The sequence below is a fragment of the Herpetosiphon giganteus genome, assembly GCF_016907925.1.
GTDB lineage: Bacteria > Chloroflexota > Chloroflexia > Chloroflexales > Herpetosiphonaceae > Herpetosiphon > Herpetosiphon giganteus.
This window is the reverse complement of sequence record NZ_JAFBCZ010000031.1, coordinates 1-57671: the sequence shown is the minus strand read 5'-3', so window position 1 is coordinate 57671 and position 57671 is coordinate 1. Positions and strand designations below refer to the sequence as shown.

Sequence of the window (57671 nt, the reverse complement as noted above, 5' to 3'; positions counted from 1 at the left end):
GGAAAGAGCATAGCGCATAGAACAAAGAACATAGAGTTTGGGGTCGGGGAATAGGGGCTAGGGGGCTATTGGCTATTGGCTATTGGCTTTGGTTCATTAGGTTGGCAACATGTTTCATCCCCTCACCCCCAGCCCCTCTCCCACTGGACGCGGGCGAGGGGAGCACTTGTCTCGTGGTTCCCCCTCTCCTCGCGGGCGGGAGCGGGGGCTAGGGGGTGAGGGGAAATCGGTCGTTAACGTGATGAACCATTACAGTTATTGGCTATTGGCTTTGGTTTTTGGGGAATATTAATCAAATCAATCTGTGGAATCTGTGGCAAAAAATCGTGCTTCGCGCTCTTCGTGATCTTCGCGGTTTCATTCTTCGTGATCTTCGTGCGCTTCGTGGATCAACATGTCCGATCCCCAATCCCCAGCCCCCAGCTAAAACAACAACACGCCATGAAACTTCATAGCGTGTAAGGTGGCGGGTGGAGAGGGATTCGAACCCTCGAGAGCTTTGACACCCTACGGCATTTCCAGTGCCGCGCACTCGACCAACTATGCGACCCACCCGTGCGCCGCGCATTATACCAAAGAATGAGCTAGCAGGCAACGCCGATAATTTGGCGAATCAGCCCTTGAATTTGATTTAAGGTAAAGGGTTTGGCGAGAAAATAGGGTTGTTGATGCACGGGGAATTGCGCACGCACGTCATCTTCGCTATGGCCACTCATCAACACAACTGGCACATTGCTCGAACGCTGCATCTCCTGACACAATGCTACACCTGGCTCATCGGGCAACTCAAAATCAACCACAACTGCATCAAGGGGCAGATTATGACAGATTGCCCGCGCCGCCCTCACACTCTCAGCTTCGCAGGTTGCCACATCGATCCGTGCTAGGGCTGCTGCCACAAACGCACGAATAAACGGCGAATCATCGACAACTAAGACCATACACAGGTTCTCCTACATGGAGTAGTATTCTCTGGCTATAGTATACCGTAGTTTTGCGCGGCCCAAACAGAATCGGGCTTAGGCCACGACAATCGCCTTGAGCAACAATTGTAAGGCGGCGTTTAACTGCTTGGCTAGATGCTGCGGCGTTGGCTCAAGCAACCACAAGATAGTTGAGCCTTCGTAAAGCGCTGCCAAATGCCACGCAACCTGCTCGGGGTCGATTGAACTGAATTCGCCACGCTCCAGCCCTTGCTGGATTAACGTGGCCAAACTGGCCCGATAGCGCTGAAAATAGCCCTTCAAAAAGCTTTGCACACTGCTATTGCGCGCCGATAAGGCATATAATTCTTGGGCCAATGGCACAAGGCTCTGCAAGGCTTCCAAGTTGGCGGCGAGGTTCGTGGTTAATTGGGTTAGGCGCGCAACCGTTGATGCTGGGGCTTGGAGGAGGGCTTGCACATCGAGTAATGGCTGGTTAAACATCTGCTCAAGCAAGGCGAGGATAATTGCTTCCTTGCTTTCGAAATACCAATACAAGACCCCTTTGCTCATGCCAACGGCCTTGGCCAGCATATCCATGCTGGTTTGATCAATGCCATGTTGGGCAAACAAGCTGGTTGCTGCCTCGATAATCTGAGCTGTGCGTTCAACCCGCACATCGCGCCGTGGAGACATGCCAATTCCTCATCAACAAAAAAAGCCAATCGTAGCAGCCTCAGCATACCACGATTGGCCTTGGGTTCATTCAATTAGATTTCGATGCTCAAGCCTTCGTAAGCGGCGGTTGTGTTGGCAAAAATTGCCTGCGCCGCCTGTTCCAGCTCGTGAATCATGGCATCGCTATAACGTGGCTCGTGGTGAAACAGCACTAATTGTTTGGCTTGCGCCGCTTTGGCAACTGCACAAGCCATTTGGGGCGTGGAATGGCCCCAACCTTGGGTAGCGTTATAGCCGCTATGGCCGAGATAATGCGCTTCACTATATTGAGCGTCGTGGATCAACAAATCGGTTTGGTTGGCAAACGCGGCCAAGCGCTGATCGGTATTGACATAGCCTTCGGTGTCGGTGGCATAGACCACACTTTTGCCCTGCCATTGCACCCGATAGATAAAAACACCTTCGGGGTGGGCATACGATCGCATGGCCCGAATTTGCACCACATCAGGGTCATCGTCAATCTGATCGTGGTAAAAATTCTTGACTGTCACCGTATCTTGGTTCGGATCGAAGAGCAAGATATCGGTTTCGGTCATGTTGCGCATAAACTTCAACGAGTTCATTTCGCCCAATGAGATTGGGAAGCTTGGCGGCAACATCGAGTGCGCCAAGGTTTCCTCAAGATCACGCTCGAATACCCGTGGCCCGAAAATATTCAGGATACTGGTGCCAACATAGGCCGGAGTAAAGAATGGAAAGCCTTGGGTATGATCGTGGTGCATATGGCTAAACAGCAAGGTAGCCCGCACAGGGCCGCCGCGCTCTTTGGCTCGCCGCAACAAATCATTGCCTAGGCGCACAATTCCCGTCCCCGCATCGAGAATAATCGTATGCCCATTGACCTCAACTTCGACACACGGTGTATTACCGCCAAACTGCACAGTATCCGGACCGGGAACCGGATAGCTACCGCGCACACCCCAAAATGTGACCCGCATTGTCCCAGCCATAGACCACACTCCCGCTATAACGAAACGCCACTCCACTCACGCAGCAATTCCGTCAAGAGGCGCACCCCATAGCCGGTTGCTCCTTTAGGGTTATATTCCTTTGGTTGATCTTCCGTCCAAGCCACGCCAGCAATATCCAAGTGTACCCATGGATAATCGCCAACGAAGTGGCTCAAGAAGGCTCCTGCCGTAATTGCCCCGCCGTTGCGGCCACCAGTGTTCTTGATGTCGGCAACATCCGAGCGCACTTGGCGACGATATTCATCCCACAATGGCAATTCCCAAACGCGGTCGCCTGAGCCTTCGGCAGCTTGCTGTACCCGTTGCAACAAGGCTTGGTTGTTGGTCATTGCGCCAGCTGCATACGAGCCGAGCGCCACCACACAAGCACCGGTCAAGGTTGCAAGGTCAATAATCGCCGCAGGATTGTATTTTTGGGCATAGGAAAGCGCATCGGCCAACACCAAGCGGCCTTCTGCATCGGTGTTGAGCACTTCGATGGTTACGCCATTCATCGCCTTGAGAATATCGCCTGGTTTATAGGCATTGCTACCTGGCATATTTTCGGTTGCAGCAACCAAGGCCACCACGTGAATTGGCAATTTCAAACGGCCAACCGCTTCCATGGTGCCAATCACTGCGCCAGCGCCTTGCATGTCCATTTTCATTTTGTCCATGTTATCAGCTGGCTTAATTGAAATCCCGCCGGTATCGAAGGTAATGCCTTTGCCAACCAAACAAATGGTTGGTTTGCCTGGCTCGGCTTGGCCGTGTTCCAACACAATAAACTTAGCTGGCTCGGCAGCACCTTTGGCAACGCCAATCAACGCGCCCATGCCCAACTCTTGTTGTTGCTCGTGGTCGAGCACCAAACAGGTCATGCCATAGTCGCGGGCGATCGTTTTCGAGGCTTCGGCCAAGTAGGTTGGGGTGGCAACGATTGGCGGGTTGTTGCCCAAATCGCGAGCAAGGTTGACCCCGTGGGCCAACGCAATGCCCCATTGTGCGCCAAATTCGGCGGCTTCAAGCTCGGCTTCAGCAACCAAGCTTACCTGTTCTAAGGCAACTGAGGGCACGAAATCGTCGGGCAAGGTTTTAAAGCCATCAAAGCGATATGCGCCCAATAAGGCACCTTCGCTCAAGGCCTCAGCCGTGCGGCTTACGCCCAATACTTCACTGCCAAGCAACGGCAGGCTATAGCTTGTCAGGCCCAAATCGCGGATGCGTTGGGCCAGAATTGCCCCAATCACGCGCGCCCGTTCTGCGTTCCACAATTCGCGCTTGCCCAAACCAACCAACAGCACCCGGCGGCTGGCGAAGGTGGGATTGCCTGTCGCTTGTGCGCCAAGGTATAGCACAGTAGTTTTTTTGTACTTTCCTGACCAATCACTCGCTTCAATTAAACCAGCAACGCTGGCAGGCAGTTCCTCATTCGCCCACGTACCAACAACAACAATGGCATCGGCTTGTTGAGCAACAGCGCCTTGTACTACACGAATCTGCATTGGAGTCCTTCCGGTTTCTAGAGGTTGACAAGAGCTTGCACACTTAGTCGTTATTGTAACGGTTTCAATTTACCGCTGTCAATGATTGATATTAATGGGGATCGGGAGTTTTGATCCACGAAGGACACGAAGGGCCACGAAGAATGGCAACCGCGAAGGGCGCGAAGAACGCGAAGGTAAGTTTTAATGTTGATATTGCTCCCCAATAGCCTAACGCCCATAGCCCATAGCCATATTTCCTGTGCGCCGCTGCGTTAAATGTCCCTTCTTCATCCTTCATCTCTCATCCTTCATACTTTCCCTATGTTCTTCTTTTCAACAAAATCAACTATCATAGAGCGCAACTGATCATCCTGTGTACAAGGAGTACCATCTCATGACTTCATCGCGCATTGTGCGTGCACCACGCGGCTCGGAATTATCGTGCAAAGGGTGGGCGCAAGAAGCAGCGTTGCGAATGCTGATGAATAATCTTGATCCTGATGTGGCCGAAGATCCAGCTAATTTAATTGTTTATGGCGGCACTGGCAAGGCGGCCCGCAATTGGCAATGCTATGATGCAATTGTGCGTTCGTTGCAAGAGCTGAATGATGATGAAACCTTGCTGGTGCAATCGGGCAAACCAGTTGCGGTATTTCGCAGCCATCGCGATGCGCCACGGGTGCTGATCGCCAATTCAATGCTCGTGCCACATTGGGCAACATGGGAAAATTTCCGCGAGTTGGAGCAAGCTGGGCTGACGATGTATGGCCAAATGACCGCTGGCTCGTGGATTTACATCGGTACACAAGGAATTTTGCAAGGCACCTACGAAACCTTGGCCGCGATTGCGCGCCAGCATTTTGGCGGCTCGTTGCGCGGGCGCTGGACGCTGACCGCTGGCCTTGGCGGCATGGGCGGCGCACAACCGCTCGCCGTCACCATGAACGATGGCGTGGCCTTGGTCGTCGAAGTCGATCGCCAACGCATGCAACGCCGCTTGGATACGCGCTATCTCGATGTCGCGGTCGATACGCTCGAAGAAGCAATGACCTTGGTCGACGAAGCGGTGCGCGAAGGCAAAGCCCTGTCGGTTGGTTTATTGGGCAATGCAGCCGAAGTCTTTGGCGAATTGTATACTCGTGGAGTGCGCCCCGATATTGTGACCGACCAAACCAGCGCCCACGATCCGCTTGAAGGCTATGTGCCAGCAGGCATGAGCCTTGAACAAGCGCTCGAATTGCGCCAACGCGATCCCCAAGAATATGTCAAGTTATCGACGGCTTCGATGGTTGAGCATGTCAAAGCCATGGTTGCTTTTGCCGATGCTGGCTCGATTGTGTTCGATTATGGCAATAATTTGCGCGGCGTGGCCAAAGCTGCTGGCTACGAACGAGCCTTTGCCTATCCTGGCTTTGTACCAGCCTACATTCGCCCCTTGTTCTGCGAAGGCAAAGGGCCGTTTCGCTGGGCCGCGCTCTCCGGCGATCCCGCCGATATTGCCAAAACCGACGAAGCCTTGCTTGAGCTGTTCCCAGAGGATCAAGCTTTGCACCGCTGGATTCGCGCTGCCCAAGAACGGGTGCAATTCCAAGGCTTGCCAGCTCGGATTTGTTGGTTGGGCTATGGCGAGCGGGCCAAAGCTGGCGCTTTATTCAACAAACTCGTGCGCGATGGGGTAGTTAGTGCGCCGATTGTGATTGGCCGCGATCACCTTGATTGTGGCTCGGTGGCTTCGCCCAACCGCGAAACCGAAGCCATGCGCGATGGCTCCGATGCTATTGGCGATTGGCCAATTCTGAATGCGATGATCAACGCGGTTAATGGCGCAACCTGGGTCAGTGTGCATCATGGCGGCGGCGTTGGGATTGGCTATTCGCTGCACGCAGGCATGGTAATTGTGGCCGATGGCACTGCTGAAGCCGATCAACGCCTCGAACGGGTATTGACCAGCGACCCGGGCATGGGCGTGGTACGCCACGTTGATGCTGGCTATGATGAAGCAATTGCGGTTGCCCAAGAACGCAACGTGCATATTCCCATGCTCAAAGCCTAAATCGGCACGTGGTAGTGTTGACATCAACACTACCACTTAAATCATCATTCCACCAAACAACTACCGCGCTTATATCATTAGCCCTAGCCACAACCGCGCGATCGCTGCAAAAACAGATTCGCGATTATCAATTGAAAGCAAAATACATCGGCTATGGCAGCACGACGCTAATCGCAACTGCTAGATAGCTCTTTTTTGTGCATCACGAAGTCGCTCAATATCGCGGAGTGGCGGTAGCCCAAACATACGGCGGTATTCACGACTGAACTGTGAGGCACTTTCATAGCCCACGCTGAGGCTGACTGTCGCCACATCAGTCGTTTCGGCTAGCAGCATCTGACGAGCTTTCTGGAGGCGTAACTGTTTTTGAAACTGTAATGGACTCATAGCAGTCACTGCCTTGAACCACGCATGCATCGTGGACAATCCCATATTAACCTCACGTGCCAGCTCGTCCATGCGCACAGGGCGGGTCGCATTTTCCTTTAACCACTCGAGGCCAGCAGCAATCCGGCTAACTTGACTATTCTTAGCCACCATCCGTCGCAATAGGCCGCTTTGCTCACTAAGCAGCAATTTGTAAAAAATTTCGCGCCGAATCAATGGCGCGAGAACGCCAATTTGATTGGGTTTCTTGAGCAGGCTCAGCATTCGAATTAAGCCATCAAGCAGATCGTCATCTAACGGGCTAACAAAAAGGCTGCGCTGTTGGCGAGAATCGGCCAATAATGATAGATTGGCTTCCATAATCAGCTGACTAATTTCATTAAAATCCAGTTCAATCGTAACCCCAAGCATTGGTGTTTCAGGAGTCGCTTCGACAATCTGACCAAGCAATGGCAGGTCTAGAGCAATCATCAGATATTTACTGGAATCATAACGATAGCATTCATCGTTGAGCATAATACTTTTGACACCCTGAGCAACAACACAGAAAACAGCCTGATCAACAATGTGTGGTGGCGCATCGGTGGTCGAAATCTTTGACAGATAGAGGCCAGGAATAGCGGTAGCATGCGTGCCCTCGCCCTCGCTCACTTGCCCAATCAGCGTTGCTAACTCGTGAATCCGTTCCATCGATATATTGCTCCTTCTTCAGCAGATGATCGAAGTATAGCACTCTGCCCACTCAAGCAATCTACCAAGCAATCGCATCTAGCAAAATCAGAGGATTAGGCAAGAACTACATAGGATCGCTCAGTGCAATCTGCCAATTAGCGGCCTATACTTTATCTCGATGGCAACATTGCCATGAATCACCTTGGAGGATCAAGCTATGCGCTATAACAAACTTGGCTCAACTGGACTTTTTGTATCTGAACTCTGTTTTGGCACCATGACCTTTGGCGGCAGCGGGGCCTATGGCGCTATCGGTCAGGTTCAACAGGCCGAGGCCGATCGCCTCATGGCCCAGGCCTTCGCTGCTGGAATCAATTTTATTGATACCGCCGACACCTACTCGCAAGGTCAATCCGAGCGCATCACAGGTCAAGCATTAAAGAACTTAGGTATTCGACGCGATGATGTGATCGTGGCCACCAAAGTTTTTGGTGAAACAGGAGCAGGCCCAAATCAACGTGGTTCGTCGCGGCAGCATATTTTAGCCAGTGCAAAAGCCAGTTTGCAACGACTTGAACTCGATTATATCGACCTCTATCAGCTTCATGGCTTCGATCCAGCTACGCCAATTCAGGAAAGCTTGGCGGCCTTGGATGATCTGGTTCGGCAAGGGCTTGTTCGCTATATTGGTGTTTCGAACTGGGCGGCATGGCAAATAAGTAAGGCCTTAGGCATCGCCGAACGCTATGGAATGCATAGCCTAGCAAGCATCCAAGCGTACTATAGTTTGGCAGGTCGCGACATCGAACGCGAAATCGGGCCAATGCTCGCTAGCGAAGGCCTTGGCTTGCTCGTATGGAGCCCGCTCAGTGGAGGGCTACTAAGCGGCAAGTATCGCCGCGATCAGCAGGAGGTTGTCGATAGTCGTCGCACAGCAGTGGCCTTTCCACCAGTCGATCTCGAGCGAGCCTATACGATTATCGATCTGCTTGGTGAACTAGCAGAACGCAAACAGGCGAGCGTTGCCCAATTGGCAATCGCATGGCTGCTGCATCAGCCGCAGGTAACCAGCGTTATTCTAGGCGCAAAGCGGCTTGAGCAACTGAATGACAATCTTGGGGCAACCGAGATTGAGCTTGATTCCGCCGACCTTGATCTGCTTGATCAAGCCAGCCGACTTCCTGCTGAATACCCTGGCTGGATGTTGCAGATGTGGAGCCAAAACCGTGCCGATCAACTCGCAGCCATGCGCAATAGCGCCAAGCAGGGGCTACATCAATGAACCAAACAGCCTTTCGTACATTAGGTCGCTCAGGCTTGGTTGTCAGTCCGTTAGCGCTGGGCACAATGACCTTTGGTAGCCAGCGCTGGGGAGCAAACGCTCAAACATCGGCAGATATTTTCAATACCTACATTGATACTGGCGGCAACGTTATTGATACTGCTGATGTGTATGCAGATGGGCTGAGCGAGCAACTCGTCGGCAAGTTCATCGCCGAGCGAGGTCTACGTGATCAGGTAGTGCTGGCGACGAAATTTGCTTTTTACGGCGGCCAATCCCAGAATGTTAACGCAGGAGGCAACGGACGCAAAAACATTCAGCGCGCGCTTGAGGGATCATTGCGCCGATTAGGCACCGATTATATCGATCTCTATTGGCTCCACATCTGGGATCAGGTTACGCCCGTTGAAGAAGTGCTCCAAACCCTTGGCGATCTCGTTCGCGCTGGCACTATTCGCTATTTTGGCTTCTCAAATCAACCAGCTTGGTATGCTGTTCGCGCAGCGACCTTGGCCGCAGCACACGCCATTCCCGGCCCGATTGCCATGCAACTTGAGTATTCGCTGGTTGAGCGAAATATCGAGCGCGAATACATCCCAGCAGCCCGTGAATGTGGGCTTGGAATCGCTGCTTGGAGTCCACTAGCAGCAGGATTTTTGGCCGGAAAGTATCAGCGCCAAAGCAGCGGAGTTCGTGGTCAGGGTCGGCTCAGCGGCCCCAATCCATTCGGCGACCAGAAATTCACCGAACGCAACTGGAATATCCTCCAAGCATTGCAAAATGTAGCAGCAATGCTGGAGCAACCAGTATCCCAAGTCGCTTTGGCATGGGCAGCAGCACAACCTGGAATTAGTATGCTCATTATAGGTGCACGACAACCTGAGCAGCTGTCTGCCAACCTCGCTGCCCAAGCGATTAAGCTAACTGCCGAACAGTTGCAATTGCTCAATCAAGCGAGTATGCCTGAGCTTTCCTATCCCGATAGCCTGTTTAATACTGAGTTGCGCCGCGCCATCTTCGGCGGCATGAATGTCCAAGGATGGGCTGAATCTCGCTAAACGGTTTCCGGCTAAACCAAGGTGATCGAAACATACACTCAAAATCATTGTCGATTGGCTCCTCAATCCAACCCCAATTGCTGAAATGTGACTTTCGGCCCACAGCATACTCCTTCGCAGTACAATCATTAAAGCTATAAAAGTGGTAGTCCTAGCAACACTACCACTTAAATCCCCCCAAATTTTGGCACAGCCTATGCTAAGATGATCAAACCCTAGATTTGCGGCTGAACCACGCAGTTCACGTCAAAGCTGACGCATCCACATTTAGGCCCACGCTTGGCTGCTAGTAGTCTCTTAATCTCGATCCAAATCGGCGCTAATTTCTCGATGGTTGAGGCTCTATAGCCAAGTAATGCTCATTTCCTCGCCAAATTCCTATGGAATGGTGGCTCAATCCTCTAGAGAATAGGTGTTGATGCGGTGGCATGGTATTGCGACAGATTCGATCCGAACGCTGCTTGGGCTGAGCACCCACATGCGTAGTGATTTCTATTGGAGTGCAGCCCATGAATAATCCACGAATCTTAATGCTCGATCATTCAGCACCAAACACGCACGATCTGAGCGGGCAATTAACCACTGCTGGTTGTAGCGTGGCCCAAGCTGGCTCGTGGGAGGCGGCAAGTCAGATTCTCAGCAACAGCAGCATCGATCTAATCTTAGCCAACCTGGCATTTCTGCCCCACATTAATCAGCAAGAATGCTCGGTTCCGGTGTTGTATTTGAGTCAGGCGAATGAGCAACCCAACTCACACCCATCCAATCAACCAACCTCAATTGATATTTTGACCTTGCCAATTAGCACCGAAAGCCTTGTGCTAACGCTCAAAACCATCATCGAACGCAGCAACTTGAGCCGCCGTCTCAGCCGCGTTGAAGTTTGGATGCAAACTATGTTGGCGAATGTCAGCGATGGAGTTGTGGCGGTTGATCGCGCTGGCACCATTCAGTGGATCAATCCAGTTGCCGAGCGCATGACTGGTTGGGATTATCAGGCAGCAATCAAGCAAGATTTTAATCAGGTGGTCGTGATTCGCAGTAGCCTCAATGATCAACCGATTCAGGTAATTGAAGCAGCTTTGCGCAACGAACCAGTGCTAGCCTTGCCATTCGAGCGCTATTTGCGGGCGCGTGATGGCCATTCAACCTCGATTACCGAGCATGTTACGCCCTTGCTCAACGCGGAAGGCCACAATAACGGCGCAATTGTGATTTTACGCGACCACACCGCCCAATTACAAATGGAAGAAGCACTCTATCATCAATCGCTGCACGATTCGCTGACGGGCTTGCCCAATCGGCGTTCGTTTCAATTGCATTTATCGCGTGCCCTAGAATATCAGCGCCATCACCACGATTATAGTTTTGCAATTATTTTGCTTGATATTGATGAATTTAAAATGGTCAATGATGGCTTAGGCTATCACATTGGCGATACGATGCTGACTGACATCGCCCAGCGTTTACGCCGCGGCTTAGAGTTGCCCAGTGATGTGGTGGCGCGCTTCGATGGCGATGAATTTGCCATCTTTTTTGATCGCCTGCCCGATTTGCCAGCAGCCTTCAATGCAGCTCAACGCATTCGCCAATTGTTCGAAGAGCCATTTGTGGTCGAAAATGGCCAAGAGATTTTCTGCAATGTAAGCATTGGCTTGGAATTAATTACCAGCGAAATGCCAATTGAAACCGTGATGCGCAACGTCGATCTAGCCCTGTATCGCGCCAAACACACTGGGCGCGGCGGCATCGAAATTTTTGATCAAACCTTATACGCTAACTTCAGCACGCGCCTGCACAACGAAAGTGCCTTGCGCCTAGCCTTGCAACGCCAAGAATTTCGGCTTTTTGCTCAGCCAATTATCGATTTTGAGCAACAGCATTGCACCGGCTTTGAGATTCTGATTCGCTGGGCGCATCCCGATGGGCGATTGCGCTCGCCTGGCCAATTTTTGGATATTGCCGAGGAAACTGGCCTGATTATTCCGTTGGGTTGGTGGATGTTGGAAGTTGCCGCCGAACAGCTGGCTCAGTGGCAAACCGACCCATTGATGCAGCACATGACGTTGGCGATCAACCTATCGCCACGCCAATTATTGCACAGCCAATTGTTGCCAACAATTAAAGCGCTGGTTGAACGCTATCAGTTTCCGCGACACTTGCTGCATTTGGAAATTACCGAAGGCGCGTTATTGCATGCCGAGCGGGCTGAGCCAATTTTGAATGCGCTGCGCAATTTGGGCCTGCCGCTGCACATTGACGATTTTGGCACTGGCTATTCGTCGCTGACCTATTTACATCGTTTTCCACTCAATACCATCAAAATCGATCGTTCGTTTATTCAGGCGGCGCTCGAAGATCAACGTAGCTTGGCGATTGTGCGAACAATTATCAATTTGGCCCAAACTATGCATCTCGCGACGATTGCCGAGGGCATCGAAACCGCCGAACATATTCAGGTTTTGCGCGAACTTGGCTGCCAAGCGGGCCAAGGCTACTTTTTCTCGCCGCCCGTTCCGCTTGAACAGGCGGCAGATTTTTCGCTTTCGCTGAATTAGGCTTGGCTGGCTTCAATCATCACAGTGGCGACCAAAGTATAGGCCGCAACCCAAGCATCCTGCACTTCGGCATTCCATTGCGGGCCAAGTTGTTGCGCCAGCGCCCAAACCAAGGCCGCGCCAACCGTATCGTAATGTTCTGGCTTAACTCCATAATCAATATGCCGTCGCCCAAGTTCCTGCACCGCAGGCACAACCGCTTCGGGCTTTTTAAGATTATTGACCACCAAAGTCAACGATTGCAATAATTTCTTTTGTTGCTCGCGCATATCCTCAGGAAACAACGGGCGAAAATCGGGAGCCAAGCTAAACAAGCGCCCGTAGAATGCTTCAACCAATTGTTGGGGATTGCGCCCAACCTCGGCAAAGGTTTGTTGCACAAGCTCAATCGCCGCCGGAGATAATGTGGACATGGCCATCCTTTCAAATTAATAGAGCTACTCCAAGTGACATGGCCTAGCCTACCAATCCCAAGCTATGGCTGGCAATCGGGTCGTGAGTGGAGCCGAAATCAGGCTCGCACCCGATTGGCTTTTGTTACCGAATCCTTATCCACATGGCTTTTCCAGCCAGCCAAAATAGCGCTATAATTGGCCCATTATGAATAACTTTACTTACACCCTTGAACATAACGATGGTGAGGCGCGGGCGGGCCAATTGAGCACACCGCATGGCACCATTCAAACGCCTGTCTTTATGCCGGTTGGCACGCAAGCCACGGTGAAAACGCTCGACCCTATGGAAGTCGAAGCGATTGGCTCGCAAATTATCTTATCGAATACCTATCATCTGTATTTGCGCCCCAGCGCCGATTTGGTGGCTGAAATGGGCGGCTTACACCGTTTTATGCAATGGCCCAAGCCAATTCTGACCGATTCTGGCGGGTTTCAGGTGTTTAGCTTGGGGCCGCACAGCAAAATCGACGAAGATGGCGTAACTTTCAAATCGCATATCGATGGCTCAAAACATCGCTTTACGCCTGAAAGCGCGATTGGTATTCAGGAAAAATTGGGCGCTGATATTATTATGGCCTTCGATGAATGTGCGCCGCAGCCAACCACCCATGCCTATACCAAAGCCGCCATGGAACGCACCCATCGCTGGTTGCTGCGCTGTATCGCCGCCAAAACCCGCGAAGATCAAGCCCTGTTTGGGATTGTGCAAGGTGGCGTTGAGGCCGATTTGCGGCGTGAAAGCGCGCGCTTTATCGCCCAACAAGATATTCCTGGAGTTGGCATTGGCGGCCTAAGCGTTGGCGAACCCAAAGAGCAGATGTATGGCATGCTCGAAGAAACCACGCCATTGCTGCCGCGCAACAAACCACGCTACCTGATGGGCGTTGGCTCGCCAGAAGATTTGCTCGAAGGCGTGGCGCGTGGGGTTGATATGTTTGATTGTGTGTTGCCAACCCGCTTGGGGCGCAACGGAGCTTTATTCATTCCCGAAGGGCGCTTGAATATTGGCAATGCTAAATATGCTCGCGAGGATGCACCAATCGATGCAACCTGCGATTGCTCGACCTGCCAACGGTTTAGCCGTGCCTATCTGCGCCACTTGTTCCGTACCGAGGAAGTGCTGGGGCTGCGTTTGGCCACGCTGCACAATCTGCGCTTCTTAATTCGCTTGATGGAGCAAGCGCGTGAGGCGATTCTGCAAGATCGCTATCAAAGCTTTATGGACGATTGGCTCAGCCGCTTTCAAACGATTCCGCATGCAGTGCGCGAAGCCAGCCGAGCTGCCCGCTTAAACTCATTACGCACCCAAGGGGACAAGGCATGAGCGGAGTGACCGTGCGGTCAACCGAAGAATATACGCGCATCGCTTGGCGTTTGATTATTCTGGGCTTTCTGGCGTTTTGCCTTGTGATTGCTGGCAGTTGCTATTTGGCATGGCGGGTCAAGGCCTTTGCCCGCACCCAGCCAGCAGAGCCAGGCACGCTCGATACCTATATCAGTGGCATCGAAATTATTCGGGCTGGCTTGGTCCAGCCTGAGCTACCCACGCCGCCCAAAACCGTTATTTACGAAGGTGATCGAATTAATGTCAGCAGCACAGCGCCCGCTGGCATCGCCGCCACCGTTACCTTGTTTGATGGCAGCAAGTTAGATATTTGGCCAGGTACAAGCCTGATCTTTGAAAAAGTGCAAACCACCAGATTCAGCTCGCGCAACCAAGAAGTGGCGTTGCGGCTTGAATCGGGCTTGGTGCGCTTGCGTTTAGCGTCCGAAGCCTCGCAGCAATATCAAGATGTGCATTACAGTGTGTTTGTGCAGCAAGCAGGCTATAGTGTGGAGCAAGCATTGCTCAAGCCCGGCGGCAGCTATCGGGTGCGCTTGTTGGATGCCAACGCACCAACGACCAGCGCCAGCGAGCAAGAACGGCTGAAACAAACCACAATCAGCGAATATGTGGTGGAACAAGGCGGCATCACGTTGGCCTATAACAGCCAAAGCCGTAGTATCAGCAACCAGCAGAAGCTCGAAATTGCCCAAGGCAGCTTATCGCAACCAAAACCAGCAGAATGGCAATTGGCCCGCGATAGCAATTTTACCGACTTCACCGCCCAAGAATATAACAATAATGCCACCGTGCCAGTTTCGGTCACCGATATTGTGCGTGCCGATACATGGCGCGTGTTTGGCTCGTTGTATTCGCCAGAAGCCGAGGAAGATGGCTATTTCTATATTGTTGGCGGTTGCGCCCAACGTAGCACCGAGCAACCAAACAACTGCTTGCGCCCGTTGATCAATGTGGCCCAATTCCATCGCGATATTACCGAGGGCATTGATCATACCAAGAGCTTTCGCACTGGCATTACCCAAACGATTGATCTTGATACAACGGCCTACAGCGACCTTGAATTGAGCTTTACTGGGCGAATTTATGAGCAATCGCTCAATCGGGCTGGCGATATTGGCGAAGAATGTGCCTTAGCAATCGCCATCTTCTACTATAATCCCGCTGATCAGCTTGGTTCAACGACCTATTGCTTCTATGCCCGCGACGATCAAGGCCCAGGCAGCATTTCCAACAAAGAATATATTCGCTCGATCAAGCTGCCATTTCGCCAATGGACCGATCAAACTATCGATCTCAAGGGCGATTTGAGCAATATGCGCCGCATCTCGCATTTGGAAATTTATGCCAACGGCCACGATTATATTTCCGAAATTACGAATATTCGGCTGGTAGCAAAATAACTAACCCAGCTTGGTGGAGCGTTCCCTCACCCCTCTCTCACTGGACGCGGGCGAGGGGGAGCACCTGTTTTTACCGACACATTGCGATAGAACCACGGCATGAAAGCCCCTCTCTCACTGGACGCGGGCGAGGGGGAGCAATACGTTTTTACCGACACATTGCGATAGAACCAAATCAAAAGCCCCTCGCCCGTTCGACGGGCGAGGGGTTGGGGTGATGAGGGGCCTAAACTTTACTTAGCAATACCAAACTCTCAACATGGCTCGTTTGGGGAAAGAAATCATAGGGCTGAGCATGTTGAATGCTATAGCCACCAGCCTGCAAAATTTTAATATCCCTCGCTAACGTGCCAGGATGACACGAAACATAGGCGATCATGGTTGGTTCGGCAGCAATTAACGCATTTAACGCCACTGGCTCAACTCCACGGCGCGGCGGATCAACAATCGCCAAATCAAATTGTTGCTTGAGCTGGGGCAAAATTGCCTCGACCTTACCAGTTTTCAGGGTCAAATTGTTAAGTTGATTGGCTTTGGCGCTGGCCTGAGCATCGCGAATTGCCGCCGGATGTTCTTCGATGCCCCAGCCATGGCCAATTTTATGCGCCAAGGGCAACAAAAACGTGCCAACTCCACAAAACCCATCAAGCAGGCGCGTCGTATTATTCAAGGGCAAAAATTGCTCGATCTGCTGCAAAACTGCGCGCGCTCGCTCAACATTGGCTTGAAAAAAGCTGGTCGGCGTAATCCGCAAGCGCACATTGCCTAGTTGTTCATACAAATATTCAGCGCCCGCCAAGGCCATCCAGCCTTCGCGCGTCTCCGCTGAAACGCCAGCAATAGTTTTGTCGGCGGCCAGCCAGCGACGTGCCCAACTGCGCCAGCCACTCTGGCCTTGGCCCAGCAAATGGCCATGAATCGTGCCATCGGTGGTGCTCAAACGCAGGCTAACTTCGCGCAAGCCGACCAAGGGCAACAGCGGTTTCAAGCGCTCAATCGCCGCATTCAAACGCGGATCGATAATCAAGCATTGATCAAATTCAACGATTTGGCGACCACCAGCAGCATAAAAGCCAACCTGGCGGCCATCGATATGCACCCGTGCCACCGAGCGATAGTGCCATGGCTCTGCGGCGGCGGTTGCAGCAACTTCAGCTTGGTCGGTTTGAGCCACAAAGCGCAATTGCTCGGCCAAAATCGTTTGTTTGGCTTGGCGCTGGCTCTCAATCGTTTGGTGCTGCCAATCGCAGCCGCCACAGCGCTGATAAACTGGACATGGCGGAGTAACCCGTTCGGCAGCCGGATTGCTTGGTGCTTCGAGCAACACGCCGCGCGCCCAACCATTGCGCCGTTCGGTCAGCCGCACCCGCACCTGTTCGCCAGGCAAGGCCGCCGCCACAAAGACTGGTCGGCCCGCGTAACGGCCAACCCCATCGCCACCTTGAGCCAAGCCATCAATTGTGGTTTGCAGCTCACGCGGCCATTCAAAATCACTCATTTGATTTCCCATCGCATTAGGTTTTAACTTTGAGCGCACTCTGCACGAAGGCCACAACATCGCGATGGCGCACAATCCCCACCACCGCGTCGCCATCGGTCACAGGCAGGCTATCGTAGCGTTGGCCAAGCATAGTGTAGTAGGCAGTTTGCATACTATCGCCCACGTTGAGCCGCGGCAAATCGGCTTTGGGAGTCATCGCATCGCCGACCGAGACGCTGCGCCACTCGCCCATGGCATAGCGATACAAATGCTGGACACTGATCATGCCAATCAGGCGTTCGGAGTGAACAACCGGAAACGCAGGCTCTGCTTGACCCAGCAAATATTGGCCAGCAAACAAATCGAGGGTCAGATGCGGCGAAACAGTGCGAAAACTACGGGTCATAACCTCGCCAACCAAGGCTCGGCTGAGCGTATAATTCAGCGTCGTTTGCACAAAGTTGCTCACCGCAGCGCGATTGGTCATCCAGCCCATCAGCAAAAGCAGGCTGCCAGTCAGGGCATTGCTCAAGAGCGTTACAACCCCAACAACCATCAAGCCATTACCGAGGTAGCGCCCAATCGTGCTCGCCAGCAGCGTCCCGCGCAGCAAATCGTCGTTCAAAAACCAAAAGATCGAACGCAAGACGCGCCCGCCATCGAGCGGGTGGCAGGGCAGCAAATTAAAGACCGCCAGCAAACCGTTAATAATCGCGATCGTTGCCCAAAAATTGGCCCAAACACCGTGCGAAAACCATGAGCCAAGAAACGTCAGCACGGCCAAGGCCACGTTGACCAACGGACCAATCAAGGCAATCTTAAATTCGCTTTGGGGCAAATCGACATCATCGGCCAGCTCGGTTAGGCCGCCAGTTAAAAACAAGGTAATTGCTGTAACTCGCAAGCCCAACCGGCGCGCCATCAGCGCATGGCCAACTTCGTGCAGCACAATCGAGCACAACAACAGTAATGTGCCAAACAAGGCCAGCGGTAAGCCCGATTGCCCATTAAGCGCAAACATTTGCTGGAAGCTATAGATGCTTAGGCCTGCTAAAACCAGCCAGCTCAGATGCAGTTTAATCGGGATACCGCTTACATTACCGATGCGCATGCTCCACACTAGGCTGCCTCCGTTTCCTCGTTGCCACGCAATTGATCAACCAATTCGTTGATTTCGGCGCTATAATCTTGTTCGCACTCTGGCCGATCACGCTTCCAAATCATGCTATTCGTTGCTTTGAAGCCATAGCGGCCATACAAACGCATTGCGCCTTTATTGGCCTGCCGCACATCAAGCTGGACGTTTTGACAGCCTTTGCCCTCGGCCCGTTGGCACGCATAATCAAGCAATTTGGTGCCAATCCCTTGGGCGCGGGCTTCTGGCACAAGGTAAAAATCTTCTAAATAGGCATACGGGGCAGCAGCCCAAGTCGAAAGCCGATAATTAATCTGAATACAACCCACAACTTCATCCTCGTTGGGGCCACGTTCAGCAATCACAAAATCGCTAAATCCCGTGGTCAGCATCGCCCGAATCACGTCTTCGATCGCTGCCAAATCGGGCGGCGTTGCGCCTTCTTCAGTAGCCAAAGCCGAAACGAGGGGAGCGAGCAAAGCAGCATCTTCAGGGTGACACAAACGCACACTAAAGATCGATTCAAAATGCGCCATAAACGCTGGTCCTTACTTTAAGAATAATTGGTATTATACCGCAGTCGCGTTGGCCGCTTCGAGCGGTTCTGCATTGGTTGCACGCCGAGCTTGCCACCAATCAAAGCTGGCTAAAGCCCAAAAGAGTAGCGATACCACTGCCGAGATAATGCACCATTGACACCATTCGTGCAGCACCCAAGCCTCAATCGCCGTAAAATAGGCCGAAAAAGCTAGCGCCACGCTGGCCAAACCGAGGTTGATCGTTGGCAGGCTAAAGCGCCCAAGTTGGTTGCGTTGCAGGCTCAGCACGCTCAGCACAACCAAAATTAAAAAACCAACCAAGCCAATATAAGCCACTGGAATGCCAGTGCTTGGCGGAAAAACGCTATATTTGCTGGCTTGCACCGCTTCACAATTGCCAACCACGCCACATACCAATGGCCCACTTTGGGTTGGGCGCAAACGGTGAATCGATAAGTAGCTCGCATTAATCAAGCCGCCAAGCGCCAAAAAAGCCATGGCCATGCGCGGCCAATATGGACGCTCGTCCATCTTAAGCCTCCAAGATTTAGGGTGTAACCCCTAATTTCGCATCAATTGCCGTTTTGATGTCGAAGTAATAATTACCGACGAAATTAATCCGATCATCATTGATAAAGACGGTGGGAGTCTGATCAAGGCCGAGGCTTTTGGCTGAATCATACGAGGCATTAATAGCGTCCTTGTGGGTTTCAGCATCCATACAATCTTCCAAGGCATCGAGGTTGGCTCCAGCCTGAACCGCAGCATCAAGAATCAGTGGATTGGGATTATCAAGGTTTGTCCATTGGATTTGGCTATCGTAAAGTGCCATATGCACTGGCCAGTAGACATTTTGGTCTCCAGCACAGCGGCTTAGTTCAGCAGTATATTGAGCCGATTTATGGATGCTGCGCAATGGCAGCTCGCGATAAATCCATTGGACTTTGCCAGTTTCGATGTATTCTGCATCAAAATTGGCAGTCGCCAAATCAAGTTCAAGCTGACGACAACCTGGGCATTCGAAATCAGCAAATTCAATAATTTTTACTGGCGCATTTGGATCGCCTTTATACCAATAGCCTTCTGAGGTTTGGCCCACCGCAGCATTAATCAAAGGCCGCACTGGAATACTGGCACTTGGCGGCGCAACTGGCGCTCTTAGTGATTGAAACAAGACAAACGTCAAGCCAACAATCCCAGCCAAGCCAAGCAGCAAGTAAAATGGCAACAACGAGCGTTTCTCTTGCACGCGCTGTCGGCCTTGGCGAGATTTGGGTGTATTGCTCATGCAATCGATCCTTTCATTACAAACAGCGAACTTCTGGCAACCAAGCTGCTGCCACTTTGCATCGTAGCGAGCTTTAAGCACGCTGGCTATCAGAAAATAGTCCCATGTTTGGGCTTCTCAGCAAGCCCTAATCTTTGCATTGCCCAACGCGCCCCAGCCTTGCCCGAAAGCAACACCAGCGGAATGCCACCGCCAGGATGGGTCGCACCACCAACCAAGGCCACGTTATCGAAGCCTGCTGGTTGGTTGGCTGGGCGCAAAAAGGCCGCTTGCAAGCCATGCGAAGCCGGCCCATACAACGAGCCACGCCGCGCATTGGTCATGCTCGCCAAATCGGCGGGCGTGAGCATGGTTTCACTGATAATTGCCTCATTCAGCCTAACCAAGCCATGCTGCTCCAAACGGCGCACCACCAAATCGCGATAGGCCGCAGCCTCGCGTTGCCAATTGACGCGTCCGGTAACTGGCGCATTAACCAAGACAAAGAGATTCATCATCCCAGCTGGCGCATGCTCAGGGTTGGCGCGACAGGTGGCGGCAATATAGATGGTGGGATCAACTGCTGGCACGCCATGCTCAAAAATTGCCCGAAATTCGGCAGCGTAATCGCCACTGAAGAAAATATTATGATGCTGCAACAGCGCATAATCGCGATTGACCCCCAACATTAACACAAAGCCCGAACAGGCTAGTTCATGGTTGGGCGCTTTGGTGGTTGGAATCAGCTGATCGAGCGCATACAAGGCATCTGCATTGACAATCACATAATCGGCGTTGATCGTACGGCCATCAGCCAAACGCACGCCAGTCGCAGTTTTGCCCGTCAGCAAGACCTCAGTCACGGTGCTATTCAACTGAATATCAACGCCGATCTCGCCAGCAATTCTGCCAAGCGTGGCCGCTAGTTGATACATGCCACCATCGATATACCAGCCGCCTTGGGCAATTTCAACATAGGGAATAATGCAAAAGGTTGCAGGCGAACGATAGGGCGACGAGCCATTGTAGGTTGCATAACGATTGAACAATTGGCGCAAATAGGGGTGTTTGAAATACTTGCGCACTGCTTGATCAACAGTTTTCAAGGGCGCAATTTTCCACACATCGCGCAGCAAACGCGGCTGCAACATCGTGCGCAAGCCCTTAAATGGCTCAAGCAAAAATGGCTCAGCCGCCGCTTGATAAATTTGGGCGCTAAATGCCATAAAGCCCAAAAATCCCGCCACATCGCTTGGCTCCAAGCGTTCAATCTCGCTCAGCAGTTTGGGCAAATCGCTCCATGCATCGAGGCGCGTGCCATCGGGCCATTGATAACGGCAGGTTGGATCAACAGGCTTGATGGTTAATTCGTTGGCAAGCTCGCGCCCAACGCTGGCGAGCAATTCTTCGACTACCCACGGCATGGTAAACAGCGACGGGCCTGTATCGAAGCGAAAGCCATTGTGTACAACTTGGGCCATTTTGCCACCAAGAGCGTTGTTTTTTTCGCAGAGCGTCACGGCAACACCCGCCGCGCGCAGGCGTAACGCTGCCGCCAAACCACCCAAACCACCGCCAACAATCACCACATGCTGCATGCAATCATCCTTGAATTAACGCCCAATACCTTGCAATCATCTGCTATTGTACCGCGGGTTGCTGCGCGTGTGCGAACAAAACACTTAACCATGGGTGAGGAATTTTCGACCCGTGGCAGCGAAACTCAAAAATCAAAAACCCCTCACCGCATCGGGCAAGGGGTTGCAATCAGGCCATGCACAAACTTATTATTGGTATTGTTGCACCATACGTTGGGCATGCTCGGCAACTTCGGCGCGCAGATCGGCGGGAGCCAGCACTTCAACATCAGCGCCCCAACCAAGCACCCACGAACGCATTTCGCGCGTGCCAGCCAGCTTCATCGAAAGCTCACAACCGCCATCGGGCAAGTCGATAACTTCTTGCGAACGATGCCAGGTGCTTTCTTTGACCCGCCGCGCAACAAGCGTACTGAAGCGTAAGCGCACCGTAACCGTATTGCCCTCGTCCATAATGCCCCAGCTATCAGCGAGCATCGAATAAGGGTCAAAATCGGTTGGAATCACATATTCAGTATCGAGAATTTCGGCGCGTTGCACCCGTTCGAGCTTGAATGTGCGTAAAGCATTACGCAACGGATCATGGCCAATCACATAGGAGGCTGGCTCAAAGCGCGATACTTCGAGCACATATGGCGCAACAGTGCGCTCCTCTGGCTCATCGCGGTTCGAGGCCCAATACGAAAATTTAACCATGCGCCGATCGGCCCAAGCTCTGGTAAAAGTCTCAAGCACCAAAATATATTCGCGCCGCGTTGGCCGCAGCTGAATTTGGGCTGCAACATTACTCAGGTGTTTGGCAATCGTTTCGTCGGGCAGCGAGGCTGCAATTTTCTCAAGCGCTGCCACCACATGCGGATTTTGCTCATCGCTATGGTGGGCCAGCAAACGCGCCGCAAAAAATAACGAAATCGTTTGATTTAAATTCAAGCGCACCGTCGAAAGATAATCTTCGCGATTAATGCCAAACTTGCCCTCAAATTGCCACATGGGCACGCCCATGTCTTCAAGCGCCCCCAAATCGCGGTAGATGGTGCGCCGATCCATGCCGGTAGCCTCGGCCAAATCCATCACCCGCAAGCCTTGGGGATTATTATAGAGTTTGCGTTCGATCCAGCGTAAACGTGCTGCTTTACTGGCTAAACGTTCATCGCTCATAGCACCCTCAAGCATAAGCGCTGCTCAAAAAAGAAGCACGGCAAAGGCCGTGCCAGCAGCAAGCTCCGAATGTGTTGGCTAGAACACATTTAATACAGCTAGCACGACCATAATTGCCAACAACCCACCGCCCATCAAAATGATCCGTACCAGATCATGGCGAATGAAGATGTATTCCAAATCAGGGTTGATGCCAGTTGAGGTTGATTGTTTGATGTTGCGAATTGGTGCTCGGCGGCGCGCCCGCGTCGAACGACGTTGGATTGTCATGACCGTGTATCCTCCTTGTTTGTCCAACTATTATAGCAGATAAGCCGCTACGTTCAGCTGCCCGCAATGCGCTTGCATTGACCAAAATGTATAGGATGCTGTGCACAATCAAGCATCAATAATCCGCATTCACTTAACTCTTGCAAGCGAAAACTCAGCAGAGCAAGCGCTATGGTAGGATACAGCAAGTATCATTGTTAACTCAAGGAGGAGTTATGCCCCACGCTGATCAATTAATTATCAATATAGGTCGCTTGGCGACAGGCCAACAAGCGCCGTTGCGCGGCCCCAACTTAGCCCAATTAACCTGCATCGATCAGGCAGCGATTGCCGTCCAAGCAGGCACAATCGTCGCGCTTGGCAGCCAAACCGAACTCAGCAATTGGACTGCCGATCAGGTGATCGATGCTCAGGGCTATTTGGCAATTCCTGGCTTTGTCGATCCGCACACCCATGCCTGCTATGCTGGCGACCGCGCGCACGAGTTCGAGTTGCGGATCAAAGGTGCAAGCTATAGCGAACTAATGGCAGCTGGCGGCGGCATTATGTCAACGGTTCGCGCAACACGAGCTGCCAGCAAAGCCGAATTAGTTGCCCAAACGCGGCCACGGCTCGATCAATTATTGGCGCATGGCACAACCACAGTCGAAATCAAAACTGGCTATGGGCTGGATACTGCTACTGAATTAACCATGCTCGAAGCCATCGCTGAGCTGGCCCAAACCCATCCAATTGGCATCGTGCCAACCTTTTTGGGTGCACACGCGATTCCCGCCGAGTATCGCGATGATCCTGAAGGCTTTGTCGATTTGGTCGTTGAGGAAATGTTGCCTGCGGTAGCGGCGTGGTGGCAGCAGCAAACGATCTGGCAAGAAGCATTGGCCTGCGATATTTTCTGCGAAAACGGCGCGTTTTCAGTGGCCCAAAGCCAACGAATTTTGCTCAAGGCCAAAGCGCTAGGCTTGCGCTTGAAACTGCACGTCGATGAGTTTGAGCCATTGGGTGGTACGCCGCTAGCCGTCGAACTTGGCGCACTCTCGGTTGATCACTTGGTCGCCACGCCGCCAGAGCATATCGCAATTTTGGCCCAATCGGAGACCGTTGGCGTTTCGTTGCCTGGCACGCCGTTTGGCTTGGGCAAAAGCCAATTCAGCCCAGCCCGCAGCCTCATCGAAGCCAACGGCATTTTGGCCTTGGCCACCGATTGCAATCCAGGCACCAGCCCCTGCGAATCGATGCCGATGGCAATTGCAATTGGCTGCCGCTACTTGCGGCTCACGCCAGCAGAAGCCTTGAACGCGGCAACCGTCAATTCAGCCTTTGCAATTCGCCAACACGAGCGGGTCGGCAGCTTAGCAGTGGGCATGCAGGCCGATATTGCCTTACTCAATTTGCCCGACGAACGCCATATTGGCTATAAATTCGGCACGAATCCAGTTGCGCTGGTGATTAAAGCAGGTACGGTGGTGCATCAAAACCAACTTCGCGCTGATCGCTAAGCGGTTGCTCAATCCAAGGCAGCTTGACGGTAAAGGTCGAGCCATGGCCTAGCTCGCTGCTCACCTCAATATCGCCGCCCATTAATTTGCATAGATTACGACTAATCGCCAAGCCAAGCCCAGTGCCGCCATATTTGCGCGTCGTTGAGGCATCGGCTTGGCTAAAGTTTTGAAAAAGATTGGCCACTTGATCAGCGGTCATTCCAATGCCTGTGTCACAAACCCGAATTTGCAAACAGGCTGGATCATCGGTTTCATCCAAAAAGAGTGAGAGCGAAATTGTGCCATGCTCGGTGAACTTCGCTGCATTGCCCAGCAAATTAATCAATACCCGCCGCAGCTTCGAAAGATCAGTCCAAAACATCAAATTATGGTAGGTTTGGTCGATCAACAGGCTATTTTTATTGCGATCAATCAAGGGGCGGATGGTCGTTACCACATCATTCAACAAAATGCTGACCCGCGTTTGCTCCCAATAAACTGGCATTTTGCCAGCCTCAATTTTCGAGAGATCAAGCACATCGTTGATCAAACCCAACAAATGCGATCCCGCCGAGCGAATCCGATCCAAATCTTCGAGATACACCTGATGGTTGGAATCGATCAAATCTTCGCGCATCACATCGGCATAGCCAATAATCGCGGTCAGCGGCGTGCGCAACTCGTGGCTCATATTGGCCAAAAACTGGCTCTTAGTTTGGCTGGCGGCTTCAGCTGCATCTTTGGCGCGGCTCAATTCGTGGTTCAGCTGTTGTTGGGTTTGGTAGACATGGGCATTGCCAATCGCATACGAAATTTGGGCCGTCGCAGCTTCCATCAATTCGGCGTGCTCTTGGCCAAAATGATCAACCTGCGAGTGTAAGAGCATCAAGATGCCCAAAATTCCGCTGGTGCCAAAAATGGGCAAGGCTAAGACCGAACGGGCATCGTAGGGCGCGTTTGGCAAATGCAGCCAGCGCTCATCAGTGTGGGTATCTTTGATGAGCGCCAGTTGATTGTGGGCCACAATCCAGCCCGCCAACCCTTGGCGCATCACGCGGCCAACCAAATTTTGCTGCTCAATTAAGGTGGCTTTTTCGCGGGCCAAAATGCTATGCGTCACCATTTGATATTGGTCGAGCAAAAAGATGCTGCCTTGCTCCGCCGTGGTTAGGTGCAAGGCCACGTCCAAGGTGCTTTGCAAGGTTTGATCAAGGTCAATTTGGGCGCTGGTGGCCCGTGCAACCTCGACCAAGCCAGCAAACAGATTGCGCTGTGAGCGCAGCAAATCTTCATATTGGTGGCGCTCGGTTATATCGCGCAGCAACAATAAATGACCAAGATAGCGATTACGATCACTCAACGGCGACAGTTGTACATCGAGAATCAGCTTTTTGTCGGCGTGGGTTAACGACTGTTCCCAGCGCAAATGCTGATCAGGATCGGCAGCAGGTGGCGCAGCAAGCAAGCCTAAAATAGCAATTTCCGCCGATTGACCAATCTGATCCTGAGGGCGCAGCTGCAATAAATGACCAGCAGTGGCGTTCATATCCATCACGCGGCGCTTGGCATCAAGAAAAATCACGCCTTCGCTGAGATTTTCCATCAAAATATGGCGTGCAATCGGAATCGTATCGAACAAACGATATCGCAACGCGCCCCATGCCAGAGCAACAGTGCTAATCACAAAGCCAAACGGCGTTAAATCAAGATACGGAAAAGGCCGATAGCCCAAAATATGAAACGCATTAGTAACCCATGGAGCGATTGCACTTAAAATCAAGGCAATAATTTGATTTTGATATAACGATGAAGAAAGCACGAGTGCTTGCAGCAAAATTAATGTTCCTGCTGCCATCAAGACATACGAATAAGCAGTATGCACCCAAAACCATGGCCCATAATAGGTTTGGAGCATCGTATAATTGTGATACATCACAATTTCAGTCTTCGTCCAAATCAAATGATGCCATTCATTCGTCCAAACCAAAATAATCGTAATAAATGGAATAATCAGCGCATATAAAAAACTACGCTTAGTAACAAACCGTTCTTGGCCAGTATAATACAAGGCATACGCAACCCAAGCCACTGGTGGCGTAGCAATACCTAAATATTGAGTTTTCGCAAAAATAACTTTGGTAGCTAAATCAACACTGACTAATTCCCATCCATAACCCAATGTCCAGAAGGCAACAGTAAAAGCTAAAAGAGCAAACGGCCACATTTGGGCAACAAAGCGGCGGCGCGAGACAATAATAGCAATTGCAAACGAAATGCTGCTTGCAATTAATGTGGGAAATGTATACGATGGAATTTGCCAGTGCATAACAATACCTAGCCTAGTGATGACGGTGGCGGTTCAGAATGTAGGTAGTGCGCGTGCCAAGATGCTTCATTTCAACCCCATGGCGCGGCTGCAAGCTGAAGTATTCATGGTCGTGCAACAGCGCATAGGTTTCGGCGCTTACTTGAATGGTATTGGGCTGAGCACTACTTTCCATGCGGCTAGCAATATTAACTGTATCGCCCCACAAATCGTAGCTAAATTTGATTGTACCAATGACCCCAGCGACCACCGGCCCGCTATGAATGCCGATCCGCATTTGCAATGGCTCGCCGTTGGGCATGCGAATTTGCTCAATCGCCGCCAGCATCGCGGTAGCAAACAAGGCCAAGCGTTCGGCATGGTCGGGCTGGGCAATTGGCAAGCCAGCCGCAACCATATAGGCATCGCCAATGGTTTTGATTTTCTCCAAGCCGGCATCAAGCGTCATCTGATCGAACAGTGAGAACAAATGATTGAGCCAAGCAACCAATTCTTTGGCATTAACATGGCCCGATAGCTCGGTAAAGCCTACAATATCAGCAAAAAGTACGCTGACACTGCTAAAATATTCGGCAATATTCGCTTGTTGATCTTTGAGTTGGTCGGCGATGGTTTGCGGCAGAATGTTGCGCAACAAGCGCGTCGATTGGGCTTGTTCTAAAGCAATTGCTTGGAGATACGCTTGCTCTTGGTCGTGGAGACGCTTTTTTTCCAACGAGGCTTCAATACGGGCGCGCAGCAAGGTTGTATTAAATGGCTTGGCCAAATAATCTTCGGCTCCCAGCTGAATGCCTTTGACGACATTTTCCATATCATCGGCGGCGGAAACAATAATGACGGGAATGTGGCGCAGCTGATCATTCTGTTTTAAGGTTTGCAAAACCTCAAAACCATTCATTACCGGCATCATAATATCAAGCAACATCAGATCGATCACATGGCTTTGAACATAATCAAGTGCTTGCTGACCATTCTCAGCAAGCACTACTCCATAATTGCGACGCACTAATTGGCGTTGTAAAAGAAAGCGGTTATCTTCGCTATCATCAACAACCAGAATACGGGGTTGGGTTGCGGTCATAGTGGCGTATCCTTGACTAAGGCTTGAATTTTACTAACAAGGCTAGTAAAGTCAACTGGCTTAATCTCATATTCGTTGCAACCTGCTTCCAAACAACGCTCGCGATCGCCGGCCATGGCATGAGCCGTCAAGCCAATAATTGGAATCTGGCTGACCGCAGAATTGGCCTTAATCGTGCGGGTTGCTGTCCAACCATCAACATTCGGCAAGCTCATGTCCATCAGAATAATATCGGGCATTAAGCTTTCAACCATATCGATCGCCTCTTGACCATCGACGGCGATTGAAACCGTAAAATCGCGGCGTTCAAGCCGGCGCTTCAGCATATCGCGATTCATTTCATGGTCTTCGACAAGTAGAATATGCATACAAACACTCCAAATGCTCGTTGCTCCATGCCGAATCGCGAGGCTTCTCTGCTGTTGCTAGTGTCGCGATTGGGCATTACGAGTCAGTTTACGATCGGCTAATCGGGCTGGGCTAGGCCATAGACTTCGCGGGCTTCGGCAGCCACAAAGAGCGATCCGGTTACACAAATGAGGCCATCGACAGTGGTAAGTTGTTGAGCCAGCGTTAAGGCCTCGGCAACGCTGGTGGTCTGATGGACAGGGCGAGCATCCGTTGACTGAATCATTTCAGCCAAGCGTTCGGGCGCTAAAGCCCGCGGATGGCGTGAACAGGTGGTGATGATCTGGGTTGCGGCGGTGCTGAGTTGCTGAATAATTGCCTGAATATCTTTGTCGCTTGATGTTCCTAAGACTAAGGTGAGTGGGCGTTTTGGGTAATATTGCTTGAGCGCTTGCAACAAGACGCGGGCCGAATCGCCGTTATGTGCGCCATCGACAATCGTCAGCGGATTGTTGGCAATTTGCTCAAAGCGGGCAGGCCATTGGGTTGTAGCCAAGCCCTGGCGAATCGCATCGTCGCTGATGGGGAAACCAAGCTCACGCAAGAGCATTGCGGCGCTAGCAGCAAGTTGGGCATTTTGCATCTGAAAATCACCCTTCAAGCCAAGTTGATCGGGCACGATAACCAAGGGATATTCGGCAATCACGCCTGATGCTTGCTCCTGCAAGCCCGCCATACCAGCGATAAACAAGGGAGCCGCTTGCTCAGTGGCAATTCGGCCAATCACCTCAGCCGCTTCGGCCTGCTGCACGCTGCTAATCACTGGCACATGCTGCTTAATAATACCAGCCTTTTCGTAGGCAATTTTAGCCAGCGTATCGCCGAGAATCGCCGTGTGATCATAACTAATCGAGGCAATCACACTCAACACCGGATCAACGCTATTGATCGCATCATAGCGTCCACCCAAACCAATTTCAAGTACCGCTAATTCAATCGCCTGCGCAGCAAAGTAGTACAAGCCAAGCACCACGCCAATTTCATAGGTGGTAGCTGAGCCAAGCTCAGGGTCAAGCTGCTCCAATAGCGGTTGCACGTGGTTAATCAGCTCGACCAGCTCAGTTTGGCTAATTGGCTCACGATTGATTTGGATGCGTTCGCGATACGAGTGTAAATGCGGCGAGCTAAAAAAGCCAACCTTGAGGCCACTATGGCGCGCAATCGACTCCAAGAACGCGCAGGTCGAGCCTTTGCCCTTGGTGCCAGCCACAATCACAGCGGGATAGCGCAACTGTGGATTATCTAAAAGTGCCAGCATCGCCTTGACTCGCGGCAAATTAAACTCGGTTGGGTTTTTGGGTAATTTCTTCTCGCTATCGAGGAAACTATAAATCCAATCCAAAGCATCTTGATAGGTTTGCAACATTGAGGTGCGCTCCGTCTAAACCAAATGATGCTTAGTGTACAACCAATAGCATAGAACAAGGATGAAAGATGAATAGCGAAAGTCAAAAATCAGAAGGCAACAATCAGAATAAGGATGAAGGATGAATTATGAGGGATGAATAGCGAAAGTCAAAAATCAGAAGTCAAGAGCCAAACGCCAATAGCTGTATTGGTTCATTGGGTTGGAAACCATGGTTCATTCCCTCACCCCCAGCCCCTCTCCCACTGAACGCGGGCGAGGGGAGCACCAGTTTTTACCAACGCATTGCGCAAGAACCACGGCATTAAAGCCCCTCGCCCGCCACGTGGGTGAGGGGCAAACCGTCGTTAATGAAATGAACTAAGAGCCAAACGCCTATAGCCTATAGCCCTTCGTGCTCTTCGTGCTCTTCGCGGTTCCAATCCCCACACTTATTAAAATACAAAACCCCTCGATCATTGATGATCGAGAGGCTAGGATTACAACAATTTAGATACTGCTGGCATCGAGCGGCACGATGACACGGACGGTTGTGCCCGCGCCAACGGCAGAGGTCATTTCGGCGCTGCCGCCAACCATGCGCGCTCGTTCATCGATGTTGAGCAAGCCAAACGAGCCACGTTTGCTATAGTTAGCGCGCACTGCTTGCAAATCGAAGCCTTTGCCATCATCCTGAACCGTCGCCATCAACTCATCGCCTTGGCGAGTCAGGCGAATCCAAATATGCTTGGCTTCGGCATGCTTCATGGCGTTGTTGCTGGCCTCTTGAATGATATTAAACAACGTACCTTCGCGCTTGGCATCAAGCCGCAAATCACCAACAGTTTCTTCGAGCAAAACTTGAGTTGGGCCATCTTTGAAGCGGGTAACATACTCGCGCAAGGTTGCGACAAGCCCTTGGCTATCGAGGGTCAATGGGCGCAACTCAAACAAGAGCGTGCGAATATCGTAGGTGGTACGTCGCGCCAATTCGCCCATTTTGGTCAATTCTTGCATCACGCGGCTTGGTTCGCGCTCCAACAAACGCTTTACAAACTCGATGTTCATGGTGATGGCAGCGACCGATTGGGCGGGGCCGTCGTGCAAATCGCGGGCCAATTGTTGGCGTACTTCTTCTTCTTTGCTAATCAATTTAGTGCGTTCATCGCGCAACTCACCAACCAACTGGGCGTTGAGCATCGCAATAATTGCATAATTAGCCAAGGCCGAAACCATGCCAAGTTCATCTTCGTTGATTTCGGTGCGATCAACCCCAACCACGACAATGCCATAATTGCGGCGGCCAGCGCTCAGCGGTACACAGCACACACAAGCACAATTTTGCATCGAAGGCACGCTGCTAAGTGCATGCGATTGACTCAGATCGGTCAAAATGCGCGGCGTGCCAGAGGCCAAAATCGAAGCCATAATGCCAGTTGGCTCAATCCCAATTCGCAAATTGAGATCGCCAGAACCAACGCCGACCCCAGCCGCTACATACAACTCATCAGGCTCGCCAGTTGGCAAGAGCACGACGCTGCTGCGGCCATTGATCAAGCGAATCGATTCGGTGACAGTTGCATCGAGCACGGTTTGAAAATTCATGGTCGTGCTGAGTTTATAGGCCACTTCGTACAACGAACGCATGCGGTCGCGATACGATTCTGCATCACGTTGGGCAGTATCAACATCGCGGCGAGCAGCAATCACATGTTCGCGATTGATTTCGCTGGATTGGCCCGAAAGCGTGCTGACCAACCACGATACCAAAATCAAGGCTGTGCAATTGACCGCAATGCTCACAAACATCTCTTCGCTGCCAACATTGCTGGTATCGCCAAAGCGCCGCCGCAAGGTGATTGCTGCAAACACAACCGCGGCAATCACGCCTGTGCCAACCGCTTGGGCTGGCGAGCGATTGGTCGAAGCCCAAACCGTGGGCAACATAATTAGTGCCACCATCAAGGTTAATGGCAAGCCACTAAATAAGGCAAAAAGCCCAATAAAGCCAAAATCGATAATGAAAATCCACGAGGGAAGGTTGCGAAAACGTGGCACAAAGGCCAAGCCAGCCATCGCCAAGCCGTAGAGCGCATAGACCCACCAGGTGAGGGCAAAAGTCGTGGTTGGTGGAACCACGGTATGTTGGTCGATGCGAGCGCCAACGACCAAAATCAAGCCAAGGCTAATCAACCGCACCAAGCTAAAAAGTGGATCACCGGACATTAATAGTCGTGGTGTAATGCGTGGGACGGAGATAGACATCGTTGAATCTTCCTCGGCACTAACTACTATCTAGAAGGAAATTCCGTCAATCAGTGGTTCGCCCTCGATTGCAGCTTGATACAGCTGCTCTTTGAGAATTTTACGGGCGTAAAATAGCCGCGATTTAATCGTTCCCTCGGGGCATTCGAGAATTTCGGCAATCTCCGTCAGTGAATAATCATGAAAATAGTGTAAAACTAAAACTGCGCGATGCTGCGGCGAAAGGCGCTCTAAGGTTTGGCGCACAACGTCTTGCATCTCGCGGCGTTCGGCCACCACATCGGGCGCAGAACGCGAACTGGCCTTCAAACGCTCGGCCAATTGGTGAAATGGCTCGTACCATGGGCGTTGGCGCTTAATGCGGCTATAGCATAAATTAACTGTCACCCGATAGAGCCATGGTGCAAGTGGCATGCTGCCATCGAGCTTGGTGGCATGGCGATACAACCGATAGAAACAATCTTGCAAAACTTCTTCGGCGAGTTGCTGATCGCGAGTAATGCCCAACGCTGTCTGGAACAATTGTTGGCGATAGCGATCAAACAATTGTTGCAGCGCAAGCATATCGTTGTTGGCGGTAATTGCCTCCAACAAAACAGCATCACTTCGCTCTGATTGTGGTTGATCGTCAGCGATTGCCATTTGGGTATTCTTTCTAAATGGTTGTGGTTAAATGTGGGCGCTTGTGGCCCATTATACCACAGCCATTTTGGCTTTCTAGCCTTGATTTTGGCCAATTGGGCGCGAATGTTGGGCCAACCAACTACTTGCGGTCTCATAATCTTGACGGTGCATCGCCAAAGCTGTGGTAAATTTGTCGGCTTCGGCGGCATCAACCTGCAATTCATAGCCATTCAAGGCCAAAAATCGCGCGGTTATCGCCAGGGCGATGCGTTTGTTGCCATCCCAAAATGGGTGGTTGCGCACCAAGCCAGCCAGCAACATGCCAGCTTTGGCGCACAAACTTGGAAAAAGCTCCTCGCCAAACATCGATTGAAACGGCGTGGCCAAAGCCGAAAGCAATTGTTGAAAGCGCAAAACGTCGAAGCTCTCGCCGTGTTCTTCAGCAATCGCATCGCGAATGCGCAAGGCCTCTTCTAAAGTAATATATTGAACATTGACTTCTTCGCTCATAACTGCTCACAACGTTGCTCAATCCACTGGGCCTGCTGTTCGCGATCCATGCCGCGTTCAGCAGCTACCAATAAAATCCAATCGTACAGGCTATCGTCGTCGGGCGTGTTGAAGGCATAGCCATTGCGGGCCAAAAATTCAATCATCGCCAGCAAGGCTGTGCGTTTGTTGCCATCGCTAAAACAGTGGCCATGCGCCAGCGCATCGAAAAGCGCAGCAGCTTTGCTAAATGTATCAGGATAGAGATCTTCGCCAAACATGGTTTGTTGCGGCACAGCCAAGGCTGTCGCTAACTTTTCAAAGCCTTGTTCGGTAATGCCATGAATACCGCCGATATGTTGAATAACCATGGCTTGCAGCATAAAAGCATCAGTCAGGCCAAGATACTGGGTCACAGCAGCCTCCGCAAGGTCTCGGCATATTGGGCCATGGCTTTGCGCACCCGAGGCACAAGCTGCGGATCAACTTCTGGCAAGGCTTGCAGCGAAAGGTAGCCCTCTGCATCAAGCTCAACAGCAACTAAGATGGTGGTTTGTTGGCTGGCTTGCAGCCATTCAGCTAAATTGGCGGGCACTTCTTCTGGTTTTAATGTTAATTGTTGCATAGGGCAAAACTCAATTCAATTTATGATTAATGGCTTTTGGCTTTTGGCTTTTGGCTTTTGGTCTTATTCCCAATAGCCCAGAGCCTGAAGCCTATAGCTTGGAACCGCGAAGGACGCGAAGATCGCGAAGCTGTTTTTAGCCACAAATTCACGGAATTTATTCCTGACCTCTGACCCCTGACCCCCAAATGCTATGTTCTATGCTCTATGTTCTATGCTCTTGCTTTCGGCCAATTCTGGCTTGGGAATGCTCAGGAAGTTGGCCAGCAAGGCTTTGCCATGCTCAGTCATAATCGATTCGGGGTGGAATTGCACGCCCTCGATTGGCAAGCTACGGTGGCGCAAGCCCATAATCAAGCCATCATCGCTCCACGCGGTTGCCTCAAGATCGCTGGGTAAGCTGGCTTCTTCGACAATCAACGAGTGATAGCGGGTGGCGGTGAATGGCGATGGCACGCCAGCGAAAATCCCAACATTCAAATGGGTAATTGGTGAAGTTTTGCCGTGGCGTAATTGGGGAGCGCGAATCACTCGCCCGCCAAAGGCTGCGCCAATCGATTGATGGCCCAAGCACACGCCCAAAATTGGATATTCCATGCACAATTCGCGAATCAGCGGCACGCTAATGCCCGCTTCTGCTGGCGTGCACGGCCCAGGCGAGATCACAATCCGATCGATTGTTTCCATCGTGCGAATGTCATCGACCTCGATTTCATCGTTGCGTTTAACCACAACCTCGGCCCCAAGTTCGCAGAAATATTGATACAAATTATAGGTAAAGGAATCGTAGTTATCGAGTAGCAAGACGGCCATGGCACACTCCTTGATCGCGGTTTAGAAATCGCTGGTATTTTGTACAAGTAAAACAGGAATTGGGCTATTAAACAAGATCTCCGCGCTAACATCTTCAAGCAACACCCGATCCAGCGGCGTGCGCGCGCGATGGGCACCAATCACCAAGAGATCGTAGCCGCCAGTTTTAAGCTCTGCTTGAATTTCTTCGAGCACCATGCCTGCGCGAATGCGCACGCTGGTCGCCACCCCACGCTCGGTCAAAATCGTTTTGGCGGCAGCAATGTTGCGTGCAACTTCGCCCTGTTTTTCCATCACCAAATCAGCCAAGCGCTCAGGGTCGCGCTCTTCGGGCTTGTAGGTCAGCGACAATTGCGAAACAATGTGCAAAATCGTGACCTGGCCGCCGAGTGGCCCGATAATTGAGGCCGTCATTTGGGCATCGTGCAAGGTTGCTGGCCCTCCTGCTGCGCAGACCAATGCGCGACGCAATTCGTTAGGTCGACCTTGCATCAACAACATCGAGCAAGTTAAACGGCGTGCCAACGAGCCGATTGCCGATTGGCCAAGCCAACGCCGCCAACCTTCCTTGCGCAATGGACCAAAGGCGACCAAATCGGGCTGACTGGCGCGGGTTTCGAGCACAATCGCCCGTTCTGGGGTTGCGCCGCGCATAGTTCTGGTTGGTGCATGGTCGCTTTGCAACAATTGCTCAGCATTGAAAAAATACATGTCGGCTTCATCTTGATGCGCTTCATCAACCAAAAAGGTGGTGTTGACATGGGCTTGGCGGGCCAGTGGCGCAAGATAGGCCACCATGCGTCGCGCCGCCGAAGAGCCATCAAGGTAAATCATTAAATTAAAAGGCTTCATAGTTGATCCTAGATAAATAACAGCAGAATCGGAGTCACGACCATCACCACCATAAATGTCACCAACATCGGTGTGTCGTTGACCACCCGATCAAGCAAGCGCAGAATTAACCGCTCATACGGGCGATAGAGGAACAGCAAAATAATTAATGAAATCACACTAATGCTGATAATTTCGGCCAGCACCACTGTAAAAGCAAATGGATCTTTGATCAACAATGAGGCCACCAGCGTATCGATAAAGGTGGTGATGTTGGCTCCCATAATGTAGGGCAGGGTATTTTCGCGCCGAATAAAGCCGCGCGCCGAAAGTGGCACCAAAATCGAAAGCGAAACCGAAACCGATAAGGTTAATGAGGTGACGAACGCACCCAGCAAAAACATTGCCCAAGGCCGATAAATCAAGCCGCCGATGCGACCAAAAGCATTATGTTCAGCATCAACTTGCGGTAGTGCTTTATCCAAAAGGCTAAATGCAAAGAGCAGCGTGCCCACTCCAATAATAAACACCAACACGCTGGTTGCTGGCAGCACGCCGCTGGTTGCAGGAGTTGCGCCAAAAATATTCACAATTCCGCCATCAATTGTGCGCAGCAGCCAAGCCACAATTGGGTCAAACACCTGCTCGACAAAATCGAAAATCGCCGATGGCAAGGCAATTCGCACTTGGTCGAGGCCGCTATCGGTCAGCAGCCAATAGCCAATCGCCAAGGCCGGAATGTAGGTAGTGGCCGTTACGCTCAGCGCCAGCACGCCAATCGAGAGCGAGGCGGCTTTTTCTCGGCCCCGCAAAAAGTAGATGAAGCCAATCACCAACACAATAAATGATGCGCCAAGCCGCGAACCAGTAATCATGGTAAAGGCTTGCAGCGGATCGATGACTTTGCTATCGAGAAACGAAAGCGCAATCCCCGCCACTGGCGAGCCACTCAACACGCCATAGGCAAACAGCCAGCCAAAGCCCAGCGTATTGAGCGCATTTTCAATTCCCAACGTTTTGGTAAGAAACGGCCCCAACCCGCCTGCGCCTTTACTTAACAGCCGCAACGCCAAAATAAAGAAGAACAGGCCAACTACCACAAATCCCAATTTCATCAAGCGCCGCAACCAACGATTGCGTTGCAATAATGAGCGCGTGGCCGGACTATCCACGCCAAGCGCTTGCTCCGACTGGTGTTCGCTCATGCAATGCCTCCCAAAGCACCAGAGAATCAGATCAAAGTATACAAGCAAAAATCACATAGAGCATAGCGAAAGGATGAAGGATGAGGGATGAAGGATGAAAGCCAATAGCCGAAGGGTCGGGTATCGGGGGTCAGGTGCTGGGGATCGGGAAGCGGGGTCAAGGGTCAGGCTCTAGGCTGTTGGCTATTGAAAAATAATTATTCGTGCAATTCGTGCAATTCGTGGCTAAAAAACTTAATCTTCGCGATCTTCGCGATCTTCGTGGTTTTCGTTCTTCGTGCTCTTCGTGTCCTTCGTGGATCAAAAAACATCCATCCACCAATCAAGCATTTTATGCTACACTAGAGGCCACCAAAAATACCTACAGATCTGACTCTGCTTCCAGCAATACACGGGGCGTTGGCCTATGACATCACAACCACGAAATGTTCGTTTTGGGGTTCAAGCACGGGTTTTGTTGCTGGCATTAGGAGTTTCGCTGCCAGCGCTGATTATTGTTGGCTGGTTGAGCCTGAATGGCATCTCCCAAGCCCGCTCGGCAGCAGTTAAGCAAAGCGAAAACACCCTCTTACTCCAAGCAGAAAATATGCTCATGAGTCGGGCAATCGATAAAGCCGAGTTGTATGACCAGGCTTTATTGAGTGTGCAGCGCCAAGTCCAAACCATGGTCAACATCACCCAACAGGCCTTTAGCCGCCCACTTGATCGGCTGGCCGATACACGGCCCGACCCGTTTTGGCTGGCTGGCAGCGGCCCGACCCTGATCCCACCCGATCAACTACGGCTGACCGTAGCCCGTGCGCGCCAAATCACTGGCGCACTCCAAAGTAACGTCAACCTGAACCCATTAATTTCCTTTGGCTATTTGGCCACGAAGGAAGGTGTGATGGTGCTCGATGATGTGCGGGTGGTCAGCGTGTTGCCCGATGGCTTCGATGCCCGCAAACGCCCGTGGTATCAGGCCGCCGAAGCTGCCAACGGCCCAACCTGGATCGGCACCTACGTCGATGCAGTGACCAAGCAGCTCAACATTACGGTTTCTGCCCCAGTCAAAGTCAACGATCAATTAATCGGGGTCATTGGCATGGATTTGCTGCTGACCACGATTCAATCTGATGTGCTGCGAATCGATGCTGGCACCTCGGGCTATGCCTTTGTGATGGATCACGATGGCAATATTTTGATTCGGCCTGAGCTTGAGGCTGGCAATACGCGCTGGGATGAAACCTTTCAAAAGCAAAATCTGTTTGAGAGCGACGATCCGAATTTTGCTTCATTGCGCGAAAATATTCGCAATAATCTGCCGGGCGTAACCCGCTTGCAACTCGATGGCGGCGACCGCTATCTGGCCTACTCGCCAATGCGCACGGTTGGCTGGGTGGTGGCCTTGGTGCTGCCGATCGACGACGTGATTAGCCCTGCCCGCGATGCAAGTTTGGCCATCGAACGCGAGCAACAGCAATTACGCCGCAATTTTCTGGCTGTGTTGCTGATCGCCTCAGGGTTGATCATCATTCTGGCAACTGGCTTGGCGCGCACGATCATTCGACCGTTGCGCGAGCTTGAGGTTGGCGCACAACGCATCGCCTCAGGCCAGCTTGATCAACAATTGGTCGTCCATGGCAACGATGAAATTGGCCGCCTCAGCCTTTCGTTTAATCAAATGAGCACCGCCTTGCGCGAAAAAGTCGATGCCTTGGAAGTTAATGCCCAGCAAATGGCGGCGATCAACGAAACCAGCAACGAATTGAAACGCTTGCGCTCGTTGAATACGGTGCTTGATCATATTCCTCAATTATTATGTCAACGCTTGGGTTTTGACCGCGCTGTGCTCTATTTGCTGCGCGACGATTTGATTGAAGTTGTGGCGGCCTCGTTTGGCCCGAATAACTACGAGCTTGAATCCGATTTTATGCGTTCGGCGCTCTCTGACCCAATCACGATTGAAAGCGACACCATCGAAGCTAGCGTGATCAAATCGCGCCAAGCGGTGATTGTCGATAATCCATGGCAACACCCGCAAGTGATTCAGTCCAAGCAATTTATTTCTGGCGGCGATTCGTATGTCCAAGCGCCGATTCTGGGCCGTGAAAAAGTGTTGGGCCTGATTTCCGCCGATTACTACGAGCAAGGCCGCTTGGTAACCGTGCAAGATGCAGCCTTGTTGCTCAACTTTGCCGACATGGTTGGCCTGACGATTGAAAACGCCTTCTCATTCCAAAACTTGGAAGATTTGGTGGCTCAACGCACTGGTGAGTTGCGCGAAGCCCTCGACCGTGCCCAAGCAGCTGATCGCCTGAAATCGCAGTTTTTAGCCAGCATTTCGCACGAATTACGCACGCCATTGAATGCAATTATTGGCTTCTCGACCGTGCTGATCGATGAACTTTCGCCAGTCATCGTCGAAGAACAGCGCGAAGACCTAGAAACAATCAACAAAAATGGGCGCTATTTGCTCGATCTGATCAACGATATTTTGGATATGGCGCGGATCGAAGCTGGCAAATTTGCCTTACACCGCGAAGCAACCGCCGTGCTGCCAGTTGTGCAATCGGCAGTCGATATTATGCACGGGCTGAATTCCAAGCCTGTGACCATGCGCATCGACATTGCGCCCGACTTACCGCCCATGGACGTTGATCCAACGCGGCTGCGCCAGATTGTGATTAACTTGATCTCAAATGCGGTAAAATTTACCGATCGCGGCCAAATTGTGGTGCGCGCAACGCGGCGGATTGTGCACGAAGCCACACCAATTGGCTCGCACTATCTTTTGCCCGGCGATTGGATTGTGATTAGCGTTCAAGATACGGGCATTGGCATGGATGCAGAAGCCTTGGGCAAACTCTTCCAAGAGTTTCAGCAAGTGCATGCAAGCGCCAGAGGTATTTTGGGGTCAGGCTTGGGGCTGTCAATTACACGCCGTCTGGTCGATTTGCACGATGGAGATTTGTGGGTTGATAGCAAAGTTGGGGTTGGCAGCACCTTCTCATTTGCGATTGCCACCGCCAACGCCCAAGCTCCAATTGAGCAGCAATAACCTAGTTAGAAGGAAATAACCGTCATGGCAGGTTCGACGCGGGTTCTCTACATTGAAGATAATCACGATAATCAACGCTTGGTTCGGCGGGTACTTGCAACCCGTGGCTATCAGATTATCATCGCCAATGACGGCAACGAAGGTTGGAAATCGGCCCAAACTGATCGCCCAGATTTGATTCTGATGGATATTAATTTGCCAGGCTTGAATGGCTACGAATTAACCACCAAATTCAAAGCCACGCCGCAACTTGCAGATGTGCCAATCGTGGCCTTGACCGCCAACACCACACCTGGCGATCGCGAACGGGCCTTGGCTGCTGGCTGCGATGGCTACATCTCCAAGCCAATCGACCCGCGCGCCTTGCCCGATTTGGTGGCCAGCTACATTGGCGGCACGCGTGAGCTGTTGGAAACCGCCGAAGCACCGAGCGTCATGCGCGAATATAGCCAACAACTGGTCGGGCGCTTGGAATCGCATGTGCGCGAGTTGGAGCATGCCAATACGCGGCTGACACGGCTTGATCAGGCCAAAAACGATTTCTTGGCGACGATCTCACACGAGCTGCGCACGCCATTAACCGTCATTCACGGCTACCTGGATTTGCTGAACATGCAAGCGCTTGGCCCCGTTAACGATGGCCAACGCGAAGCCTTGGAATTGATGAAACGCAACAGCACGCGGCTGTTACGTCATATCAACGACCTGATTTACCTGCAACAAGTGCGCTCCAACCAAATGGATTTTGCCCAAGCAGATTTGCGCGGCGTGGTGCAATCGATTTGCAACGATATGCAACCAACCTTTGGCGAGAAAAACCAAACCTTGGTGCGCAATATCTATGTTGGCGGCATCCAAACGCCTTTGATGATCAATATGGATGTACATGGCGTTGATAATGCAGTGCGCCACTTACTGGAGAATGCCAGCCAATACACCAATGCTGGCGGCGTGATTCAAGTTTCGGTCTATCAAGATGATCAATTGGTGCGGGTTTCGATTCGCGATAATGGCGTGGGCATTCCCGAAGCCGATTTCGAACGCATTTTCGAGCCATTTGTGCGCTTGGATGATACCTTGGCCAGCGTTGGCGGAGCGGGCTTGGGCCTAGTAATTGCCAAACACGTTGCTGAGGCCCACAACGGCACGGTTGCCCTCGAAAGCACCGTCGGCGTTGGCAGCACATTCACCCTACAACTGCCAGTCAATCATCAATAAATGCTGCAAGCTCTCGGGCCAAATAAGCCTGAGAGCTTGGCTATTTAAGCAGCAATTAACGAGCGCTGCTAGCAGATTATGGGGATTGGGCTAAAATTAAAAAAGCGTGGTTATACCCAAAATAGGGGTAGATTGCTGTTGACAGCAGCTAGGCGCTGGCCTATCATACCCATAGAGAACGGGTGAAATAGCAAACTGAATGAATCAGCAATCAACGTATCGCATCTATCTTTGTCATGGGTTGCACTGTGGAAGCCAACTGGCCGAGGTGCAACGCAGTTTTGAGCACGCACTTGCTGCTGCCGATTTATACGCAACCGTTGAAATACGTCTGAGCAACTGCCTTGGTCGCTGTGAACGTGGCCCAAATGCAATCATTCAGCCCGGACGGGTCGTCTATTGCCAACTCAATGGCACAGCGATTAACCGAATTGTGCATGAACATCTCTTAACCAATACCCCTATCGTAGAATTACGTGACGAGTAAGCATTGCAACATCGAGGGCACTCATGACGCAGGAATTTGTAACCCAATTTTGGGGAGTGCGCGGCAGTCATCCTAGCACTGGCGCTGAGTTTAGCAAAACAGGTGGCAATACTTCGTGTGTTGAAATGCGCGTAGCAGGCCAGCAATTGATTTTTGATGCTGGCACTGGCATTGTGGAGCTTGGGCATCAATTATTAAACCAAGTCAATCCCCGCCCAATTTTGATTTTGCTTTCCCATTATCACCATGATCATATTCAAGGCCTGCCGCATTTCCCCCCGCTCTACCGCGAAGATCAGATGATCTATATCGTGGCTCCGTGGAATCTTTACCAAGATCGGGTTTGGGAATTGTTGGCCAGCGCTTCATCGCACTCAATGCTGGCTGAACGCCCAGGCTTGTTGGCCCGCCGTCGCACCTTGTTAATTGAAGGTGGCGAGCGTTTGTGGTGGAATGCAGACGCGCCTACGCCGCTGCGGATTGCCAACGATGAGCATGAGCAATGTCCTGTTGGCGCGGTGGAAATTCGCGCCTATCATTCGTTAGGCCACCCTCGTGGCGGCTCGATGTGCTATCGGGTTGAGCAAAATGGAGTCAGCGCGGTCTACGCCACCGATATTGAATCGTATATTGGCACCGATCAACGCTTGGCGAATTTTGCCCGTGATAGCGAATTAATTATCCACGATGCCCACTATACGCCAACCGAATATGCCAACCCCAAGGCCAGCCGCCAAGGCTGGGGCCATAGCACATGGGAAATGGCAATCGAATTGGCGCATGTGGCGAATATTAAGCAAATTGCCTTATTTCATCACGAGCCAGCCCACACCGATAGCCAAATCGACCAGATCGAGGCCGATGCCCAAGCGGTCTATCCCTTGGCATTTGTGGCCCGCGAAGGCATGCAGGTCGATTTATTGGCCAAAATCAACGAACGCTCGCAAGGCCAATCGTTCTCACCAGTTGAGCCAGCGATCCAGCCACTCGCCTAGCGCTTGGCTGCTGCTTTGCTCCATGGCAGCTTGGAAATCGCTGCGGCTGATAATCTGATAGCGTTGCTGGGTGTGGAGTTGAGTAAGGCCTTGGAAGAAGGCTTGATCGCCAAGCTTGATGCGCAGTTGATGCAGCATCGCCGCGCCTTTGCCATAGACTGCGCGATAATAGCTGTTGAATGAGGGATATTCGTTAATCGCTAAGCCTGCTGGCCAGTTGCCATTGGCTTGATTCTTGCGCTCTAGGCGCTCGATTTCGCCGCTGTAATAGCTGTTGGCGGCGGCTTGACCAAGCACATCTTGGGTTGCAACGTAGGTCAGATAATTGGCCAAAGCCTCATCGAGCCAAGCCTCGCGATAAATATCATTGCCCAACATGGCATACCACCACTGATGCGCAACCTCGTGGAACACCACATAATCAATCTCGCGATTAACCACCGAATCAACCAGAATAATCGTATAGGCAGGATATTCGATGCCGCCCCGACTATCCCACGGCATCACATGCAAATCGAGTTTGCGATAGGGGTACGCGCCAAATTTGGCTTGATAGCTGCGCAAAGCACCCACCGCCATCTCGCGCACTCGCTCAAGGTCAAGATACTCGGGGCCATAGGCGGTCACTTCAATGTCATCAAGCAGCGTGCTGCTACTTGAAAACTTGCCAATTGCGGCAGCCCATTCGCGAACTGGCCCGCTCACGTAGGTGCGAACGCTGCGATCGGCATTTTGACGCAGTAAACTGCCAGCGCCAATCACCTTAAGCTCGGCGGGCAAGCTCAGTTCGACCCAATACAGCGCCGTTTCCGCCAAGACCCGATCAGGGAAGCGGGTCACATCCATGCGCCAATCGTTGGCCGCAGCATCCCAAACCGCCAGCATTGGGTAGGCCGAAAGCAAGGGATACGAGCCATCGGGCCAAGCCTTGATTGTGCCAGCAAAGCTTGTGTTGATCACAACTTGTTGATTGGGCGCAAGCGTGCTGGCGAGCTTAATTCGAAAGGCCGTATTTTCGGCTTCGCGATTAATCGTGAGTTCGCCAGCGTTACTCCAGGCCTTGGTTACATTCAGGGTTGTGTCGCCGCCATCACCTTGCACATCGGGCGGAAAGTTAGGGTACGAGCGCAAAACCAAACTATCGATGCTCGCGCCAGTTGTATTGGTATAGGTAATAACTTGGCTACCGCTGTAGCTGCCTCCCGCCGGATCGAGCGTGATCTGCATGGCATAACGTGGCATGCTTTGGTTGGTGGCATCGCTGGTAAATGCTGGGCGCAGTGCACTTGCTTGCTCAGCTGGCCACGCATCAGCAATTGGCGTTGGTTGAACTGGAATTGGCAGCGAGGTTGGGGTTGGCACTGGCGGCGTATAGGCTGGCACTGGCTCCCACGTGATTAATGCATTGAGATTAATCAGCGTTGGCTCGGCGGTTGGGTTGGCAAGCGCTGCTTGATTGCTGTTTGTGGCAGGTGCTTGGCCACAGCCAACGACCATCAATACAAACCCCAGATAAAGCCAACGGCGCATGAGCTACTCCTCGGTTGCTGCCAAATGGGTGGCAATTTGTTGAAAGCCAATTTTGGCATAGGTTGCTTGGGCAATTGCATCGGCGGCAAACAAAAATGCCAATTTGCCAGCCTTAGCGTAATGGTCGGCAACCAAAAAACTGGTCAAACTCGCCGCCGCCCCGCGTCGTCGCCAAACAGGCAGCGTCGCAATCGCCACCAATTCGACCACGCCGGAACTGGTGGGTTTATAGCCACCAACCGCTGCTAATTCGCCCTCAATCAGTGCCATAGCATAACACCAACCATCGTCCAAAGCAGTGTGCAAACTATCAACATCAGCTTGGCCAATTGCTGCATAATCGCCAAAACCAAACCTTGTCACTTGGCGATAGAGCGCCAAATCATCGGCGGTTGTCAGCCAACGCAACTCAATATCGGGGTTATGGTAGGGCTTAAACTGCTCAGGCGGGCAAATCATCTGCGGATTGATATAGTCGACCTTGATGCCAGCTGCTTGCAACAGTGGTTCTAATTCTGGCCATAGCTCGCGCGTCCATTCAAAGCGCAATTGGCGTTGATGTTGCTCAAACACTTGGCGCAGGGCGGGCAAATTGGCCGCAGCAGTTGCAAGCGACGCAACTGGCATAGCATAATTAAACCATGGCGCTGGATCATCAGGGTGAATCAAGGCCACAAACGGCGGCATCTGAATTGGGGTACAAACTTCGCTAGCGACCTGCTGCACACTTGCTTCAATTGACTGCAATAGCTCAATCATGCAACGCCTTAAAAAAAAGCGAGCAGGTTAAGCCTGCTCGCTTAGAACTATTAACCAACCACCAGCAGCAAAATAGCTGCAACGATCAAGGTTGCTCCAAAGCCAATCAACAGATAAATTCCATACTTTTGGAAGAAATTCTCGTTGTTGAGCGGCGCTGGGGGTGCTGTAAAGCCGCCTTGGGCTGGCGGATTATAGCTTTGCTGCACGGTTTGATAATTCTGGCCTTGGCCATAGCCTTGTTGGCTTGGTGGCGCATATTGATTTTGGGCTGGTGGCGCGTATTGATTTTGGGCTGGCGCTGCATATTGATTTTGGGCTGGCGGCGCATATTGATTTTGGGCTGGTGGCGCGTATTGGTTTTGCGCTGGTGGTGCGTATTGGTTTTGCGCTTGAGCTGGATACGATTGATCAACTGGCACATTGCCATATTGGGCGCGGGCCTGACCTGGGCTCATAATCACCGTTTGATCAGGGAACGATTGAGGCGTGGTAGGAGCTGCCGGAGTGTTCGCCACCGCGCCACCGCGCATTGAGCTAACATTATCTGGCGCAGCTTGAACCGCTTGGGCTGCCTGAGCTGCTTGGGCTTCGGCTTTAACTCGCAATGCTTCAGCGCGTAAAGCTGCCATCTCCTCAGGATTGAGTTGGACAGTCGCATATGGATTTTCCAACTTCTTGTTGGTTGACGGCGCAGCATCGGCCTCATTCAAACGCGTGGTGGCAAATTGATTAGCTTTATCTTTTTCTTGTTGCAATTCGGCTCGCATGGCGGCCAAATCGTCAGCGGTTAACTGCACTGTTGCTTTTGGATCGTGCAATTTCTTATCTTCATTTGGGCGATCACTCATCGCAAAGCCTCCATAGGGCGAGTGTTTGTTCGTCGCTTGCTACGCTATCATATTCAGGGGCAAAAATCAAAAGAATTTTGGATGAGAAATTGGGCAATTTTCCCAATTGGCCAATTTTGGGCAACAAAAGCCCCTTGGGTTTGCTTAACCGCAAGGGGTATCGTCGTAAAAATAGGCGAATTACACTAGAGAATGAGACCATCGCGACGAACATGGTCGCACTGGTCGGCACAAAAAGAACACTAATCACTCACCATGGTGTTGATTAAGTCGATGAATGTATCGACCTCGAACGGCTTTTGTAAAATAACAGCGCCCTCTTCTTCAAGGTCGCTGAACCATGGCTTACGATTAAGCGCCGTGACGATCACCATAGGAATGCCTTCATCCTGTATCCGCTCGCGAATTTGATTGAATGCCTCAACCCCATCCATCTCTGGCATCATAATGTCTGAAATAATCAGATCAGGTTTTAAGGTTTCAAGTTGGGCAATGCCCTCGACTCCGTTATTCGCCAGCACGACTTCATAGCCGACCTCGCGCAAGGCGATCTCCATCACCATTTGGAGTGCGAGATCATCATCCATGATGAAGATTGTTTTTGCCATATCTTCGATCCTTCTTTCAGCGCCATGGTTTGGCTATTATACCATGGCGCAGGCTGGCTCCCGTCATGCTGCTTCAACGCCACGTTCGAGTTGCTGGCGCGCCCAAATTGGCCAATGCGGGGTGGCCGAAATCGCTGCTTCAAGGCCCACCAAATCGGCACAGCCTTCGCGCAACATATCTTCGGCAATCCACGGGTCGCCAAGCATGCCATGGGCAATTAATGGCACATCAACAATGCTACGAATGCCCGCCACCAACGGAATTTGCCAGCCAGGAAATTGGGCAATTGGTGCAACCGAGCGCCCAACTACAATATCTAAGAGATCAACGCCCGCCGCCACCAATTCGTGGGCCAGCACCCGACTTTCCTGCAAACTCACGCCATCGGGCACGAGATCATCGACGACCAAGCGCACGCCAACCACAAAGCGTCGTCCGAGCCAGCCACGAATCGCCTCGATGCTTTCGAGCAACAGCTGGCTACGCGAGGTTGGCGGCACTTGTTTACTGACCCGCATTTGATGAAAGAACGAGCCAGCATTGGCATCAATTACCACACCTGGGCAGCCCGCTGCATAGGCGCGCCATGCAGCAAACAGCAATTGTTCGCGCAAGCTGGGCCAATGGGTTGGCTGAAGCATTGGTTCTGGTTGACTGGCAAGCTGCAAGAGTGGCAAGCACTGGCTTTGATATTCGTGCAAGCATTGGTTCAAATTACGAAAGGCCTGAATATGCGCATCGGCGCTCAAGGCAGGTTTGGCTAGATTTGGGTTTGGTTGCACCAAGACTGGCTCGCTGATGATCAAGCCAATGCCATAACTGCTCCAGCGCCCATATTCCAAAATCAGGCTCCGATTGAGAAAGCCTCCGCCATGGCTAAATCGGCTTGGGCCAGGCGTAGCGACCAAGCGATTGGTTAGGCCGAGTGTTCCTAGTTGAATCGCTGAAAAAAGACGTAGCATGGTCAAAACCTCCGCTGCTATTGTGCGCCGAAGCGAGCGGCTTTGACAAGCTGTTTAGGCCCAAAAAACGGCTAAAATAGCCGAGTGTCACCGAACTGTAATTTATTTTAATTGAGCCAGCCGCTCCAAACGAGTACCCTAGAACTATCCAAGCAAGGAGTGGCAGATTATGGCGATTGCACCATTTGATCGATTGTTGTTACCTCGGCTCCGGCGTGCCCAACGCCAGCGTAGCTATGCTCGCTATGTGCAGGCACGTTGGGCCGAGCGTTTTCCCGCCCGCGTGCTGCCAACAATCGGCAGTTTGGTGTTGCAACTAAGCCCAATCCCCGCCAGTGGCCAACACGCCAATCTTTGGCAAGCGCTCGAACTCGACCATAGAATTCGCTTGGTTGGCAGCTTGGGCAGCGGGCGTTCGTTGGTATTAATCAATATGCTCTTGCACTGGTGCGCTACCCAAGAACGCTTACCAGGCTTGTTTCCAATTTTGCTGCATGTGCCCAGCGCCACCGAATCGCCTGATGCGACGCTGGCCCGCACCTTGGCCGAAGCTGGCTTTGCCAACGATCGTTTGGGCATTGAGCGTGGCTTGGCTTCTGGCAAATGGATGTTGCTACTCGATGATCTTGAGGAAGCGCAGCCCCACATCGCTGAGCATTGGCGCAACTGGTTGTTTGATTTGACTGAGCGCTATCCCGCGCTCTCGGTGGTTGCGACCGATCATAGTAGCAACCCAAACTGGAATGGTTGGCAAACATGGCAGGTGCAAGCGCCTGATGCGCCAATTTTGGAGCAATGGTTGCGCCATTTATTGCCCAACGAGGAACCTGCCCTGCTGCTGCCGCCATTATTAAATGATGGTCGCGGGCGGTTGGTGGCCGAGCGCTTCGCCGATGTGGCCATTTTGGCCGCGACCTACCCAACCCATGGCTTTTCGGCCAATCGCGTGCGCATGTATGCTGCCGCCGTTGATCGCGCCCTGCGGCCAGTGGCTGGTGGCGATTTGCCCAAAGTGCGCACGGCATTGGCAGGTTTGGGCTATGCCTGGCTCCAAGGCGAACAGATTAAATCAGTCTATTGGTTGCAACCAAGTTTGGTGGCACTCAATGGCTTGGTACAGGTTGATCAGCGCGGGCTGGTGCGTTTTCGCTCGCCGTTGTTTGCCTTGTTTTGTGCAGCCTTGCACTTAGCAGCCCATCACGCATGGCACGATTTCGATTTGGAAAACCCATTGTGGCATGAATTATTGCCCTTGACCGCTGGCCTTTTGGCCGACCCAGCTCCGCTCTACAACGCAATTCGTGGCACAAGCCCGCTAACCAGCGAACGGGTGGTGTTACTTGGGCGCTGCTTACGCGAACATCATGTGCCGATTGCAGGCTGGAGCGCGGCAATTATTCGGGCCTTAGTCCATGTGGCGCGCCATGAGCCAGCCTATAGCGAGCAAATTTGGCAGTTGCTAGAAAGTATGGAAAGTGTGGTCAGCGCCACGCTGGCCGAGCAACTCAGCAACGGCTCCGAAGGCGAGGCTTGGGCGCTGAACGTCGTGCGCACGATGCCCAGCCATCTGGCGCTCAATTATTTATTGGATATGTTGGGTGATAGTCGGCTGAGCTATAGCACCCGCCAAAGTGCTGCCCAACAGCTATTTGCCATGCATGATCCTCAATTAACGCCACGCTTGATTAGCCTAGCCCAACGTCAGCACGATGATTGGGGCCAGTTGTTGGTCAATTATCTGCTCGCCCACAACAGCCATACAGGCCGAACCTACTTACAAGATCAATTGCACGCTGGGCGGATTATTTTCTATTTACACTGCGAGCCAAACGGCGCACGCTTTGTTGTAGCCACCGCCAGCGCCTTGCTCGATGACCATGATTTGGATCAGCAGGTGCATTTGCATGCCTCGCTGGCCTTGCAGGGCTGCGCGACCGAACGCACTGCGCCAGCCTTGTTGAATGCTTGTACTGCTGCCAGCGCGCCGTTGCGGGCCGCAGCACGGCAAGCCTTGTTGCAGGCAACGCCAAGTTTGGCAGTACGCGCTTTGGGGCGCTTGGTGCTCGGCGACGATGTGCATTGGACAGCCCGCTACGAGGCTTTGCACGAACTGATGCGCTTCGAGCGCAGTGGCGCGAATCCGTTATTGCTGCGGGTTGTGACCTCGCAATTGCCTTTGGCAGCCCGCTTGGAAGCAGCCCAAACGATTTTGCAACGCCAAAATGAAACCAGCGAGCGCTTGATTCGGCTACTCGAACAGCCACAGCTGGGCAATGCGCTACGCAGCGGAATTATCTATCGCAGCGATCCGCAAACCCAGCCATTATTACTGCCACGCTTGCTGAGCCTCGCCTGCGATCAAACGGCGTTTATGGTGCGGGCTGCGGCAATCAGCACGCTGGCAAATCTAAAAAATGACGAAGCTCAAGCAGTGTTGGCGGGCATTGTCGAGCACGAACGCCACGATTTGCAAGCCTTGCTCGCGGCAATTGTCGGGCTTGGCACGCGCCACGACGAAAGTGGCATTTGGGCCTTGCGCACGATTATCATTGGCGAATTGCCCCAGCAATTAGAGCTTGCTTGGCAACAAGAATTGCCCATGGGCTATTTGCACGAAGCGCCACAGCAATGGCCAGTTGCGAGTTTTTCGCCCGCCTTGCAATGGCGTTGGGCCGAAGCGTTGGCGGTTGGCAATACCAGCGCCGACCCGCCAACCAGCCTCGCCGAATTAGTTGGCTGCGAAGTGCATAATGTGAGGTCAGCAGCCGCTCAAGCGCTGAGCAGCATTGGTGGGTCGGCTGCACGCTCGGTCTTGTATGAGGCCTTGACTGGCAATCCAGATCGCTATAGTCTCACCGTCGCGCCCGTGGTGGCGGCGCAATTGGCCAATTGCGATGCGGAGTATGAATTGGCCCAAACCGTTGGCACAGGTCAGCCATTGTTGCGCTGGGTTGCCGCCAATACCTTGAGCCAACAAGCCCAACCAAAGCCAAGTTTGCACCAAATGTTGATCAATAATCAGCTTGATCCGCAAACCCGTAGCGCGATGCTCACCGCGCTGAGTGGCGATAATCATCTTGCGCCCTTGCTCGAAACCATGATTGTTGATGATCATACGCCGCTCAGTTTGCGGGTTGATGCAGTGCATAGTTTCCACAAATTGCACATGGCCCATAGCGAAGGCTTGATGTTGGCCTTGTTGACTTCCAATAATGCCGAGCCAGCTTTGCATGTCGCCGCCTTGGATTGCTTGGTGGCCCCAGTTTCTGAGGCCAGCTTGAACACGGTGCGCCAGATTTTGCGCGACCCACGGCCAATCGTCGAGGTCGCGGCGGCAGCGTTGCGCTGCTTAGGCCGCGTGGCTGATCGCGAATCGATTGCCTTGTTTTTGCGCTACGCCCAGCACGATAGCCCAAGCTTGGCGATTCCAGCGATGGATGGCTTGCGCTTCTTACAGGAACCAACCGCAATTGCCTTGCTCAATCGCTTGGCCCAAGCTGGCGGCAAAAGCACGCGGATTCGGCTGCATGCGCTGCGAGTATTGTTGGAGCTTGAAGGCGCGATTCATCTTGGCTTGGTGCGCGAACTCGCTAAAAGTGGCTCGATTGGCACCCGTTTGTTGGCGCTGGAAATTCTGTTGGTAGCAGCCAAAACGCCGCTCGATACGTTGGAATTTTTGCGGCCCCACAACCCGTTGCCATTGCGCTTGCGGGTGGCTCAAGCCTTGGCCGAGGCCGACGACGAAGCAACCTTGCAGCACTTAGCCGAATTGCTGCACAACGATCGCGAAGCGCTGGCAATTCGCAGTCTCGCCCTGAGTAGTTTATGTCAAGCTCGTTATACACCAGTGTTAGGCGATGTCGAGGCCTTAGCCGCCGATCAAACGACACCGCTGATGTTGAGGCGGCGGGCGATTGCAGGCTTGCGGGCTTGGCGCAACGAGCCAACCACGATGCTCAGTTTAAGTCAGCTGGCCGAAAGCGCTGATCCTGCGAGCAGTGCCTGGGCCTTGGCAGTCCTGCTCGATCTGCCGCTCTTGCAGGAGGCAGCGTGAATGGCTCGGCCCACATTTTAGTTGTCGAAGATGATCCAGCGATTGGGCGTTTGTTGCTGATGCACTTGCGTGAGGCTGGCTGGCAGGCCATGCTGGCAAACACGGGCATGGCAGCGCTGCGGCTATGGGCCAGCGATTGCTTCCAGATCATTTTATTGGACGTGATGTTGCCCGATTTGAGTGGCTGGGAATTGTGCCAACAGTTTCGGGCTGAAAGCAATGTGCCAATTTTAATGCTCACCGCCAAGGCCAGCGATGATGATGTGGTGCGAGGGCTGAATTTGGGCGCTGATGATTATTTGACCAAGCCATTCAGCCAAGCCCAATTAATTGCCCGCGTGCAACGCTTAATGCAGCGCCAAGCCTTGCTTGAACCAGCCCAAGCAACGCCAAATGTGCAGATTGAGCAACCAGAAGCAGCGCCAATTCGCAGCCCAAGCGGCGCAGCACTGCTCCGCGAGGCACGCCAAAAAGCTGGCCTCAGCTTATACGCTGCCGAGCGTCGCACCGGCATTCGCTGGGATTATTTGCAAGCAATCGAACAAGGTTCGTTTATGCAAATTCCCTTGAAGCAAATTAAACCCTTGCTGCTGCAATATTGTGAATTATTGCAGGTCGATGCCCGACCAATCTTTGCCCATGCTCAGCAAGTCTATTTAGCCTCGCCAGAATATCATCCGCGCCGCAATTGGCCATGGCTGGTTGCTGTCAGTTGCATCATTGTGATTGTGCTGGTGATGTTGTGGTAAGCACGCCAAGCATCGCATTCCAACCTCAAAGCATTGACAAGCTGCGCTCCAAGCTGCATAGTAAGCACAAAGCGCTTGTAGCATTGAGGGATGATGGATGCTTGAATTTTATCAACGGGCTTTTGAAAAGCTGAGGCTCTCGCCAGCCCAATCGTGGCCAGAAAGCACTTATTTTCGTGCGCCCTATAAGCCATTCATGCTGCTTGCCGTCAGCGATTTGATTGCAACGGGCACAATCACGCATAATTTTATCGAATATTCCGATGCGTTGCTTGAAACCTTCGATCGCTATTGGCAGATTTTGTTTGATTCGACGAAATTTACTAATCCAATTCAGCCATTTTTCTACCTTAAAAGTGAGGGCTTTTGGCATTTGCAAGCCCAGCCAGGGATGGAGCAACGCCTAGCAGCGACAACCGACATCAAAACGATCAGCCAATTAAACCAGCTTGTGCTTGGCGCAAGGCTTGATCAAGCCTTATTTGAATTGCTTCAACAGAATGCTACCCGCGAACAATTACGCCAAAGCCTAATTCAAACCTATTTTGCAGCCGAATTACGGCCAGCGCTCACCACAATTGCCCAAATGAATACCGCCATATTCAGCTACGCAGATCTTCTAGTTGCGCACAGCCAACGCACATTTCGCGAAATTCCAGCAATCGATACGCCTTATCTGGTCGAAGTTCGCTCAAGCGCTTTTCGGCGGGTCGTTGTGCCAAATTATGATTATTGTTGTGCAATTTGTGGCATTCGGATTGTAACTCCAGAAGGTCGCAGTGCCGTTGAGGCCGCGCATATTATTCCATGGAGCCAGAGCTACAACGATGATCCGCGCAATGGAGTTTCGTTATGTGGCTTACATCATTGGCTGTTTGATCAAGGCTTGTTGACCATCACGCCAAATTATCAGATCCAAATTTCACGCCTCGTTGATGAGCAACCAGCAGCCAATCAATCGGTATTGATGTTTGCTCACCAGCCAATCCAATTGCCTCAGCAAAAGCAGCTTTACCCAAATGAACATGCGCTGGTTTGGCATAATCAAAATATCTATCGCAAATAAGCTTGATAATCCACATTTGTGCCTTAGAGCGTTGCTAAAGTGGCTCCAACAATAAGTGAAAGTATTGAAGGAGTTCATCGATGCAACGTTTTCTTGGTTTTATGGTGATCAGTTTGCTATTGCTGGCTTGTGGTCAAACAACTGGCCAGCAAATCGAATCGGCGGCGAGTGTGGCCCAAGTAGCCCAGGCAGAGCCAACCGATGAGCCAACCGCCAAACCAACGCGCACACCGCGTCCGACCAACACACCCCGCCCGACCGCTAAGCCCAAGCCAACTCGCACGCCGCGACCAACCGCGACCGCCACGCCAATTCCTGAGCCAGTTGTGCTGAGCGGCGTTGGTCAAACTGTCACTGATCCGTTTATGCCGCCTAGTCCAGTTAGTATCATTAAATTAACCCACACTGGGCGACGCAACTTTATTGTCAAAGCCTACACTGGCAACGACGAAAGCTATTTGGTCAACGAAATTGGCCGCTACACTGGGTCGCGCGTGCTGTATGGCGATAGCAGCAGCTTCTTGGAAATCAATGCCGATGGCGAATGGACAGTCGAAATTGTGCCCATCGCCCTTGATCAAGCGGCAGCGAATGGCTTCAGCGGCACAGGCGATCTGGTCAGCGGCCTGTTTATGCCAACCAAAGAAGGGCCAATTCCATTCCAATTTAGCCATAATGGCGATAGCAATTTTATCGTTCAAGTCACATGTCAAGGCGGCATGGATTATGCCCAAAACGAAATTGGCACAGTTGATGGCTCAGCAATTGTCAAATTCAGCGAAGGTCCATGTTTATGGGATGTGCAGGCCGATGGCGATTGGACGATTAGCCCCAAATAAATCGTTAGCCCGCAGATCACGATTGATCTGCGGGCTTTGAACGTTAATCAAGCTCTGTAGCCAAATGGGTTGGCAAACCATCGATGCTCGCCATATTTTTCGCGGCGCGATAATCGACTAGGCCTTGTTCGCCTTTAGCTTCAGCCCAGCGCAAGGCCGTATCGCGTTGGCCAACCAAATCCATCAAGGGCACGCCAAAACCACACGATGTTTGCACCCGCTCAACCTCAACCACGACGATTTGGCGAATGCCTGGATAGACTGGAAACTGCGCAAACTCAGTTTCCCATTCAGCCATCGTCGGCAGAATCACCCGCCCCCGGCCATATAAGCGCAGAATGCGCGGCGCGCCAGTAAAGGCACAAAACATCAAGGTAATCCGGCCATTTTCCAACACATGGGCCGACGTTTCATTGCCACTGCCACTTAAATCGAGGTAGGCCACCTGCTGCGGCGAACGAATCCGCAGGCAATCGAGGCCTTTGGGCGAGAGGTTGACATGACCATCAGCGGCAAGCGGAGCGCTAGCCACAAAAAACAAGGGTTGCTGGGCAATAAATGCTTGCAATTCAGCAGTTATATCAGGGTGCAATTTTGCCATTTTGGCCTCCATCAACAAGCGAATCAACAATCAGCAACATCATACGTTATCGGGCAATTGGCAGCACATGCTGGTATGGCGAATGCTGCTAGCCAAGCTTAATTCTGCTTGCTCTCCATGCAGCAAAATCTCTGGCTTTTTACAGGAGGCACACGATGGATAACATTTGGAAAACCAGCCTTTGGCAGCAATATGGGGCCGCGATTGATATGCTTGCAGACCCGATAACCCGTTGCCCCGCCCAGCTTTGGACGATCAATCTATGGCCCGACAATGACGATCAACGCTATGGCCAATTTTGGTTTGTCGCCTATCACTGTCTTTTCTGGACTGATCTGCTGTTGACTGGCACGATGGAAGGTTTTGCACCGCCAGCGCCATTTATTCGTGGCAAGCTGCCTGATCAGCCTTATAGCAAAGCCGATGTGCTGCGCTATCTCGCACTCTGTCGGCAGCGCTGCCAAACCACGATTGAAGGCTTGACTGAAGCCAAAGCCCAACAAATCTGTGTTTTTGAATGGATGGAGCCTAGCTTTCTTGAACTGCTGCTGTATAGCATGCGCCACGTTCAGGAGCATGCCGCGCAGCTCAGCTTGGTACTTGGCCAGCAGAATATCCCTGGCGCTGATTGGATACCCCGTGCAAGCGCCAACCAGTCGTAATCTAACCGCATACCATTAGCAGCGGCCCCAGCCTTGCGGACCGTTGTACGGTTTAGCACCGCCCAAGCAATTTCGCACAAAAGTTTCAATTTGGTCTAAAAAACGCTTGACATGTGACCATTTAGTCACATATAATACAGCTATGGAACAAGAACTTGTCTTTCGGGCCCTCGCCGACCCAACCCGTCGGCAGCTGCTCGACCTACTGTTTGAGCGCGATGGCCGCACGCTCAAAGAGTTGGAGTCGGCAATGCCGATGACGAGATTTGGGGTAATGAAACACCTGCGCGTCCTTGAAGAAGCTGGACTGATTGTGACGCGGAAGGTGGGTCGCGAGCGCTTGCACTACCTCAATCCCGTCCCAATCCAGCTCATTTCCGACCGTTGGATGAACAAATATGCCGCAAACCGAGCGATGGCACTAATCGATTTGAAAATGGCACTTGAAGGAGGAAGTAGCAACATGACCAGTGAAGCAAAACCAAAATTAGTCTATCAAACAATTATCAAAGCTTCGCAACAACAAGTATGGGATGCGATTACCAAGCCTGAGTTTACCAGCCGCTATTACTATGGCACAACGCTGCAAACCGATTTAAGCATTGGTTCGCCCTTTACCTACAATATGTATGATGGTTCGGCGATTGTTGAAGGCGAAGTGCTGGTTGCTGATGCGCCGAACCGTTTGGTGCATAGCTACCATTCACTATTTCCACCAATGAACGCTGATGCCCCAACCAAAGTAACGTGGGAACTTGAAGCAATGCCCAACGGCATTACCAAAGTTACCGTTGTGCACGAAGATTTCGACGGCGAAACCGCAACCTATAAAGGTCTGAACAGCGGTGGCTGGACTTGGATTCTCAGCAACCTCAAGACCTTGCTGGAAACCGGCGAGTCGTTACCAGAACAGTACTAGGAATTAGCTTCGGCACGACTGACGAGCGTTCATGTTTCACGCCTCAGCGGCTCTCGCTTTGCGAGCCGTTGTTGGCGTTTTAGCACGTAGTTGGAGGATTGATAGCAATGTGGATTATTGACCAAAGCATGCTCTGGCGGCAGTTTGATCTTGCAATCACCAACCTTGAACAGGCTATTCGTGCTTGCCCTGAGCACTTGTGGGAAAGCCAACTCTGGCCAGACGAGCCAGATCAATGGGTTGCTGCTGGATTTTCCAACTTTTGGTATCTGGCCTATCACACGCTCTTTTGGATCGATCTCTATTTAACTGGCGCTGAAGAAGGTTTTATGCCGCCAGCGCCATTTGCCTTGGTAGAAATGCGCGACAATGAAACCTTACCCCAGACTTATACGCCCAGTGAGTTGCTCGGCTATTTGGAGCATTGCCGTCAGGCCACCCAAAACACAATTATGCATCTCAGCACCGAACAAGCCCAACGGTTGTGTTCATTTAGTTGGGGCGAAGTGCCATTTGGCGAGCTGATGATCTATAGCCTGCGCCATGTCCAAGAACATGGAGCGCATCTGCACATGTTTCTTGGCCAGCAAGCTCGGCGCGAAGCCTAATTTGGGCATAACAAAAGGGCCGTTGCTTTTCAGCAACAGCCCTGGTTGGTGAGCCGGGTGGGCAGCCAACCACCAACTCGTAACTTCACCATGCCCCAAATATGGACTGCGTATCGAACCCCACTGGTCAGAAACGTAGCATATTAGGGGCATTCTATGTTAGAGCAACATAACCGGCAATCCATTAAATCGTTAATCATCTTTGGCAGCGGCGCGGCTTACGTCCTATCCATTGTCATGATGGAAGTGCTTGTAGGCTTTGCCTTAGGCGATATTAGTGAATCACTCATGATGCGTGGCTTAGTAGGCATTGGCATTTTGGGAACCTTCATTAGTGCCTGCTTGATTCCACTCGCATTGCACTATTGGCTAGCGCCTGGAACCCAATTCATTGTGGGCATCCTCTTTTGGCTGGTTGATATTGCGGTGCTGGCAATCAATGCTACCACCAGCTATCAGCTGATTAAGAACCTTGAGTTGTCTAGCTTCTTCACGATGTGGCAATTAGCAATTCCCTTTATTGGCCCAGCTATCACTATTCTTGGCTGGGGCTTGGTCTATCTGGCCGATGATGGACAAAAGGATCGGCAATCGGATCGGTTGCTTGAAACCTCAAAACGGGCTTTGATGCGTGAAGCTGAATATGCGCGAGTCAGTGCCGAGCATGAATTTGCCATGCGGCAAATTGCTCAAGTAAAGCAATCGCTGATGATGGCATTACAAGCCAGCGATATTGCGAAGGTTGCCGAGCAGGGCGCGTATAACTCAGCGCTGCAAATCACCCGCCAAATTGTTGGGCTACCATTGAATACCCCAAACCACGATCAAACCGAGCCAATTCATAGCCAAACCCATGATCAAATCGACCAACCACAGGAATTACATTTTGATACCACGCCCATCATTTATACCAACAACGAAGGATTTGCTGATCAACCAAAAAACGATTAGCGCCAACGATTGATACCGATGTGGTGCAGCCTGACACCAGCTGCACCATACCCCAATCGTTGGCCGATCTCCCACTGACACTAGCCAATGAACCAACTGACACTACCGTTTTTGCAACTGACACTAGTGATTTTGAACAATTACCGCTGCTCTTCGATGAATTCAACATTCTCGAATGGCGCAGAGAAATCAAAGAACGAGGCAAGTATTGGCAGTGGCGCAAAGGCAGCGGGGATTATCGACCATCGCGGTATGGTGGCACCTTTGACCAGCTTGATGATGAACGGAAGGCCCAATATGCCGTCAACAAACACATCTACGGAAGAAACCGAGCAGCCCACGCCCAAGCCCAAGAAAAAGAAAGTGACACCAACGAACCAAACCAATCAACGGTACAAACCAGTGACACCAGCCGAAGCACTGGAGATGGGTGGTATAACGAAAGTGGTGCAAAATTAACGAGAGCCAGGTGGACTATACTTGGAAATGCAACAGACCAAGGAAAGGACCACCATGACTCCCA

53 protein-coding genes and 1 tRNA gene are annotated in these 57671 nt (G+C 51.9%); 20 read left to right on the top strand and 34 right to left on the bottom strand.

The genetic code is table 11. From position 1 onward, the window contains the following. Positions 1–464: 464 nt before the first annotated feature. The 6 genes from JOD20_RS21815 to JOD20_RS21790 form a co-directional block, all read right to left on the bottom strand. A tRNA-Ser gene (locus JOD20_RS21815) sits at positions 465–555 on the bottom strand. Positions 556–584: 29 nt separating this feature from the next. Beyond that, complete coding sequence (locus tag JOD20_RS21810; protein ID WP_204757305.1) at positions 585–941, bottom strand: response regulator; 357 nt, start codon at positions 939–941, stop codon at positions 585–587. A gap of 78 nt (positions 942–1019) precedes the next feature. Further along, entirely contained in the window at positions 1020–1619 is a 600-nt protein-coding gene (locus tag JOD20_RS21805) for a TetR/AcrR family transcriptional regulator (protein ID WP_204757304.1), read from the bottom strand. A 74-nt stretch (positions 1620–1693) separates the two neighbouring features. After that, entirely contained in the window at positions 1694–2611 is a 918-nt protein-coding gene (locus JOD20_RS21800; RefSeq protein ID WP_204757303.1) for an MBL fold metallo-hydrolase, read from the bottom strand. Between the two features lie 14 nt (positions 2612–2625). Then, a complete protein-coding gene (locus tag JOD20_RS21795) occupies positions 2626–4116 on the bottom strand; it encodes a leucyl aminopeptidase (RefSeq protein WP_204757302.1) in 1491 nt (496 codons plus the stop codon). Positions 4117–4207: 91 nt separating this feature from the next. Then, positions 4208–4396: a hypothetical protein gene (locus tag JOD20_RS21790; RefSeq protein ID WP_204757301.1), complete on the bottom strand. Its 189-nt coding sequence runs from the start codon at positions 4394–4396 to the stop codon at positions 4208–4210. Between the two features lie 96 nt (positions 4397–4492). Between JOD20_RS21790 and hutU the strand changes: the two genes are divergently transcribed. Further along, the gene (gene hutU / locus JOD20_RS21785) at positions 4493–6151 is read left to right on the top strand and encodes a urocanate hydratase (RefSeq protein WP_204757300.1); all 1659 of its coding nucleotides are present in this window, start codon (positions 4493–4495) and stop codon (positions 6149–6151) included. Between the two features lie 180 nt (positions 6152–6331). Here the strand turns inward: hutU and JOD20_RS21780 are convergent, their stop codons facing one another. After that, positions 6332–7228 (bottom strand): AraC family transcriptional regulator, encoded by an 897-nt coding sequence (locus JOD20_RS21780; RefSeq protein ID WP_204757299.1) that lies wholly within the window; start codon positions 7226–7228, stop codon positions 6332–6334. A gap of 199 nt (positions 7229–7427) precedes the next feature. On the opposite strand from JOD20_RS21780, the gene JOD20_RS21775 reads away from it, so the two are divergent. The 3 genes from JOD20_RS21775 to JOD20_RS21765 all read left to right on the top strand — a co-directional run bounded on the left by JOD20_RS21775 (position 7428) and on the right by JOD20_RS21765 (position 12108). Continuing rightward, entirely contained in the window at positions 7428–8492 is a 1065-nt protein-coding gene (locus JOD20_RS21775; protein WP_204757298.1) for an aldo/keto reductase, read from the top strand. Then, complete coding sequence (locus JOD20_RS21770) at positions 8489–9550, top strand: aldo/keto reductase (RefSeq protein ID WP_204757297.1); 1062 nt, start codon at positions 8489–8491, stop codon at positions 9548–9550. Before JOD20_RS21775 ends, JOD20_RS21770 begins: the two co-directional genes overlap by 4 nt. A gap of 509 nt (positions 9551–10059) precedes the next feature. Then, positions 10060–12108 (top strand): putative bifunctional diguanylate cyclase/phosphodiesterase, encoded by a 2049-nt coding sequence (locus JOD20_RS21765; RefSeq protein ID WP_204757296.1) that lies wholly within the window; start codon positions 10060–10062, stop codon positions 12106–12108. Here JOD20_RS21765 and JOD20_RS21760 read toward each other — a convergent pair. Beyond that, entirely contained in the window at positions 12105–12521 is a 417-nt protein-coding gene (locus JOD20_RS21760) for a globin family protein (protein WP_239584009.1), read from the bottom strand. The two genes, JOD20_RS21765 and JOD20_RS21760, sit on opposite strands and share 4 nt — an antisense overlap. A gap of 187 nt (positions 12522–12708) precedes the next feature. Here JOD20_RS21760 and tgt point away from each other — a divergent pair, with 187 nt between their 5' ends. Beyond that, positions 12709–13887 carry a tRNA guanosine(34) transglycosylase Tgt gene (gene tgt, locus JOD20_RS21755; protein ID WP_204757295.1) on the top strand — a complete coding sequence of 393 codons (1179 nt, stop codon included), beginning with the start codon at positions 12709–12711 and terminating at the stop codon, positions 13885–13887. After that, positions 13884–15308 (top strand): hypothetical protein, encoded by a 1425-nt coding sequence (locus JOD20_RS21750; protein WP_204757294.1) that lies wholly within the window; start codon positions 13884–13886, stop codon positions 15306–15308. The genes tgt and JOD20_RS21750 overlap by 4 nt, the downstream gene beginning before the upstream one ends. Before the next feature lie 226 nt (positions 15309–15534). On the opposite strand, the gene rlmD is transcribed toward JOD20_RS21750, so the two are convergent. The 8 genes from rlmD to JOD20_RS21710 all read right to left on the bottom strand — a co-directional run bounded on the left by rlmD (position 15535) and on the right by JOD20_RS21710 (position 22755). After that, complete coding sequence (gene rlmD / locus JOD20_RS21745; protein WP_204757293.1) at positions 15535–16806, bottom strand: 23S rRNA (uracil(1939)-C(5))-methyltransferase RlmD; 1272 nt, start codon at positions 16804–16806, stop codon at positions 15535–15537. A gap of 16 nt (positions 16807–16822) precedes the next feature. Beyond that, a complete protein-coding gene (locus tag JOD20_RS21740) occupies positions 16823–17899 on the bottom strand; it encodes a site-2 protease family protein (protein WP_204757292.1) in 1077 nt (358 codons plus the stop codon). 8 nt (positions 17900–17907) lie between these two features. After that, on the bottom strand, positions 17908–18459 hold the full coding sequence (locus JOD20_RS21735) for a GNAT family N-acetyltransferase (RefSeq protein ID WP_204757291.1): 552 nt from the start codon (positions 18457–18459) through the stop codon (positions 17908–17910). A 33-nt stretch (positions 18460–18492) separates the two neighbouring features. Beyond that, positions 18493–18993 (bottom strand): vitamin K epoxide reductase family protein, encoded by a 501-nt coding sequence (locus tag JOD20_RS21730; protein ID WP_204757290.1) that lies wholly within the window; start codon positions 18991–18993, stop codon positions 18493–18495. A gap of 16 nt (positions 18994–19009) precedes the next feature. Next, positions 19010–19750, bottom strand: a complete 741-nt coding sequence (locus JOD20_RS21725; protein WP_204757289.1) for a DsbA family protein — start codon at positions 19748–19750, stop codon at positions 19010–19012. A gap of 89 nt (positions 19751–19839) precedes the next feature. Continuing rightward, positions 19840–21327, bottom strand: coding sequence for a phytoene desaturase family protein (locus JOD20_RS21720; protein ID WP_204757288.1), 1488 nt, complete (start codon positions 21325–21327; stop codon positions 19840–19842). A 189-nt stretch (positions 21328–21516) separates the two neighbouring features. Continuing rightward, on the bottom strand, positions 21517–22485 hold the full coding sequence (locus JOD20_RS21715) for a helix-turn-helix transcriptional regulator (protein ID WP_204757287.1): 969 nt from the start codon (positions 22483–22485) through the stop codon (positions 21517–21519). A gap of 78 nt (positions 22486–22563) precedes the next feature. Beyond that, a complete protein-coding gene (locus JOD20_RS21710) occupies positions 22564–22755 on the bottom strand; it encodes a hypothetical protein (RefSeq protein WP_204757286.1) in 192 nt (63 codons plus the stop codon). Between the two features lie 215 nt (positions 22756–22970). Here JOD20_RS21710 and hutI point away from each other — a divergent pair, with 215 nt between their 5' ends. Continuing rightward, positions 22971–24254 carry an imidazolonepropionase gene (gene hutI / locus JOD20_RS21705; protein WP_204757285.1) on the top strand — a complete coding sequence of 428 codons (1284 nt, stop codon included), beginning with the start codon at positions 22971–22973 and terminating at the stop codon, positions 24252–24254. Here hutI and JOD20_RS21700 read toward each other — a convergent pair. The 12 genes from JOD20_RS21700 to JOD20_RS21645 form a co-directional block, all read right to left on the bottom strand. After that, positions 24205–26562, bottom strand: a complete 2358-nt coding sequence (locus tag JOD20_RS21700) for a histidine kinase N-terminal 7TM domain-containing protein (protein ID WP_204757284.1) — start codon at positions 26560–26562, stop codon at positions 24205–24207. The two genes, hutI and JOD20_RS21700, sit on opposite strands and share 50 nt — an antisense overlap. A gap of 13 nt (positions 26563–26575) precedes the next feature. Then, a complete protein-coding gene (locus JOD20_RS21695) occupies positions 26576–27643 on the bottom strand; it encodes an adenylate/guanylate cyclase domain-containing protein (protein WP_204757283.1) in 1068 nt (355 codons plus the stop codon). Continuing rightward, positions 27640–28011, bottom strand: coding sequence for a response regulator (locus tag JOD20_RS21690; RefSeq protein ID WP_204757282.1), 372 nt, complete (start codon positions 28009–28011; stop codon positions 27640–27642). Before JOD20_RS21690 ends, JOD20_RS21695 begins: the two co-directional genes overlap by 4 nt. 98 nt (positions 28012–28109) lie before the next feature. Further along, a complete protein-coding gene (locus JOD20_RS21685; RefSeq protein WP_204757281.1) occupies positions 28110–29417 on the bottom strand; it encodes a bifunctional folylpolyglutamate synthase/dihydrofolate synthase in 1308 nt (435 codons plus the stop codon). Between the two features lie 489 nt (positions 29418–29906). Beyond that, positions 29907–31661, bottom strand: a complete 1755-nt coding sequence (locus tag JOD20_RS21680; protein ID WP_204757280.1) for a GAF domain-containing sensor histidine kinase — start codon at positions 31659–31661, stop codon at positions 29907–29909. A gap of 30 nt (positions 31662–31691) precedes the next feature. After that, positions 31692–32303, bottom strand: coding sequence for an RNA polymerase sigma factor (locus JOD20_RS21675; protein ID WP_204757279.1), 612 nt, complete (start codon positions 32301–32303; stop codon positions 31692–31694). A 75-nt stretch (positions 32304–32378) separates the two neighbouring features. Beyond that, a complete protein-coding gene (locus JOD20_RS21670; RefSeq protein ID WP_054535319.1) occupies positions 32379–32795 on the bottom strand; it encodes a type II toxin-antitoxin system death-on-curing family toxin in 417 nt (138 codons plus the stop codon). Next, positions 32792–33190 (bottom strand): type II toxin-antitoxin system death-on-curing family toxin, encoded by a 399-nt coding sequence (locus tag JOD20_RS21665; protein WP_204757278.1) that lies wholly within the window; start codon positions 33188–33190, stop codon positions 32792–32794. The genes JOD20_RS21670 and JOD20_RS21665 overlap by 4 nt, the downstream gene beginning before the upstream one ends. Further along, positions 33187–33399 carry a hypothetical protein gene (locus JOD20_RS21660; RefSeq protein WP_204757277.1) on the bottom strand — a complete coding sequence of 71 codons (213 nt, stop codon included), beginning with the start codon at positions 33397–33399 and terminating at the stop codon, positions 33187–33189. Before JOD20_RS21660 ends, JOD20_RS21665 begins: the two co-directional genes overlap by 4 nt. A 198-nt stretch (positions 33400–33597) precedes the next feature. Then, positions 33598–34212, bottom strand: coding sequence for an anthranilate synthase component II (locus JOD20_RS21655; RefSeq protein ID WP_204757276.1), 615 nt, complete (start codon positions 34210–34212; stop codon positions 33598–33600). Between the two features lie 21 nt (positions 34213–34233). Beyond that, positions 34234–35064: a universal stress protein gene (locus JOD20_RS21650; protein ID WP_204757275.1), complete on the bottom strand. Its 831-nt coding sequence runs from the start codon at positions 35062–35064 to the stop codon at positions 34234–34236. A gap of 8 nt (positions 35065–35072) precedes the next feature. Beyond that, on the bottom strand, positions 35073–36248 hold the full coding sequence (locus JOD20_RS21645; RefSeq protein WP_204757274.1) for a hypothetical protein: 1176 nt from the start codon (positions 36246–36248) through the stop codon (positions 35073–35075). Positions 36249–36654: 406 nt separating this feature from the next. Here JOD20_RS21645 and JOD20_RS21640 point away from each other — a divergent pair, with 406 nt between their 5' ends. From JOD20_RS21640 to JOD20_RS21625, 4 genes are all read left to right on the top strand, one after another. After that, positions 36655–39288: a sensor histidine kinase gene (locus tag JOD20_RS21640; protein ID WP_204757273.1), complete on the top strand. Its 2634-nt coding sequence runs from the start codon at positions 36655–36657 to the stop codon at positions 39286–39288. A 24-nt stretch (positions 39289–39312) separates the two neighbouring features. Further along, on the top strand, positions 39313–40506 hold the full coding sequence (locus JOD20_RS21635) for a sensor histidine kinase (RefSeq protein WP_204757272.1): 1194 nt from the start codon (positions 39313–39315) through the stop codon (positions 40504–40506). Between the two features lie 199 nt (positions 40507–40705). Then, positions 40706–40993: a (2Fe-2S) ferredoxin domain-containing protein gene (locus JOD20_RS21630; protein ID WP_204757271.1), complete on the top strand. Its 288-nt coding sequence runs from the start codon at positions 40706–40708 to the stop codon at positions 40991–40993. A 23-nt stretch (positions 40994–41016) separates the two neighbouring features. Then, positions 41017–41988 carry an MBL fold metallo-hydrolase gene (locus JOD20_RS21625; protein ID WP_204757270.1) on the top strand — a complete coding sequence of 324 codons (972 nt, stop codon included), beginning with the start codon at positions 41017–41019 and terminating at the stop codon, positions 41986–41988. On the opposite strand, the gene JOD20_RS21620 is transcribed toward JOD20_RS21625, so the two are convergent. The 5 genes from JOD20_RS21620 to JOD20_RS21600 form a co-directional block, all read right to left on the bottom strand. Continuing rightward, entirely contained in the window at positions 41953–43518 is a 1566-nt protein-coding gene (locus JOD20_RS21620; RefSeq protein ID WP_204757269.1) for a M1 family aminopeptidase, read from the bottom strand. The two genes, JOD20_RS21625 and JOD20_RS21620, sit on opposite strands and share 36 nt — an antisense overlap. Before the next feature lie 3 nt (positions 43519–43521). Further along, the gene (locus JOD20_RS21615) at positions 43522–44277 is read right to left on the bottom strand and encodes a GNAT family N-acetyltransferase (protein WP_204757268.1); all 756 of its coding nucleotides are present in this window, start codon (positions 44275–44277) and stop codon (positions 43522–43524) included. A 50-nt stretch (positions 44278–44327) separates the two neighbouring features. Continuing rightward, positions 44328–45128: a hypothetical protein gene (locus JOD20_RS21610; RefSeq protein ID WP_204757267.1), complete on the bottom strand. Its 801-nt coding sequence runs from the start codon at positions 45126–45128 to the stop codon at positions 44328–44330. 242 nt (positions 45129–45370) lie between these two features. After that, on the bottom strand, positions 45371–45736 hold the full coding sequence (locus JOD20_RS21605; protein WP_012188143.1) for a response regulator: 366 nt from the start codon (positions 45734–45736) through the stop codon (positions 45371–45373). A 63-nt stretch (positions 45737–45799) separates the two neighbouring features. After that, positions 45800–46699, bottom strand: coding sequence for a beta/alpha barrel domain-containing protein (locus JOD20_RS21600; RefSeq protein ID WP_204757266.1), 900 nt, complete (start codon positions 46697–46699; stop codon positions 45800–45802). A gap of 169 nt (positions 46700–46868) precedes the next feature. Between JOD20_RS21600 and JOD20_RS21595 the strand changes: the two genes are divergently transcribed. The 4 genes from JOD20_RS21595 (at position 46869) to JOD20_RS21580 (ending at position 53407) form a co-directional block, all read left to right on the top strand. Next, positions 46869–50753 (top strand): HEAT repeat domain-containing protein, encoded by a 3885-nt coding sequence (locus JOD20_RS21595; RefSeq protein ID WP_204757265.1) that lies wholly within the window; start codon positions 46869–46871, stop codon positions 50751–50753. After that, positions 50750–51502, top strand: a complete 753-nt coding sequence (locus tag JOD20_RS21590; RefSeq protein WP_204757264.1) for a response regulator — start codon at positions 50750–50752, stop codon at positions 51500–51502. Before JOD20_RS21595 ends, JOD20_RS21590 begins: the two co-directional genes overlap by 4 nt. Positions 51503–51599: 97 nt before the next feature. After that, positions 51600–52568, top strand: coding sequence for an HNH endonuclease (locus tag JOD20_RS21585; protein ID WP_204757263.1), 969 nt, complete (start codon positions 51600–51602; stop codon positions 52566–52568). 80 nt (positions 52569–52648) lie between these two features. Then, the gene (locus JOD20_RS21580; protein ID WP_204757262.1) at positions 52649–53407 is read left to right on the top strand and encodes a hypothetical protein; all 759 of its coding nucleotides are present in this window, start codon (positions 52649–52651) and stop codon (positions 53405–53407) included. 43 nt (positions 53408–53450) lie between these two features. On the opposite strand, the gene JOD20_RS21575 is transcribed toward JOD20_RS21580, so the two are convergent. After that, positions 53451–54008, bottom strand: a complete 558-nt coding sequence (locus tag JOD20_RS21575; RefSeq protein WP_204757261.1) for a pyridoxamine 5'-phosphate oxidase family protein — start codon at positions 54006–54008, stop codon at positions 53451–53453. Positions 54009–54163: 155 nt separating this feature from the next. On the opposite strand from JOD20_RS21575, the gene JOD20_RS21570 reads away from it, so the two are divergent. The 5 genes from JOD20_RS21570 to JOD20_RS21550 all read left to right on the top strand — a co-directional run. After that, on the top strand, positions 54164–54670 hold the full coding sequence (locus JOD20_RS21570) for a DinB family protein (RefSeq protein WP_204757260.1): 507 nt from the start codon (positions 54164–54166) through the stop codon (positions 54668–54670). Positions 54671–54812: 142 nt separating this feature from the next. Further along, positions 54813–55589, top strand: a complete 777-nt coding sequence (locus JOD20_RS21565) for an ArsR/SmtB family transcription factor (protein WP_204757259.1) — start codon at positions 54813–54815, stop codon at positions 55587–55589. A 107-nt stretch (positions 55590–55696) separates the two neighbouring features. Beyond that, complete coding sequence (locus tag JOD20_RS21560) at positions 55697–56197, top strand: DinB family protein (RefSeq protein ID WP_204757258.1); 501 nt, start codon at positions 55697–55699, stop codon at positions 56195–56197. A gap of 156 nt (positions 56198–56353) precedes the next feature. After that, positions 56354–57148 carry a hypothetical protein gene (locus JOD20_RS21555; protein ID WP_204757257.1) on the top strand — a complete coding sequence of 265 codons (795 nt, stop codon included), beginning with the start codon at positions 56354–56356 and terminating at the stop codon, positions 57146–57148. A 20-nt stretch (positions 57149–57168) separates the two neighbouring features. Further along, positions 57169–57671: hypothetical protein (locus tag JOD20_RS21550; protein ID WP_204757256.1), on the top strand; the 503-nt coding region annotated here is incomplete at its 3' end.

What these genes read in the sequence shown, in the direction of transcription:
- JOD20_RS21750 (WP_204757294.1), top strand. Translation starts at nt 13,884, where the DNA reads ATGAGCGGAGTGACCGTGCGGTCAACCGAAGAATATACGCGCATCGCT.
- JOD20_RS21760 (WP_239584009.1), bottom strand. Translation starts at nt 12,521, where the DNA reads ATGTCCACATTATCTCCGGCGGCGATTGAGCTTGTGCAACAAACCTTT.
- JOD20_RS21685 (WP_204757281.1), bottom strand. Translation starts at nt 29,417, where the DNA reads ATGTTGCAAACCTATCAAGATGCTTTGGATTGGATTTATAGTTTCCTC.
- JOD20_RS21560 (WP_204757258.1), top strand. Translation starts at nt 55,697, where the DNA reads ATGTGGATTATTGACCAAAGCATGCTCTGGCGGCAGTTTGATCTTGCA.
- JOD20_RS21595 (WP_204757265.1), top strand. Translation starts at nt 46,869, where the DNA reads ATGGCGATTGCACCATTTGATCGATTGTTGTTACCTCGGCTCCGGCGT.
- JOD20_RS21735 (WP_204757291.1), bottom strand. Translation starts at nt 18,459, where the DNA reads ATGGCGCATTTTGAATCGATCTTTAGTGTGCGTTTGTGTCACCCTGAA.
- JOD20_RS21580 (WP_204757262.1), top strand. Translation starts at nt 52,649, where the DNA reads ATGCAACGTTTTCTTGGTTTTATGGTGATCAGTTTGCTATTGCTGGCT.
- JOD20_RS21570 (WP_204757260.1), top strand. Translation starts at nt 54,164, where the DNA reads ATGGATAACATTTGGAAAACCAGCCTTTGGCAGCAATATGGGGCCGCG.
- JOD20_RS21615 (WP_204757268.1), bottom strand. Translation starts at nt 44,277, where the DNA reads ATGATTGAGCTATTGCAGTCAATTGAAGCAAGTGTGCAGCAGGTCGCT.
- JOD20_RS21780 (WP_204757299.1), bottom strand. Translation starts at nt 7,228, where the DNA reads ATGGAACGGATTCACGAGTTAGCAACGCTGATTGGGCAAGTGAGCGAG.
- JOD20_RS21740 (WP_204757292.1), bottom strand. Translation starts at nt 17,899, where the DNA reads ATGCGCATCGGTAATGTAAGCGGTATCCCGATTAAACTGCATCTGAGC.
- JOD20_RS21555 (WP_204757257.1), top strand. Translation starts at nt 56,354, where the DNA reads ATGTTAGAGCAACATAACCGGCAATCCATTAAATCGTTAATCATCTTT.
- JOD20_RS21630 (WP_204757271.1), top strand. Translation starts at nt 40,706, where the DNA reads ATGAATCAGCAATCAACGTATCGCATCTATCTTTGTCATGGGTTGCAC.
- JOD20_RS21575 (WP_204757261.1), bottom strand. Translation starts at nt 54,008, where the DNA reads ATGGCAAAATTGCACCCTGATATAACTGCTGAATTGCAAGCATTTATT.
- JOD20_RS21810 (WP_204757305.1), bottom strand. Translation starts at nt 941, where the DNA reads ATGGTCTTAGTTGTCGATGATTCGCCGTTTATTCGTGCGTTTGTGGCA.
- JOD20_RS21655 (WP_204757276.1), bottom strand. Translation starts at nt 34,212, where the DNA reads ATGGCCGTCTTGCTACTCGATAACTACGATTCCTTTACCTATAATTTG.
- JOD20_RS21585 (WP_204757263.1), top strand. Translation starts at nt 51,600, where the DNA reads ATGCTTGAATTTTATCAACGGGCTTTTGAAAAGCTGAGGCTCTCGCCA.
- JOD20_RS21765 (WP_204757296.1), top strand. Translation starts at nt 10,060, where the DNA reads ATGAATAATCCACGAATCTTAATGCTCGATCATTCAGCACCAAACACG.
- JOD20_RS21695 (WP_204757283.1), bottom strand. Translation starts at nt 27,643, where the DNA reads ATGACCGCAACCCAACCCCGTATTCTGGTTGTTGATGATAGCGAAGAT.
- JOD20_RS21650 (WP_204757275.1), bottom strand. Translation starts at nt 35,064, where the DNA reads ATGAAGCCTTTTAATTTAATGATTTACCTTGATGGCTCTTCGGCGGCG.
- JOD20_RS21605 (WP_012188143.1), bottom strand. Translation starts at nt 45,736, where the DNA reads ATGGCAAAAACAATCTTCATCATGGATGATGATCTCGCACTCCAAATG.
- hutI (WP_204757285.1), top strand. Translation starts at nt 22,971, where the DNA reads ATGCCCCACGCTGATCAATTAATTATCAATATAGGTCGCTTGGCGACA.
- JOD20_RS21770 (WP_204757297.1), top strand. Translation starts at nt 8,489, where the DNA reads ATGAACCAAACAGCCTTTCGTACATTAGGTCGCTCAGGCTTGGTTGTC.
- JOD20_RS21675 (WP_204757279.1), bottom strand. Translation starts at nt 32,303, where the DNA reads ATGGCAATCGCTGACGATCAACCACAATCAGAGCGAAGTGATGCTGTT.
- JOD20_RS21640 (WP_204757273.1), top strand. Translation starts at nt 36,655, where the DNA reads ATGACATCACAACCACGAAATGTTCGTTTTGGGGTTCAAGCACGGGTT.
- rlmD (WP_204757293.1), bottom strand. Translation starts at nt 16,806, where the DNA reads ATGAGTGATTTTGAATGGCCGCGTGAGCTGCAAACCACAATTGATGGC.
- JOD20_RS21610 (WP_204757267.1), bottom strand. Translation starts at nt 45,128, where the DNA reads ATGAGTGATCGCCCAAATGAAGATAAGAAATTGCACGATCCAAAAGCA.
- JOD20_RS21660 (WP_204757277.1), bottom strand. Translation starts at nt 33,399, where the DNA reads ATGCAACAATTAACATTAAAACCAGAAGAAGTGCCCGCCAATTTAGCT.
- JOD20_RS21645 (WP_204757274.1), bottom strand. Translation starts at nt 36,248, where the DNA reads ATGAGCGAACACCAGTCGGAGCAAGCGCTTGGCGTGGATAGTCCGGCC.
- JOD20_RS21790 (WP_204757301.1), bottom strand. Translation starts at nt 4,396, where the DNA reads ATGAAGGATGAAGAAGGGACATTTAACGCAGCGGCGCACAGGAAATAT.
- JOD20_RS21670 (WP_054535319.1), bottom strand. Translation starts at nt 32,795, where the DNA reads ATGAGCGAAGAAGTCAATGTTCAATATATTACTTTAGAAGAGGCCTTG.
- JOD20_RS21715 (WP_204757287.1), bottom strand. Translation starts at nt 22,485, where the DNA reads ATGAGCGATGAACGTTTAGCCAGTAAAGCAGCACGTTTACGCTGGATC.
- JOD20_RS21775 (WP_204757298.1), top strand. Translation starts at nt 7,428, where the DNA reads ATGCGCTATAACAAACTTGGCTCAACTGGACTTTTTGTATCTGAACTC.
- JOD20_RS21800 (WP_204757303.1), bottom strand. Translation starts at nt 2,611, where the DNA reads ATGGCTGGGACAATGCGGGTCACATTTTGGGGTGTGCGCGGTAGCTAT.
- tgt (WP_204757295.1), top strand. Translation starts at nt 12,709, where the DNA reads ATGAATAACTTTACTTACACCCTTGAACATAACGATGGTGAGGCGCGG.
- JOD20_RS21635 (WP_204757272.1), top strand. Translation starts at nt 39,313, where the DNA reads ATGGCAGGTTCGACGCGGGTTCTCTACATTGAAGATAATCACGATAAT.
- JOD20_RS21700 (WP_204757284.1), bottom strand. Translation starts at nt 26,562, where the DNA reads ATGCACTGGCAAATTCCATCGTATACATTTCCCACATTAATTGCAAGC.
- JOD20_RS21725 (WP_204757289.1), bottom strand. Translation starts at nt 19,750, where the DNA reads ATGAGCAATACACCCAAATCTCGCCAAGGCCGACAGCGCGTGCAAGAG.
- JOD20_RS21600 (WP_204757266.1), bottom strand. Translation starts at nt 46,699, where the DNA reads ATGCTACGTCTTTTTTCAGCGATTCAACTAGGAACACTCGGCCTAACC.
- hutU (WP_204757300.1), top strand. Translation starts at nt 4,493, where the DNA reads ATGACTTCATCGCGCATTGTGCGTGCACCACGCGGCTCGGAATTATCG.
- JOD20_RS21620 (WP_204757269.1), bottom strand. Translation starts at nt 43,518, where the DNA reads ATGCGCCGTTGGCTTTATCTGGGGTTTGTATTGATGGTCGTTGGCTGT.
- JOD20_RS21805 (WP_204757304.1), bottom strand. Translation starts at nt 1,619, where the DNA reads ATGTCTCCACGGCGCGATGTGCGGGTTGAACGCACAGCTCAGATTATC.
- JOD20_RS21680 (WP_204757280.1), bottom strand. Translation starts at nt 31,661, where the DNA reads ATGTCTATCTCCGTCCCACGCATTACACCACGACTATTAATGTCCGGT.
- JOD20_RS21625 (WP_204757270.1), top strand. Translation starts at nt 41,017, where the DNA reads ATGACGCAGGAATTTGTAACCCAATTTTGGGGAGTGCGCGGCAGTCAT.
- JOD20_RS21720 (WP_204757288.1), bottom strand. Translation starts at nt 21,327, where the DNA reads ATGCAGCATGTGGTGATTGTTGGCGGTGGTTTGGGTGGTTTGGCGGCA.
- JOD20_RS21730 (WP_204757290.1), bottom strand. Translation starts at nt 18,993, where the DNA reads ATGGACGAGCGTCCATATTGGCCGCGCATGGCCATGGCTTTTTTGGCG.
- JOD20_RS21565 (WP_204757259.1), top strand. Translation starts at nt 54,813, where the DNA reads ATGGAACAAGAACTTGTCTTTCGGGCCCTCGCCGACCCAACCCGTCGG.
- JOD20_RS21690 (WP_204757282.1), bottom strand. Translation starts at nt 28,011, where the DNA reads ATGCATATTCTACTTGTCGAAGACCATGAAATGAATCGCGATATGCTG.
- JOD20_RS21710 (WP_204757286.1), bottom strand. Translation starts at nt 22,755, where the DNA reads ATGACAATCCAACGTCGTTCGACGCGGGCGCGCCGCCGAGCACCAATT.
- JOD20_RS21795 (WP_204757302.1), bottom strand. Translation starts at nt 4,116, where the DNA reads ATGCAGATTCGTGTAGTACAAGGCGCTGTTGCTCAACAAGCCGATGCC.